General features: G+C 65.5%; 58 protein-coding genes, 3 pseudogenes and 2 riboswitches (2 of these 63 running past the window's edge). Of the genes and pseudogenes, 17 read left to right on the forward strand and 44 right to left on the reverse strand.

Annotated features, from left to right (window positions below; all coding sequences use genetic code 11):
• Both K323_RS0118985 and K323_RS30780 read right to left on the reverse strand, forming a co-directional pair.
• On the reverse strand, positions 1–711 hold the 5' portion of the coding sequence (locus tag K323_RS0118985; RefSeq protein WP_022886844.1) for an alpha/beta hydrolase. The gene continues 288 nt to the left of window position 1, outside the view; only the first 711 of its 999 coding nucleotides appear in the window; the start codon lies at positions 709–711; the stop codon falls past the left edge of the window.
• Between the two features lie 106 nt (positions 712–817).
• Complete coding sequence (locus K323_RS30780; protein ID WP_084697487.1) at positions 818–1,015, reverse strand: hypothetical protein; 198 nt, start codon at positions 1,013–1,015, stop codon at positions 818–820.
• A 22-nt stretch (positions 1,016–1,037) separates the two neighbouring features.
• Between K323_RS30780 and K323_RS0118990 the strand changes: the two genes are divergently transcribed.
• Positions 1,038–1,571: a metallophosphoesterase family protein gene (locus tag K323_RS0118990; protein WP_022886846.1), complete on the forward strand. Its 534-nt coding sequence runs from the start codon at positions 1,038–1,040 to the stop codon at positions 1,569–1,571.
• Positions 1,572–1,634: 63 nt separating this feature from the next.
• Here the strand turns inward: K323_RS0118990 and K323_RS0118995 are convergent, their stop codons facing one another.
• On the reverse strand, positions 1,635–1,916 hold the full coding sequence (locus K323_RS0118995) for a hypothetical protein (protein ID WP_245571028.1): 282 nt from the start codon (positions 1,914–1,916) through the stop codon (positions 1,635–1,637).
• On the opposite strand from K323_RS0118995, the gene trhO reads away from it, so the two are divergent.
• On the forward strand, positions 1,909–2,880 hold the full coding sequence (trhO, locus tag K323_RS27315) for an oxygen-dependent tRNA uridine(34) hydroxylase TrhO (RefSeq protein WP_022886848.1): 972 nt from the start codon (positions 1,909–1,911) through the stop codon (positions 2,878–2,880). The two genes, K323_RS0118995 and trhO, sit on opposite strands and share 8 nt — an antisense overlap.
• Before the next feature lie 95 nt (positions 2,881–2,975).
• Complete coding sequence (locus K323_RS0119005) at positions 2,976–3,488, forward strand: tetratricopeptide repeat protein (protein WP_022886849.1); 513 nt, start codon at positions 2,976–2,978, stop codon at positions 3,486–3,488.
• Here K323_RS0119005 and K323_RS27320 read toward each other — a convergent pair.
• A complete protein-coding gene (locus K323_RS27320; protein WP_051147435.1) occupies positions 3,478–3,981 on the reverse strand; it encodes a hypothetical protein in 504 nt (167 codons plus the stop codon). The genes K323_RS0119005 and K323_RS27320 overlap by 11 nt on opposite strands.
• Positions 3,978–4,928, reverse strand: coding sequence for an LssY C-terminal domain-containing protein (locus K323_RS27325; RefSeq protein WP_084697489.1), 951 nt, complete (start codon positions 4,926–4,928; stop codon positions 3,978–3,980). Before K323_RS27325 ends, K323_RS27320 begins: the two co-directional genes overlap by 4 nt.
• Before the next feature lie 74 nt (positions 4,929–5,002).
• Between K323_RS27325 and K323_RS0119020 the strand changes: the two genes are divergently transcribed.
• Entirely contained in the window at positions 5,003–6,286 is a 1,284-nt protein-coding gene (locus tag K323_RS0119020) for a cysteine desulfurase-like protein (RefSeq protein ID WP_022886850.1), read from the forward strand.
• A 119-nt stretch (positions 6,287–6,405) separates the two neighbouring features.
• Positions 6,406–8,034, forward strand: coding sequence for an amidohydrolase (locus K323_RS0119025; RefSeq protein ID WP_022886851.1), 1,629 nt, complete (start codon positions 6,406–6,408; stop codon positions 8,032–8,034).
• Positions 8,035–8,078: 44 nt separating this feature from the next.
• Here K323_RS0119025 and K323_RS27330 read toward each other — a convergent pair whose 3' ends face one another.
• Positions 8,079–8,534, reverse strand: a complete 456-nt coding sequence (locus tag K323_RS27330; RefSeq protein ID WP_022886852.1) for a MarR family winged helix-turn-helix transcriptional regulator — start codon at positions 8,532–8,534, stop codon at positions 8,079–8,081.
• Positions 8,535–8,622: 88 nt separating this feature from the next.
• Between K323_RS27330 and K323_RS29105 the strand changes: the two genes are divergently transcribed.
• The 6 genes from K323_RS29105 to K323_RS0119060 all read left to right on the forward strand — a co-directional run bounded on the left by K323_RS29105 (position 8,623) and on the right by K323_RS0119060 (position 13,083).
• Complete coding sequence (locus K323_RS29105; RefSeq protein WP_022886853.1) at positions 8,623–9,363, forward strand: SDR family NAD(P)-dependent oxidoreductase; 741 nt, start codon at positions 8,623–8,625, stop codon at positions 9,361–9,363.
• Positions 9,360–9,725 carry a putative quinol monooxygenase gene (locus K323_RS0119040; RefSeq protein ID WP_022886854.1) on the forward strand — a complete coding sequence of 122 codons (366 nt, stop codon included), beginning with the start codon at positions 9,360–9,362 and terminating at the stop codon, positions 9,723–9,725. The genes K323_RS29105 and K323_RS0119040 overlap by 4 nt, the downstream gene beginning before the upstream one ends.
• 134 nt (positions 9,726–9,859) lie before the next feature.
• Complete coding sequence (locus K323_RS27340) at positions 9,860–10,762, forward strand: ABC transporter ATP-binding protein (RefSeq protein ID WP_022886855.1); 903 nt, start codon at positions 9,860–9,862, stop codon at positions 10,760–10,762.
• Positions 10,759–11,595: an ABC transporter permease gene (locus tag K323_RS0119050; protein ID WP_022886856.1), complete on the forward strand. Its 837-nt coding sequence runs from the start codon at positions 10,759–10,761 to the stop codon at positions 11,593–11,595. Before K323_RS27340 ends, K323_RS0119050 begins: the two co-directional genes overlap by 4 nt.
• 31 nt (positions 11,596–11,626) lie before the next feature.
• Positions 11,627–12,643, forward strand: coding sequence for an MDR family oxidoreductase (locus K323_RS0119055; RefSeq protein ID WP_022886857.1), 1,017 nt, complete (start codon positions 11,627–11,629; stop codon positions 12,641–12,643).
• Between the two features lie 59 nt (positions 12,644–12,702).
• Positions 12,703–13,083: a DUF1304 domain-containing protein gene (locus tag K323_RS0119060; protein WP_022886858.1), complete on the forward strand. Its 381-nt coding sequence runs from the start codon at positions 12,703–12,705 to the stop codon at positions 13,081–13,083.
• A gap of 61 nt (positions 13,084–13,144) precedes the next feature.
• On the opposite strand, the gene K323_RS0119065 is transcribed toward K323_RS0119060, so the two are convergent.
• Entirely contained in the window at positions 13,145–14,047 is a 903-nt protein-coding gene (locus K323_RS0119065; RefSeq protein ID WP_022886859.1) for a LysR family transcriptional regulator, read from the reverse strand.
• Between the two features lie 140 nt (positions 14,048–14,187).
• Here K323_RS0119065 and K323_RS0119070 point away from each other — a divergent pair, with 140 nt between their 5' ends.
• The 3 genes from K323_RS0119070 to K323_RS0119080 are packed head-to-tail and all read left to right on the forward strand — an operon-like array spanning position 14,188 to position 16,960.
• Positions 14,188–15,390: an MFS transporter gene (locus K323_RS0119070; RefSeq protein ID WP_022886860.1), complete on the forward strand. Its 1,203-nt coding sequence runs from the start codon at positions 14,188–14,190 to the stop codon at positions 15,388–15,390.
• Positions 15,391–15,434: 44 nt separating this feature from the next.
• Complete coding sequence (locus K323_RS0119075) at positions 15,435–16,367, forward strand: NAD-dependent epimerase/dehydratase family protein (protein WP_022886861.1); 933 nt, start codon at positions 15,435–15,437, stop codon at positions 16,365–16,367.
• A gap of 50 nt (positions 16,368–16,417) precedes the next feature.
• On the forward strand, positions 16,418–16,960 hold the full coding sequence (locus tag K323_RS0119080) for an NADPH-dependent F420 reductase (RefSeq protein WP_022886862.1): 543 nt from the start codon (positions 16,418–16,420) through the stop codon (positions 16,958–16,960).
• Positions 16,961–17,537: 577 nt separating this feature from the next.
• On the opposite strand, the gene K323_RS0119085 is transcribed toward K323_RS0119080, so the two are convergent.
• Genes K323_RS0119085 through K323_RS0119095 form a run of 3 tightly spaced genes read right to left on the reverse strand, consistent with a single transcriptional unit; the run spans position 17,538 to position 19,988 of the window.
• Positions 17,538–18,311 (reverse strand): class I SAM-dependent methyltransferase, encoded by a 774-nt coding sequence (locus tag K323_RS0119085; RefSeq protein ID WP_022886863.1) that lies wholly within the window; start codon positions 18,309–18,311, stop codon positions 17,538–17,540.
• Positions 18,304–19,128: an LLM class flavin-dependent oxidoreductase gene (locus K323_RS0119090; RefSeq protein WP_022886864.1), complete on the reverse strand. Its 825-nt coding sequence runs from the start codon at positions 19,126–19,128 to the stop codon at positions 18,304–18,306. Before K323_RS0119090 ends, K323_RS0119085 begins: the two co-directional genes overlap by 8 nt.
• Positions 19,125–19,988, reverse strand: coding sequence for an alpha/beta fold hydrolase (locus K323_RS0119095; protein ID WP_026851858.1), 864 nt, complete (start codon positions 19,986–19,988; stop codon positions 19,125–19,127). Before K323_RS0119095 ends, K323_RS0119090 begins: the two co-directional genes overlap by 4 nt.
• Before the next feature lie 95 nt (positions 19,989–20,083).
• Between K323_RS0119095 and K323_RS0119100 the strand changes: the two genes are divergently transcribed.
• Complete coding sequence (locus tag K323_RS0119100; RefSeq protein ID WP_026851859.1) at positions 20,084–20,989, forward strand: LysR family transcriptional regulator; 906 nt, start codon at positions 20,084–20,086, stop codon at positions 20,987–20,989.
• Between the two features lie 712 nt (positions 20,990–21,701).
• On the opposite strand, the gene K323_RS0119105 is transcribed toward K323_RS0119100, so the two are convergent.
• From K323_RS0119105 to thiO, 26 genes and pseudogenes are all read right to left on the reverse strand, one after another.
• Positions 21,702–22,067: a hypothetical protein gene (locus K323_RS0119105; protein ID WP_022886867.1), complete on the reverse strand. Its 366-nt coding sequence runs from the start codon at positions 22,065–22,067 to the stop codon at positions 21,702–21,704.
• Positions 22,068–22,213: 146 nt separating this feature from the next.
• Positions 22,214–23,563 (reverse strand): glutamate-1-semialdehyde 2,1-aminomutase, encoded by a 1,350-nt coding sequence (gene hemL, locus K323_RS0119110; protein ID WP_026851860.1) that lies wholly within the window; start codon positions 23,561–23,563, stop codon positions 22,214–22,216.
• A gap of 26 nt (positions 23,564–23,589) precedes the next feature.
• Positions 23,590–24,579, reverse strand: coding sequence for a porphobilinogen synthase (gene hemB, locus K323_RS0119115; protein WP_022886868.1), 990 nt, complete (start codon positions 24,577–24,579; stop codon positions 23,590–23,592).
• Between the two features lie 137 nt (positions 24,580–24,716).
• Positions 24,717–25,496 (reverse strand): uroporphyrinogen-III synthase, encoded by a 780-nt coding sequence (locus tag K323_RS0119120; RefSeq protein ID WP_022886869.1) that lies wholly within the window; start codon positions 25,494–25,496, stop codon positions 24,717–24,719.
• A complete protein-coding gene (hemC, locus tag K323_RS0119125) occupies positions 25,493–26,491 on the reverse strand; it encodes a hydroxymethylbilane synthase (RefSeq protein ID WP_051147441.1) in 999 nt (332 codons plus the stop codon). Before hemC ends, K323_RS0119120 begins: the two co-directional genes overlap by 4 nt.
• A 17-nt stretch (positions 26,492–26,508) precedes the next feature.
• Positions 26,509–27,630 (reverse strand): ferrochelatase, encoded by a 1,122-nt coding sequence (locus tag K323_RS0119130; protein WP_022886871.1) that lies wholly within the window; start codon positions 27,628–27,630, stop codon positions 26,509–26,511.
• Positions 27,630–28,388, reverse strand: a complete 759-nt coding sequence (hemQ, locus tag K323_RS30580) for a hydrogen peroxide-dependent heme synthase (protein ID WP_022886872.1) — start codon at positions 28,386–28,388, stop codon at positions 27,630–27,632. Before hemQ ends, K323_RS0119130 begins: the two co-directional genes overlap by 1 nt.
• Positions 28,389–28,675: 287 nt before the next feature.
• Complete coding sequence (locus K323_RS0119140; RefSeq protein ID WP_022886873.1) at positions 28,676–28,975, reverse strand: DUF3618 domain-containing protein; 300 nt, start codon at positions 28,973–28,975, stop codon at positions 28,676–28,678.
• The gene (locus K323_RS0119145; protein WP_022886874.1) at positions 28,965–29,381 is read right to left on the reverse strand and encodes a phage holin family protein; all 417 of its coding nucleotides are present in this window, start codon (positions 29,379–29,381) and stop codon (positions 28,965–28,967) included. The genes K323_RS0119140 and K323_RS0119145 overlap by 11 nt, the downstream gene beginning before the upstream one ends.
• Positions 29,382–29,405: 24 nt before the next feature.
• Complete coding sequence (locus K323_RS29920) at positions 29,406–29,897, reverse strand: hypothetical protein (RefSeq protein ID WP_022886875.1); 492 nt, start codon at positions 29,895–29,897, stop codon at positions 29,406–29,408.
• A gap of 196 nt (positions 29,898–30,093) precedes the next feature.
• Complete coding sequence (gene allB, locus K323_RS0119155) at positions 30,094–31,464, reverse strand: allantoinase AllB (protein ID WP_022886876.1); 1,371 nt, start codon at positions 31,462–31,464, stop codon at positions 30,094–30,096.
• Entirely contained in the window at positions 31,461–32,642 is a 1,182-nt protein-coding gene (locus K323_RS0119160) for a glycerate kinase (protein WP_022886877.1), read from the reverse strand. The genes allB and K323_RS0119160 overlap by 4 nt, the downstream gene beginning before the upstream one ends.
• Positions 32,643–32,680: 38 nt before the next feature.
• Positions 32,681–34,483: a glyoxylate carboligase gene (gene gcl, locus K323_RS0119165; protein ID WP_022886878.1), complete on the reverse strand. Its 1,803-nt coding sequence runs from the start codon at positions 34,481–34,483 to the stop codon at positions 32,681–32,683.
• Positions 34,484–34,554: 71 nt separating this feature from the next.
• A complete protein-coding gene (locus K323_RS0119170; protein ID WP_022886879.1) occupies positions 34,555–35,439 on the reverse strand; it encodes a 2-hydroxy-3-oxopropionate reductase in 885 nt (294 codons plus the stop codon).
• Positions 35,440–35,473: 34 nt separating this feature from the next.
• The gene (locus tag K323_RS27350; RefSeq protein ID WP_022886880.1) at positions 35,474–36,295 is read right to left on the reverse strand and encodes a hydroxypyruvate isomerase family protein; all 822 of its coding nucleotides are present in this window, start codon (positions 36,293–36,295) and stop codon (positions 35,474–35,476) included.
• Between the two features lie 354 nt (positions 36,296–36,649).
• Positions 36,650–36,970 (reverse strand): hypothetical protein, encoded by a 321-nt coding sequence (locus K323_RS29110; protein ID WP_169515693.1) that lies wholly within the window; start codon positions 36,968–36,970, stop codon positions 36,650–36,652.
• 99 nt (positions 36,971–37,069) lie between these two features.
• Positions 37,070–37,708 (reverse strand): nucleotidyltransferase domain-containing protein, encoded by a 639-nt coding sequence (locus K323_RS0119185; protein WP_022886882.1) that lies wholly within the window; start codon positions 37,706–37,708, stop codon positions 37,070–37,072.
• Positions 37,709–37,790: 82 nt separating this feature from the next.
• Positions 37,791–38,099, reverse strand: coding sequence for a DUF7715 family protein (locus tag K323_RS30925; RefSeq protein ID WP_022886883.1), 309 nt, complete (start codon positions 38,097–38,099; stop codon positions 37,791–37,793).
• 113 nt (positions 38,100–38,212) lie between these two features.
• Positions 38,213–39,070 (reverse strand): annotated as a pseudogene (gene thiD / locus K323_RS27365) (bifunctional hydroxymethylpyrimidine kinase/phosphomethylpyrimidine kinase); the annotation flags it as partial.
• A gap of 62 nt (positions 39,071–39,132) precedes the next feature.
• Complete coding sequence (locus K323_RS0119200) at positions 39,133–39,930, reverse strand: energy-coupling factor transporter transmembrane component T family protein (RefSeq protein ID WP_051147442.1); 798 nt, start codon at positions 39,928–39,930, stop codon at positions 39,133–39,135.
• Between the two features lie 44 nt (positions 39,931–39,974).
• Positions 39,975–41,510, reverse strand: a complete 1,536-nt coding sequence (locus K323_RS0119205; RefSeq protein WP_022886886.1) for an ABC transporter ATP-binding protein — start codon at positions 41,508–41,510, stop codon at positions 39,975–39,977.
• A 3-nt stretch (positions 41,511–41,513) separates the two neighbouring features.
• Positions 41,514–42,128 carry an ECF transporter S component gene (locus K323_RS0119210; protein WP_022886887.1) on the reverse strand — a complete coding sequence of 205 codons (615 nt, stop codon included), beginning with the start codon at positions 42,126–42,128 and terminating at the stop codon, positions 41,514–41,516.
• 76 nt (positions 42,129–42,204) lie between these two features.
• A riboswitch (TPP riboswitch) is annotated at positions 42,205–42,325 on the reverse strand.
• A 128-nt stretch (positions 42,326–42,453) separates the two neighbouring features.
• On the reverse strand, positions 42,454–43,623 hold the full coding sequence (gene moeB, locus K323_RS0119215; protein ID WP_022886888.1) for a molybdopterin-synthase adenylyltransferase MoeB: 1,170 nt from the start codon (positions 43,621–43,623) through the stop codon (positions 42,454–42,456).
• Positions 43,620–44,393: a thiazole synthase gene (locus tag K323_RS0119220; RefSeq protein WP_022886889.1), complete on the reverse strand. Its 774-nt coding sequence runs from the start codon at positions 44,391–44,393 to the stop codon at positions 43,620–43,622. The genes moeB and K323_RS0119220 overlap by 4 nt, the downstream gene beginning before the upstream one ends.
• A 112-nt stretch (positions 44,394–44,505) precedes the next feature.
• Complete coding sequence (gene thiS / locus K323_RS0119225; protein ID WP_022886890.1) at positions 44,506–44,790, reverse strand: sulfur carrier protein ThiS; 285 nt, start codon at positions 44,788–44,790, stop codon at positions 44,506–44,508.
• Positions 44,783–46,018 carry a glycine oxidase ThiO gene (gene thiO, locus K323_RS0119230; protein WP_022886891.1) on the reverse strand — a complete coding sequence of 412 codons (1,236 nt, stop codon included), beginning with the start codon at positions 46,016–46,018 and terminating at the stop codon, positions 44,783–44,785. The genes thiS and thiO overlap by 8 nt, the downstream gene beginning before the upstream one ends.
• Before the next feature lie 150 nt (positions 46,019–46,168).
• On the opposite strand from thiO, the gene thiE reads away from it, so the two are divergent.
• Positions 46,169–46,813: a thiamine phosphate synthase gene (gene thiE / locus K323_RS0119235; RefSeq protein ID WP_022886892.1), complete on the forward strand. Its 645-nt coding sequence runs from the start codon at positions 46,169–46,171 to the stop codon at positions 46,811–46,813.
• Here the strand turns inward: thiE and K323_RS27370 are convergent.
• The 4 genes and pseudogenes from K323_RS27370 to K323_RS0119250 form a co-directional block, all read right to left on the reverse strand.
• On the reverse strand, positions 46,810–48,174 hold the full coding sequence (locus K323_RS27370) for an LLM class flavin-dependent oxidoreductase (RefSeq protein WP_022886893.1): 1,365 nt from the start codon (positions 48,172–48,174) through the stop codon (positions 46,810–46,812). The genes thiE and K323_RS27370 overlap by 4 nt on opposite strands.
• Positions 48,174–48,962, reverse strand: coding sequence for a 3-oxoacyl-ACP reductase (locus K323_RS0119245; RefSeq protein WP_022886894.1), 789 nt, complete (start codon positions 48,960–48,962; stop codon positions 48,174–48,176). The genes K323_RS27370 and K323_RS0119245 overlap by 1 nt, the downstream gene beginning before the upstream one ends.
• 50 nt (positions 48,963–49,012) lie before the next feature.
• A riboswitch (TPP riboswitch) is annotated at positions 49,013–49,120 on the reverse strand.
• Positions 49,121–49,321: 201 nt separating this feature from the next.
• Positions 49,322–49,507, reverse strand: a pseudogene (locus K323_RS30930) (helix-turn-helix domain-containing protein); the annotation flags it as partial.
• Between the two features lie 69 nt (positions 49,508–49,576).
• Entirely contained in the window at positions 49,577–50,164 is a 588-nt protein-coding gene (locus K323_RS0119250) for a recombinase family protein (protein WP_022886895.1), read from the reverse strand.
• Between the two features lie 149 nt (positions 50,165–50,313).
• On the opposite strand from K323_RS0119250, the pseudogene K323_RS27375 reads away from it, so the two are divergent.
• Positions 50,314–53,261: pseudogene (locus tag K323_RS27375) on the forward strand (Tn3 family transposase).
• Between the two features lie 36 nt (positions 53,262–53,297).
• Here K323_RS27375 and K323_RS30935 read toward each other — a convergent pair.
• The 4 genes from K323_RS30935 to aceB all read right to left on the reverse strand — a co-directional run.
• On the reverse strand, positions 53,298–53,399 hold the full coding sequence (locus tag K323_RS30935) for a DUF7715 family protein (protein ID WP_425402292.1): 102 nt from the start codon (positions 53,397–53,399) through the stop codon (positions 53,298–53,300).
• 72 nt (positions 53,400–53,471) lie between these two features.
• Positions 53,472–54,287, reverse strand: a complete 816-nt coding sequence (locus K323_RS0119265) for a bifunctional allantoicase/(S)-ureidoglycine aminohydrolase (RefSeq protein ID WP_022886897.1) — start codon at positions 54,285–54,287, stop codon at positions 53,472–53,474.
• Positions 54,284–55,606, reverse strand: a complete 1,323-nt coding sequence (locus K323_RS0119270) for a DUF6986 family protein (RefSeq protein ID WP_022886898.1) — start codon at positions 55,604–55,606, stop codon at positions 54,284–54,286. Before K323_RS0119270 ends, K323_RS0119265 begins: the two co-directional genes overlap by 4 nt.
• Positions 55,606–56,061, reverse strand: partial view of a malate synthase A gene (gene aceB / locus K323_RS0119275; protein ID WP_022886899.1) — the final stretch only. The gene runs 1,146 nt beyond the window's last position; the window shows 456 of its 1,602 coding nt (coding positions 1,147–1,602); its start codon lies beyond the right edge, outside the window — the gene reads right to left on this strand; it ends in the stop codon at positions 55,606–55,608. Before aceB ends, K323_RS0119270 begins: the two co-directional genes overlap by 1 nt.

Raw genomic sequence — 56,061 nt, forward strand, 5'->3', positions numbered from 1 at the left:
GATCGGCGACAGGAATCGTGCCGCGTCGCGCAGGGCTGTGCCGCGCCCGCGTTGCGGCAGCAGCATGCGCAAGAAATTCATTCCCAGGATGAAGCCGCGCTCGAACATCACAGAGAAATCGGCCATGCTGCAGTGCTGCACGAGGCCCCGCAGGTTCTGCGCTTCGACGCCCGGCGTGATTCCGTAGTGCGCGGCGAGGTCGTCGTGGAACGCCGACGCAGCGAGCAACGCGGCGATGTGCCCACCGGCAGAGTCGCCGCCGAGCACGATCCTGGTCGGGTCGCCGCCCCAGTCGGAGATGTTGCGGGCGACCCAGTCGAGCACCGCGTTGCCGTCTTCGACCATGTGGCGCAATTGGAAGCGGGTCGCCATGCGATAGTTCGCGTTGACGACGACCATGCCGTCTGCGGCCTGGCTGGCGCAGTATTTGGTCAGCGGCGCCTTGTCACCCGAGGTCCAGCCACCACCGTGGAAGTAGATGTATACCGGGAGGGGCTCCGTCGCATCCTTCGGTGTGAGCACGTCAAGACGATGCTGACGGATGCCGTCGCCGGCGTAGTCCTCGTCGAGGTGGTAGTCCACGGTGTCGAGTGGTTCCGCGTTGAACCGGTGCACCTCATCGGGGCCGGCCCCGGCCATGAGCGCGCGCCAGACCCACACCGGAACGCGGGAGAGCGGGCTGGAGCCCGGAAGGGGAGTGCTGATGGCCATTCGGGCGAGCGTAGGCGTCGCATCCGTGTCCCCGCTGGGAGACGGATGCACGGAGGCTGGGAACCGGCGCGTGACAGCTGTCAGCCGCGGGGACTTCTTGCCGTTGTCATCCCCGCGGCGGGTACTGGCTCGACTTCAGCAGCCCGGCGAGGTGAGCGGCGTTCGCGGCGAGCGCCGCTGTCGTTGACGCGACCTCCTTGGGTACCTCTGGGAGGTCTTTGTAGTCCACCGTGCCCCCGGTAATTGATCGCTGCCAGTGGTTGAGGTTCTGCGCAAAAGGGAGTACTTCTCGAGGGGGCGACATCGAACCAGGGGGAGGACCTCACGTGGCGACCAGACTCCTTCTACTGTCGGACACACATGTTCCGGCACGGGCGCGTGAGCTTCCGCCTCAGGTGTGGGAGGCGGTGGATGCCGCCGATGTCATCGTGCACGCCGGAGACTGGGTCGATCTGGCCACCTTCGAGGTGTTGGCGGCGCGTGCTCCCCGGCTGGTCGGTGTTTATGGGAACAACGACGGGACCGACCTTCGCGAGCGAATGCCGGAGGTCGCGCGATTCGAGCTCGATGGCATCCGTTTTGCGGTCGTGCACGAAACCGGCACGGCCGCCGGGCGCGAGGCGCGCGCTGATGAACGATTCACCGAGACGGACGTGCTCGTGTTCGGACACAGTCATATTCCGTGGGACGCCGTCTCCCCTGCCGGCATGCGGCTGCTGAACCCGGGCTCGCCCACCGACCGCCGGCGGCAACCTGCCAGCACGTTTATCACCGCCGTCGCCGACGCCGGCGCGCTGCGAGACGTCGAGTTGGTCGAGGTGCGGAAGGTGACGCCTGCGCCTCGATTCCCCCGCGCCTGACACCGCTGACGTGCTTTCGGCTCGTGATGCGGTCACTCTTGATGGGACGGCATGGCCCGACCTCTAGCGGTCGGCGTTCCGCGGATGCTGCCGGGCGACGCGCTCGTTCCCGTGCTTGTAGTTGCCCGTCACGCGAGCCATCACCAACTGCGGATCATCCCGCTCGATGTCGCTCAGAAACTGCGCCGCGGCATCCGCCCGCAGTTTCGCGGCGACCTTGCCGTGGTGCGTGACCACAACAACACCGTCGCTTTCACGAAACTCGAAGCCCTGCGCCTCTCCCATGGCCACCGATCCTAAAGCAGTTCCCTCAGGCTGGCGCGGGTAAAATGAGGCGGTGGCCATTCCGAAGATCCTGCTCTACTACGTCTTCACCCCGCTGGCCGACCCCGAAGCCGTGCGACTGTGGCAACGCGACCTCTGCGAAGGGCTGGGCCTTCGCGGTCGCATCCTCATCTCGAAAGACGGTCTCAACGGCACCGTCGGTGGTGAGCTGAACGCCGTCAAGCGATACCTCCGCAAAACCCGCGATTACGCTCCGTTCAAGAATCTCGACGTCAAGTGGAGCGAGGGAACCGGGCTCGACGACGATGGGCAGAGCCTCGACTTTCCCCGGCTGGTCGTGAAGGTACGAGACGAGATCGTCAGCTTCGGCGCACCGGGTGAACTGCAGGTCGATGCCGACGGTGTGGTCGGTGGCGGCGCGAAGCTGGCGCCGGCCGAGCTGCACGACCTGGTCGCAGAGCGCGGCGACGACGTGGTGTTCTTCGACGGCCGCAACGCGTTCGAAGCCGAGATCGGCAGATTCAAGAACGCGGTCGTTCCCGATGTCGCCAACACCCGGGAGTTCGTAGCCGAGCTCGACAGCGGCAAATACGACCACCTCAAAGACAAGCCGGTCGTCACCTACTGCACCGGTGGCATCCGTTGTGAAGTGCTGAGTGGTCTGATGAAGGCGCGCGGATTCGACGAGGTCTACCAGCTCGATGGCGGCATCGCTCGGTACGGCGAGGCGTTCGGCGATGACGGCCTGTGGAACGGCTCACTGTATGTCTTCGACCAGCGGATGTCTGTCGACTTCAGCAACCACGCCGCCGTCATCGGGCAGTGCCAGGTATGCGGTGACGCAACGAAGAACATGCTCAACTGCCGCGACCTGTCGTGTCGGGAACAACTCGTGGTCTGTCAGGGCTGCGTTGCCCAGGCCACACCCGCCTGCGCTGTCCACGCCACCGACGTGGCTAACTCAGGTGATTCCGGACAGTCCTTGCCCGCCGCCGCGGAATCACGCGGACTGGCCGCACCCTGAGCCCGTTCCTCCTGAGTTAGCCACTCGCTCTGCCCTGGGTTTGCACTCGCTGCCGCGTCGTCGCTTCGGCACGGCGGCACGGGTACAGTGGCCGGATGACGGAGACCGACAGTGAATGGGAACAACGAGCGGCCACGCTATGGGCGACCCTCGACGAGCTCGATGGGGTGAAGTTCCTTGCGCGGATAGATGCCCTTGCCGCCGAATTGCCGGCCGGGAGCGCCGTCTCCGCGTTCGAGCGTGCGGCCGCCCGCGACTCGACCGGCCACTCCGACCTCGCGATTCCGCTCTACCGGGAAGCCCTCGAGACCGGCCTCACCGGAGAACGCCGGCGACGAGCCGTCATCCAGCTGGCCAGCTCGTTGCGCAATCTCGGCAAGGCGGAGGAGAGTGCCGCCATCCTGGAAGAGGAACGCGGTCGGGAGTCCAGCAATCTCGACGACGCGCTCAGCGCCGTTCTCGCCCTTGCCCTGACCGATGTGGGCCGCGAACGCGAAGCGGTGAGCATCGCCGTCGCGGCGCTCGCTCCGCATCTGCCCCGCTACCAGCGCTCGATGGCGAACTATGCGCGGCTGCTCGTCGAAGCGGACCCAGGCGTCACGGCATAGGCCGCAGGTCTGTCGCGCCAGAAGCATCCGTCGCCGTCGCCACGGAAGCGGCGAGCGATCGGCCCCGCGGCCGACGCGCATACTCCCTCGCGGTGGTGCTTGAGAGTGCCAGCAGGATCAAGATGTCCAGTGCCAGTGTGAGGAGCGTCGTCCGGAGTGTGATTTCAACGCCGTTGTCCCACCAGCCCAAAAACGCGATCACAATGCTGAATGTGGCGTAGGCCATCGACATGATGCGAGCCCAGTTGTGACCGAGGAAGACGAACACCGCGAGCACAAAGTAGATCAGCAAGGCAAACCCATATGCGCCGAGCAGGACCGCCAGGACGACACTCGCCTCCTCGTCGCTCAGTGCAAGATTCTGGCCGTCGATGATGAGGGTGCGGGCAAATTCCTTAAGGAACACGGCCTCGACGATGATGACCGCGAACCCGGATACCGAGCGGGCACACATGAGGATCGCGCCGATCCTGGTCGCCTGCGGCTTCTTCATGACACCCCCCGCAGTTCGACGACGGGGGCCTCCTGCTCGAACACATCGGCGGGAAGCTTCTCCCCGTCGACCTGGATGCGACGCAGGTCGATCACCGGAAGGTCGCCATCCGTCTGGATGGTGTCGCCTCCGCCGTTCCGGGAGTGGTAACCGGTGGCGAAGTCACGGATCAGCACGACCCGCGCCGCCGGCTCCGTGGTGCGGATTGTGTGGATGATGTGGTCACGCTCGATGTCGGTGTTCTCGTCGATCTTGTGGGTGATCTGCAGGGTGAACAAAGAGAATCCGACCGCACGGTCGAAGGTTCCGGCCGCAACCCAGTCGACACGGTGGCCGCCTGGCAGCATCCAGCCGGTCGGACACTTCCAGAACCGCACGTGGTGGCGTTTGGCCGGGTTGTTCTCGACCTCCTGCTGATAGGCGAAGTCCTGTTGCCGCCCGAACAGCCGCAGCGGGCTCACCGGCGCCTCGTCGTAGCTGCGCCTGGTGAGAGTCGAGACAATAATCCGCCTGGTCGAGGCGAAGGTGATCTCATCCGCCCGCGTCCAGCCCGCGTTGGTCATGGCCAGGTGAAGTTGCCGCTCCGTGCCGTTCACGGCCAGGTTGACCGGGTCGCCGAGCAAGCCGTCGCTGGTGCGGGTACGCCCGATAAAGTAGTCGGGAACGTAGAGCTGGGTGAGGATGCGATGCAAACGTGGCAGCACCAGGTAGGCGATGAGCAGCCAGAACACCAGGACGAAGCCGATCGCCCACCAGCCCCAGGTGAAGCTCTCGGTGAACACCAGGTAGGCGAGCCAGACGGCGGCTGCGCCGGCGAAGACGAAGAAGAAGTTGTCGAGCGCTCGGTTGACCGAGAATCGCTTGCGGGCTCCGCGTACTTTCGTGTGCTCTGGCGGTGCCGCCGGCTCGGACGGCGGCTGCGACCCCACTTTCACGGTGTCTGGCATACGGCCAATGTTAGGGCGTGAGGGGCGGCATCCGTAGGCTTGGTCGTAGCGATGGCACCCGATCTGGAGGCACAATGACGTCCGACCCTGCAGCATTCGAGCCCGCCACGTCTGAAACCGGGGCTTTCGACGTGGATGCGGTTCGAGCCCACTTCCCCGCCCTCGCCACCGGAGTCGCCCACTTCGACGGACCCGGCGGCACACAGGCACCGAGGCTGGTCGGCGAGGCGATCGCGTCAACGCTGACCGGCCCGCTCTCCAACCGCGGATCAAGCAGTGAATCAGAACGCAACGCGGATGCTGCGGTGGCGGAATTCAGGCAGGCAGCGGCAGACCTGTTGAACGCGGACCCTCGCGGAATCGTCTACGGGCGGAGTGCCACGCAGCTCACCTACGATTTCTCCAGGCACCTGTCTCGCGGGTGGAAGATCGGCGATGAGATCGTCGTCACCCGCCTGGATCACGACTCGAACATCAGGCCGTGGGTGCAGGCGGCAGAACGCGCAGGCGCCGTCGTGCGTTGGGTGGGATTCAACCCGAGCACGGGTGAACTGTCCGCCGACGCGGTCGGGGCTGTGCTCAGCGAACGCACCAGGCTCGTCGCCGTGACCGCGGCATCGAACCTGATCGGAACGCGGCCGCCGCTGGCCGCGATCGCGCGGCTGGTGCACGAGGTCGGCGCCCTGTTCTACGTGGACGGCGTGCATTACACGGCCCACGCATCCGTCGACCTGGCCTCGATGGGCGCGGATTTCTTCACCTGCTCGCCATACAAGTTTCTCGGGCCGCATTGCGCCGTGCTCGCGGCCGCACCGGCACTGCTCGAGAGCATCATGCCAGACAAGCTGTTGCCGTCGACCAACGCAGTGCCTGAGCGTTTTGAGTTCGGCACTCTGCCGTACGAGACGATGGCGGGTGTGACGGCGGCGGTCGATTTCCTCGCGTGGCTCGGCGAGAGCGGCAGCAGTGATGCTCCGCGGGCGACGGATGCAGTGGATGCAGAACGTCGGGCGCGGCTCGTTGCGTCATCCATAGCCGTAGAGGCATATGAAAATGAGCTGCGCGCTGCTCTGGAAGTCGGTCTCGCGGGAATGCTCGGCGTGACCGTGCATTCCCGGGCGCCGGAACGCACGCCGACGCTGCTGGTCACCTTCGAAGGCCGCGATCCGGCGCACGCGGCGAGGTATCTGGCCGAGCGAGACATCCTCGCTCCGGCCGATTCGTTCTACGCGCTCGAGGCGTCACGCTGGCTCGGTCTCGGCGACCACGGCGGCCTGCGCGTCGGCCTGGCTCCGTACAACACCCGTGCGGAGGTCGACCGTCTGCTCACGGCCCTGGCCGACTTCACCCGGGTGTAGTTCCGTTTCGCCCCCGCGCGTGCGGTCAAATCGTCGTTTGCCGCGCTGAAGCGACGATTTGAGCGCACTCGTGGCCGAATGTGTGGGAGCGTTCTTCTGTGCTCACTACTCCCACAGAAATGCCAGCGGCCGCATCGATACCGGCAGAGACTCTGTTCATCGGCACCGTCATCACGGTCGCACCAGAGAATCCGCGCGCCGAGGCGCTGCTCGCGCGGGGCGGCCGCATCGTCGCGGTCGGAGACGAGTCGTCAGTGCGGGCCGCGGCCTCGGCGGATGCGCAGGTCGTCGAGCTCGGCTCCCGCGCGCTCCTGCCCGGCTTCGTCGAAGCACACGGGCATCCGACCGACACCGCCATTGCGCTCAGCCGGTACATGATCGATATCCGCCCCGTCACCATCGCCGCCGCAGCCGATGTTATGACGGCCATCCGTGACGGCGTCGCCGCCCGGCCAGACGGCGCGTACTTCACCGGCTGGGACAGCCTCCTGCAATCCGGCCTCGAAGAGCCGGGCATCGAGCTGCTCGATGAGATCGGCGGCGGCACCCCCATCGTGATCCTGCACAACTCCGGCCACGTGGTCTACTTCAACACCGCCGCCGCACACGCCGCAGGCATCGACAAGAACTCCCCCAACCCCGTCGGCTCGCACTGGGTGAGAGACGACGCAGGCGAACTGACCGGCAAGGGGTTCGAGGTCGGCGCCTTCTTCGCCCTCCTCGGAGGAGTGCTGCAGGATGCCCAGCGCGAGCTCCCCGCCCTGCTCACCACCTACCTCACGGGGCTCAACGCCGTCGGCATCACCACCGTCAGCGACATGAGCTGGACACACGCCAAGGCTCCCGCCCTTGAAGCACTGCGCCAAACAGGTGTCACCGCCCGGTTGCGCCTTTACGAGATGTCGGTGCCTGGCGCTTCGGCATCCGTGCCCCTCGTCAATGGCGACGATCTGATCAGCCAGGTCGGCGTCAAGACGTGGGCAGACGGCTCGCCGTGGGTCGGGAACATCCTGCTGTCGTTCCCTTACCTCGACACTCCGGCCGCTCGCGCCGTCGGCATCGAGCCCGGCTCGAAGGGCTCGGCGAACTACACCCGCGAGCAACTCGACGGCATCGTCGACCAGTACTTCCCCCATGGCTGGCAACTGGCCTGTCACGCGCACGGCGACCTCGCCATCGATATGGTGCTCGACTGCTGGGAAGCGCTCCTGGAACGATCGCCGCGCGCCGACCACCGGCTGCGGCTCGAGCACGTCGGAACGATGAACCCGGCGCAGTTCGAACGGGCTGCACGCCTCGGCGTCACGGTGAGCTTCCTGATCGACCACGTCTACTACTGGGGCGAGGTGCTGGTGAACGACCTGTTCGGGCCAGAGCACGGCGGGTCGTGGACGGATGCCCGCGCCGCCCTTGACGCCGGGCTGCGGATCTCCCTGCACAATGACGGGTCGGTGACGCCGGCTGAGCCGCTGCGGAACATGATGGTGGCCATCACCCGCGCCACCCGCTCCGGCGGGCACCTCGACGAGGTTCCAGGCATCACCCTGGAGGAGGCGATTCGGGCGCAGACCATCGACGCGGCCTGGCAGGTGCAGGCCGAACAGCTGGTGGGAAGCCTCGAGGTCGGCAAGTACGCCGACCTGGTCGTGCTCTCCGCCGATCCGTTCACGGTGACCCCGGATCAGCTGCCTGCGCTCACTGTGGAGTCGACTTATCTGGCCGGCGCACCCGTCTACCAGCGGAACTGATCGGGATTGCTTGATGGTGTAGCTGGCCCGCTGTCGGGGTCGCGTCAGGAGGGCTGAGGGCCGTGGCTCGCAAGGACCTTTCTGAGCAGGGCTCTGAGTTGCACCCGTTCATTCTGATCCAGGCCCTGTAGAAGGTCGTTTTGAATTTCATGGGCGATGGCTTCCAACTCGTCGAGGTGTCGCGCCCCTTGGGCTGTGATTGTGACGGTGTTGCGTCGACGATCGGTTGGATTCGGCATCCGGTGAACGTGATGGGCGCCCTCGAGGCGTCCGACGACTTCGTTGACGTCGTTGCGGTCTAGCCCAAGACTTCTCCCGATATCGGCCTGGCTCAAGGGCCCGAACTGCTGAAGGGCAGCGAGAACGGCGAAGTCGGCTCGACCACCGAGAGGCATCCGGCTCGACGTCAGGCGGGCCCCGAGGGTGGCGATCTTTCCGGATTGCCACTGCGTAAGGGATTCGAGGCGGCCGGGAGGCCGTAGCGGGTCTTCGTTAGGCATACGTCCAGCATAACCGTTGGACAAACCAACGATCTGGGTATATGTTGGCTCAAACAACGTTGGTTAGGCCAACATAAAGGAGAAATTCATGGTTCAGCAGTTTGCCAATGCCGATCTTGCAGGTCGCAGAGTTCTCATTCCCGGCGGGACGGGTGCAGTCGGGGAAGGTGTCGTGAGGGCCTACCTTGCCGCGGGCGCCGAGGTCGTTGTTCCCACTCGCACACCCGAGCGAGCGGAAGAGTTCCGGTCGATCCTCGGTGAGCTGGGGTCCGACAGGCTGCACCTGGTTGTTCATGACTACACGACCTTCGCCGGAGCCGACGACCTCGCCGAGCAAATGGTGTCGAACCTTGGTGGGATCGATGACGTCGTGGCGCCGATCGGCGGTTGGTGGGCAGGGAAGCGACTTTGGGAGATTGACGAAGCCGATTGGACGTCAGCCTTCGTCAGCCTTGCAACGGCCCACATGGCGGTTGCCCGGGCCGTCATTCCGCGCCTCATTCGAGGCGGCAGTTATACGGTGATCGTCGGCGCTTCGGCATCGTGGCCGGTCCCCTCCAGTGGGCTGGTGAGCATGGAGCAGTCTGCGGTCTTGATGATGCAGCAGGTCCTTGTCGCAGAATTGGAGGGATCGCACCGGGCGTTCGCACTCGTGCTCGGCCCCGTGAGCACACGTTCTGTCGCCGGCGAGCCCGACTGGGTTACGTCCGCACAAGTCGGGACCATTGCCGTTGGCCTCGCGGCGGACGCATCCCGACCCGGTGACGTGATTCGCCTAACGACACCGGACGACATCGCTGCGGCTCTCACCTTGGCGGAGTTCTCATGACCGCGCGAGAGCAGGCCACAGTGTCGGTGTTCGTCGTCACCAACCAGATGCAGGCCCAGCCTGGTCGGCAGAAGGAGCTGGTAGCCCTCCTTCGTCGGTTCGCGACGACAATGCACGCCGAACCTGGAGGTGTTCACTACTCTGTCCACCGCCCGATCGGAGACGATTCCGGGCCGCTGACAGTCATCCAGGCCTATGCCTCAGTCAAGGCGTTCCAAGACCACGGAGACTGGATGAGAACCCGTGTGCCCGAACTGGCCTCGCTCCTCGCCGCGGCCCCGACCCCTCCCGTCTTGTTGGAGCAAGTTGCACTCAGCGGACACGTCCGCGAGACCTTTGGTATCCAGTTATTGGGGGTGTAGCTGAGCCTGAGGGCCCTACCGCCCTGTTCCGGTGGAGTGCCTCCGTGAAGAGACTGGGAAATGCAGCACGCGCCGTTAGCTACCAATAGGCTGTTCGAAGCGACAGCTTTTACGCAGCAGCAGAGGGGACGCGGATGCCAACGGGCGCTGTCATCGAGTTTACCAACATCACCAAAACGTTCGGCCACGTGAACGCGGTCAACGACCTGTCGTTCACAGTGGAGCCCGGACGAGTCACCGGCTTTCTCGGCCCGAACGGCGCAGGGAAGACCACCACCCTCCGCATGCTGCTCGGCCTGGTCGCGCCGACCAGCGGAACGGCCACCTTCGGCGGCATCCGTTATCGCGACCTGCCGCAGCCGCTGTCTACCGTTGGCGCTGCACTCGAGGCGGCCAGCTTCCACCCCGGTCGAACAGCCCGCAACCACCTCGGAATCTATGCGATCGCCGCTGGGCTCCCCGCGGAGCGGGTCACCGATGTGCTGCGAAAAGTCGGCCTTGCCGACTACGCCGACCGTCGCGTCGGTGGCTACTCTCTCGGCATGCGCCAACGTCTTGGGCTCGCCTACGCGATGATCGGCGACCCAGGTGTGCTCGTTCTCGATGAGCCGATCAACGGGCTCGACCCGAAGGGCATCAAGTGGATCCGCGGTTTCCTGCGCGATATGGCCGCTGAAGGCCGCACTGTGCTGGTGAGCTCCCATCTGCTCTCCGAGGTGCAGCAGAGCGTCGATGAGGTTGTCATCATCGCCAAGGGCTCACTCGCCCACCGCGGAACACTCGCCAGTCTCGACACGGATACCGCGCCACAGGTGATTGTCGACGGCCCGGACCGCGACGCACTTTCTGACGCTCTCACCGCGGCCGGGGTGACGTTCTCGATCGGGCGCACCGGGCTGCTCGCCGCTGAGCCAGACCCGGCGCGGATCGGCCACATCGCCTTCTCCGCCGGAGTGGAGATCAGCGTGCTGCACCGCCAGAAATCGGGGCTCGAAGATTCGTTCCTCGCCCTCGTCGGCGGGGGTGATTCACTGTGAACCGCTTCCCCCGCGCCGTCGCGGCCGAGTTCGCGAAGCTCACCACCACCCGCATGTGGTGGATCCTCGCCCTGGTGCTCTTTGGCTACATCACGCTTCTGGCCGGCGGCCTCGGCGCGCTGTTCGGTGGCCTCCAGAGCGGCGCGATCGACCCGAGCTCTGGTGGGGCAGGCGGAGGCCAGGGCGGCCCGCCGATCGACAACCTTCCCCCACTGATCTACAGCTTCGCGGCATCCGTCGGCTATGTGTTCCCTGTGCTCCTCGGGGCCCTGGCGACGACCGGCGAGTTCCGCCACCAGACGCTGACACCGACGTTCCTGGCCAACCCGAAGCGCGGCGGTGTTCTCGGCGCGAAAACCGTCACGCTGTTCGTCGCCGGCGCGGTCTTCGGCGTTGTCGGGCTCGCCGCGTCGCTCGGCATCGGTGCGCTCGTCATGAGCGCCTTCGGGGTCGACCCGCTTCTCGGCGACAGCGAGACCTGGGCACTCGTCGGCAGGTTGATCCTCGCCATGGCACTCTGGGGCACCATCGGTGTCGGCCTCGGTGTCCTGGTGCCGAGCCAGGTCGCCTCGATCGTGATCGTGCTCGCGTTCACCCAGTTCGTCGAGCCACTGCTTCGCTTCGCCTCGATGTTCACAGAGGCAACGGCCGGGATGGGCAAGTTCCTCCCCGGCGCGGCATCCGACGCCCTGGTCGGTGCGAGCTTCTTTACCCTCACCAGCCCGACCGGATCGACGCTCGACTGGTGGCAGGGCGGGCTCGTGCTCCTCGCCTATGCGATCGTGGCCACCATCGGCGGCTACTTCGTCAGCTGGAAGCGCGACGTCACCTGACACGCACGGGGTTCGTGCGTAGGCTCGGGGCATGGGTGCAGAAACGACGTTCAGGGCCATCGTCATCGACAAGACGACGGATGCCGATGGCCACGACACGCAGGGCGCGGCACTCCGTGTCGTCGATGACACCTTCCTCATGCCCGGCGATGTCACCATCGCGGTGGAGTACTCCAGCCTGAACTTCAAGGACGGCATGGCGGTTTCCGGAAAGCCGGGCGTCGCCAGGGTGTGGCCACTGATCGCCGGCATCGACCTGGCCGGTGTTGTCGAGTCGAGCGCGGACTCGCGGTGGACACCAGGCGACGAGGTGATCCTGAATGGGTCGGGTATCGGGGAGAATCATCATGGCGGCTTTGCGGAGCGTGCGCGCGTCTCCGGTGCGGCGCTGGTGCGGCGGCCGACCGGGATCAGCGCCGCCCAGTCCGCCGCGATCGGCACGGCAGGGTTCACCGCCATGCTCGCGATGCTCGCGCTTGAACGTGGCGGGGTGACGCCGGGTTCGGGCGATGTGTTGGTCACCGGCGCTGCAGGCGGTCTAGGTTCTGTGGCGATCGCAGTGCTGTCTGCACACGGATACCGTGTGGTCGCCTCCACCGGGCGGGTGGACGAGCTTGGCGACTACCTTCGCGAACTGGGCGCGGCCGACGTGATCGAACGTGACACCTTCGGCGAACCGGGAAAGCCGTTGCAGAGCCAGCGCTGGGCTGGCGCGATCGACTCGGTCGGGAGCGTGACCCTGGCCAACGTGCTCGCACAGACGCAGTACGGGGGCGTCGTCGCATCCTGCGGCCTCGCCCAGGGCGCAGACCTTCCCACGACGGTGGTGCCGTTCATCCTGCGCGCTGTGAGCCTGATCGGCATCAATTCGGTCGAAGCTCCTCTGTCGCTGCGTGAGGAGGCCTGGCGAAGACTGGCCACTGACCTCGATCTCGGGCTGCTCGACGGGATGACCACAATGATTCCGCTGGAGGGCGTCTTGGCTGCGGCCGGCGACATCCTTGACGGAAAACTGCACGGTCGGACCGTGGTTGACGTGCGCGCCTGACGCGCGGTGCGCACGGGTTGGGTGGGGTTGCGGGCCCGTCGCGGCCGTAAGCTGCAGTCATGGCCATTGTCACGTCCGTGTTTGTCGCCCTCGCAGCCGTGCTGCACGTCTACATCTTCCTGATGGAGAGCGTCTGGTGGACGCGTCCGTCGACCTGGAAACGCTTCGGCGTTGCCAGCCAGGAGGCCGCAGACACCACACGGCCGATGGCCTACAACCAGGGCTTTTACAATCTCTTTCTCGGTGTCGGCGCGGCCATCGGGCTGGTTCTCTTCTTCGCCGGGCAGCCAGCAGCGGGTGCGGCACTGGTGCTCTTCTGCACCGCAGCGATGACGCTGGCGGCCGTAGTGCTCACGACGACCGGTTCCGGCTACCTGAAGCCGGCGCTTGTGCAGGGCACACTGCCGCTGATCGGCTTTGTGCTGTTCCTGTTCGCCTGAGACGTCTCAGCGGGGGGCGCTGGCGTCACCAGCCAGGAGCGCGGAGCCATGGGCAGCTGCACTACCCGAGTTGGCCGGCCACAGCGGGCGGCAGGGGCAGACCGCTTTTCTGGAGGTCGGTGATGAACTGGGCGACGACCGGTTCAGGCTGGGCTCGCGTGACCGCGCTGAGAGGGCGGACCCATCGAGGTGAGAATGAGCGGACTCGGCCGGGAAACTCCGCCGCGATCGCTCCGACCGGGCAAATGGCCACGCCAAGTCCCGCGGCCGCGAGTTGAGGAGCTGTGGTGGTGACGGTGGTTCGCATCGCCGTTTGGGGCCGAACTCCAGCCTTAGCGAGCGTTTGCTCGATCCATGCACCGAGGTCGTTCTCGGGTGCGTATTGCACGAGAGGACGGCCATCCACGTCGCTGAGGGTGATCGTATCTTTATCAACAAGAGGGTATCCGTGATGCAACGCCAGCACGATCTCTTCCTCGGCAACGATGGTGCCATTGAGGCGGTGCGGAGCGATCTCGGGAATGACCGCGACGTCGACCTCATCCGCCTCGACCCAGTGGAGTAGGTCCTCCGTAGACGCGGATTCCCGGAGAGTGATGAAGACGTCCGGATACTGGACGTGCCATCGGCCGATGACCGGAGTCAAAAGGGCGACAGTGAGGCTTTCTGAGCTGGCGATTCGGATGAGCTTGTTTGCGGAAGCCGCCGCTTCCCGGGCGGAACGCACTGTGGATGCCGCGGCGTCCACCGCGCGTCGGGCATCGGTGAGGGCCGCGCGACCGGCTGGGGTCAACCTGACGCCTCGTGGCTCGCGTGTGACGAGGGGTATTCCTACCTCGTGCTCGAGAGCGGAGATGTGGTGAGACACCACTGGTTGTGACAGGAACAGCAACCGGGCAGCTTCCGTGATCGACCCCGAATCGGCGGCGGCCACGAAACATTCCAGAGCGCGGAGACTAGCCATTCAATAATGCTATCGCAGGTCATCAAACTATCGATGTGATTGAGGGAATGGGAGACGAGCGTTCTGCGCTGACTCCATCGGGCTGCTGGCTCAGCGATATCCCATCGGGTTGTCGACGTGCACTAACGGAGGTTGATTTCATGACGGCGACGACGACTGATCAGAAAGCGCCTGGTCGAGCAGAGCGGGGGAAGCTCCCCCTAGCGGGGCTTCTTGCTCTGTTCACTGCCGGTTTTTTGGGCATCTTGAATGAGACGATTCCGGCTGGTCTCCTCCCGGAGATGGCGAGAGGGTTGGGGGTGTCGGAGTCGGCAGCGGGCCAATCGATAACCATCTACGCCCTCGCAACGGCACTGACAGCGATTCCGCTCAACGTCGTTCTTCGGACCTGGGGGCGACGGACCGTCCTGGTGTTGGCGCTGCTGACGTTCGTTGCCGCGAACGCCGTGTCGGCCTTCACGGACAGCTTCGTCTTGCTTCTCGTCGTCCGATTTGTGGCAGGAGTCGGAGCAGGTCTTATTTGGTCCAACCTCGGCGGTTATGCGGCACGTCTGGTTGCGCCTCACCTCCAAGGAAAGGCCATCACGATTGCGATGGCCGGGACGCCCATCGCTCTGGCCCTCGGGCTCCCGGCCGGGACGATCCTCGGAGGCGTTGCAGGATGGCATGCCGCTTTTGGGGCTGTTGCTGCCGTGGGGGCTCTCCTCCTTGTGTGGGCCTTCGTCGCTCTTCCCAACGTAAAGGGACAGGGTGATGGTGACCATGTGCCGTTCCGAACCATCCTCCGGACTCCCGGGGTCGCGGTCATTCTTTGGGTAGGCGCAGGCTTCATGGTTGCGCACAACATGGTCTACACCTACATCGGACCATTGGCGATCGCTGCGGGCCTCGGTGACCTCATCCAGTGGGTGCTGCTCGTGTTCGGCGTGGCTGCCCTTGTGAGCATCTGGTTGACCGGAGCATTCGTCGACCCGCACCACCGGAAGCTGATTCTTTTGAGCACCACAGTCCTTGGCACCGGTGCCCTGATCCTTGGTTTCGCCACTTTTAGCCCAGTCCTTCTCTATGTGGGGGTGGCTGTCTGGGGGTTTGGCTTCGGGGGGTCCGCGACCCTGTTCATCACCGCCGGTATGCGAGCTGCCGGCACCAATGCTGTCCAGTCCCTCCTCGTGACCGTCTTCAACATCAGCATCGCGCTCGGCGGAATCATGGGCGGGCTACTCCTCGCCGGGTTCGGAGCAATGATCATCCCCTGGGTAGCAGTGGCGATCATGATCCCCACATCCATCATGACCTTCCAGGGACGCCGCCACGCCTTCCCGCGGTGGCCCGCCCTGCTCTGACGCCCCCATTTCCTGCTCAACAGTTTTTATTGAAGGAGAACGTTTTGTCGAATGCATTTGTCACTGGTGGGTCCGGATTCATCGGCCGTGTCCTCGTCCGCAGGCTCATCGCCGAGGGACATTCCGTCACGGTCCTCGTACGGAGCGACGCATCCGCCGACACCGTCACGGGCCTCGGCGCAGAGGCCGTGCGAGGTGATCTGAACGACGCCTCCACCTGGCGCGATGCCGTAATCGGCAACGACGTGCTGTTCCACTTAGCAGCAGAGACCGACATCACCGCCGACCGTGCCAGGCAGCAGCTCGTCACCGTCCAGGGAACCCAGGCCGCCGTGGACGCGGCACGTTACGCCGGGGTTCCCCGCTTCGTTCACTGCGGGAGCGAGGCCGCACTCCTCGCTGGCGACCCACTGATCGACATTGACGAAACCGCGCCTCTTCGACCGGACTCCGAGGCCGCCTATTCGGCCACCAAAGCGCAGGCGGAGCAAATCGTCCTCGACGCCAACACCGCCGAGTTCGCCACCGTCTCAATTCGCCCCCGGTTCGTCTGGGGGCCGGAGAGTTTCCTCATCGAGGGGCTTGCGCAGGCCGCGAAAGCGGGCGAGTTCGCTTGGATCGCCGGCGGGAGACACACCACCGACATCACCTTCGTCGACAACGCCGTCGAAGGTCTCATCCTCGGGTGGCACCGAGGCACACCAGGCGAGGCGTACTTCATCACCGACCAGCACCCGGTGATCCTTCGTGACTTCCTTGAGACCCAGTTCGCTCTCTACGGCGTCGATGCAGACATCCCCGATATCGACGCGGACACAGCTGCACAGGTCGTCCCGGTTCCAGCCCGATGGTTTCTCGGCCAAGAATGCACACTACGGACCGAAAAGTCGGTCGCCGACCTCGGTTACAGCCCCATCGTCACCCACGACGCCGGCATCGAAGCAGTCCGAGTGTTCTTGTCCGCAAGCCGGGCCTAACCACGGAGACTGCACCACCAGATCATCAGATCATCACGAAAGGAACACTCATGAACATCGTCACCATCGGACGTGGAAGCATTGGCGGAGGTCTCGCCGCTCTGTGGCGGAAGGCCGGGCATGACGTCACCGAGCTTGGTCGAGACGGGGGCGACGCCACCCAAGCAGACGTCATCCTCATCGCCGTCCCCGGCTCGCAGATCTCCGACGCACTCGGTAGGGTCACCGGTGTGGAGGGGAAGGTTGCCATCGACGCGACCAACATCATGCCTGTCCGCCAGGGCGACTTCCCGTCCTACGCCCACGAGGTTCAGGCTTTCACCCATGCGCCCGTCGCGAAAAGCTTCAACATGAACTTCGGTTCTCTCTTCGAGAAGGTCGCTGAGCAGCGGGTACGTCCCAGCAACTGGTACGTGGCCGATGACGGCGCCGTCGCGGTTACCGAGCAGCTCATCCGAAATGCCGGCTACGACCCCGTTCGCGTCGGGAATCTCTCTCAAGCCCGCGATTTCGAGAACGCTGTCTGGCTTCTCATGGGCGTCCAGCCCGTCGGCGGTGTCTTCTACCGGTTCGCCGTTCCCGGCGAGCTCTAATCAATCCCGCTAAGACAAGCTTCTAAGCACACTGTTGGGCGATATGAAGCCCCCCGATCGAAGCGGCGTCCGAGGCTGCGCACATACGAAGAGGACGAGTGGTGAATCAGGAGCGCCAAACTCGACACCCAGAAACGACCGTTATTGGGATGTCTGGATGCCCGCACCGAAAAGCGGTCCATACACTCGCCCCGATTCGAAACCGGCTCGAGTCCGGTGATCTTTCGGTTCGGAGTTTCGGATGGTGAGCCGATCGAGCCGGATCCGCATTGCCTCGAGTGGTCTCAATTTCGCTGGGCAGCTGTCCCGTTAGGGGAACCCTCGACGGGACGGCTCATGATGCCGGCAGAGGATCCGCGTCCGGTCCGTGTTGCCTTCGGCTGAGCCTGTCGTCGAGTCCGAAGATGCGGGGTTGAGAAAGCGTGTGTCGCCCGCGGTACTCGCCGCTGCTAGCTACGAAACTCCAGGCTAGTCCGGTCAGATGAATAGCCCGTAACCGGATAACGATCTTCACTGTAGGCTGCTGGCGAAGTCGTACGAGCCCCGGCACTGATACGGCCGGTCAGGGTCAGCGCCGTTAAGGTCGTCGCGCGGTAATCAGCCAGACACGGGAGTCGAACCACACCCCTTCGCCAGTGTCATGAGCATCGAGCAACGCCAGCAGCCGGTCATGAGCGCGGGCGCTCACCGCCGCGTCCAGGTCGGCGACCAGATACTCGACCATCCCTAGACCGACCAGGGCGTCGCGGGCGCTGGCTGCGTCCGGGCCGTAGTAGATCGGCTCGCGTACGTCGGTGATCTCGACCGCGGTGAACCCGGCTGTGGTCAGCACGCCGGTCGCGACGGTCGGATCCGCCAGCGAGAACGCACCGCCAGTCAGCCCAGCTGGCATTCTCCCTTCACCGGCAAGGGTGTGCCGGATCGCCCCGACCCACTCCTGTTGAGCGGCGGCCTGCCACACCAGCTGCACCAGCCGTGCCCCCGGCCGCAATGCCGACCCGATGTTGGTGAACGCCGCGGCGGGGTCGGTGAAGAACATCGTGCCGAACCGGCTGATGCCCACGGTGAAATGCTCCGGGGCAAAGGGGTGGGTCTGGGCGTCGGCACGCTCGAAGGTCACGTTGCGGAGTCCCTCTTTTTCGCTTAGCCGCCGGGCGCGGTCAACCATCGATGCGGATACGTCGACGCCCATCGCGCTTCCGGAGCTCGCGGACCTGGCCGCCTCCCGCGTGGTCTGTCCGGCGCCGCAGCCGATGTCGAGCACACGATCGTGGGTCGTGACATGGGCGGCCGCTCGGAGCCTTTCGTTGTAGCGGATCAGCTCGGCGTCGTAGTCGAACACGTCATTCATCGCCCGGACTCGCTGGGCCGTCGCGGAGTACGCCGCGCACGGTGTCGATCGGTGTACCCGGGGCGATCTCCGGCAGCCACCACGTCGCGCCGGCGTTCGCCCACGGTTCGGGGTCGACGTCGGCCGGCGCACTGGCGGCAATGTCGTACGAGGCCATCTCGCCGTTCCGTAGTTCGGTGATGGTGGCGACGGCCTCGGCGAGCTGGTCCGGGTGCTCGAGGTTGACCGGGAAGTATCCGTCGAGCCGCGCGGCTCGACGGATCGGCTTGACGTTGCCCGGGAATCCGGCCGCCCACACCGGAACGCCCGGCCGCTGGACCGGCCGCGGCAGGAATGCGAGGTCGTCAACCGTGTAGTGCTCGCCGCGATGGTGCACCGGCTCGCCGGACCAGGCCGCCGCCAGGATCTCCAGGGACTCGTCGAGCATCCGCCCGCGAGTACGGTCGTCGAGCTCCTCGCCGGTCTTGGACAGCTCGCCGCCGAACCGGTCGCTGCCGATGCCGACGCCGAGAGTGAGGCGGCCGCCGCTGAGCTGGTCGAGTGTCGCGGTCTCCCGCGCGACCTTCGCCGGCCGTCGACGGGCGAGCGTCGACACCATCGGACCGAACCGCAGCCGCTCGGTCGCTGTCGCGATCGCCGTCAGAGTGATCCAGGGGTCGGCGACCTCTCTCACCGGCGCGCGCCAGTTCAGGTGGTCCCACACGAAACAGCCGTCCCATCCGGCCTCCTCCGCCTCCGCGGCGAGGCGGGCGACCACGCGCGGGTCGGCGAGGTTGTTGAAGAGCGGCAGCCAGAGTGCGGACCGCAGCCGGTTCATGGGTGGCCGACGTCGGAGACCGAGAGGATCGCTGGGATAGCCGTGTCCCAGAGCTCCGGCGGCGGCATCTGGTGGCCCATGCCGCTGAGCGGGACGAGCCGTGCTCCTGGGATCTCCCGAGCCAGTGCCTCGCCATGCCCGTACGGGAACAGCGGATCGGCGGTGCCGTGCAGCACCAGTGTGGGCGCGGTGATCTCGCCGAGGCGGGCGCGGATGGACTCGCCGCCGCCGAGCTGCCAGTGGTTCTGCCCCGACGCGATGGCCGGGCTGCGATCCCAGACGCGGCCGACGATGCGCCGCATCCGCTCCTCGTCGACGGGGATGGTGCCCGCCAACATGCGCTCGCCGTCGGTGTAGTACGCGATGACCGCCTCGCGGTCGGACCAGTCGGGCGCCCCGCCGCCACCCATCTGCTGCGCGAGGTCCTCGCTCATCGGCGGAAGGCCGGGCCCGCCCGTACTAGTGGCGATGAGGGACAGGGAGGCGACGCGGTTGGGGTGATTCACGGCCAGCTCCTGGGCGATGCCGCCGCCCATGGAGATGCCGACGATGTGGGCGGCCGCGATGCCGAGCCCATCGAGCAGGCCGACGGCGTCGTCGTTCAGGGCGTCGAATCCGTACCGCGGGCTGCCCACCGGGAAGGTCGTGGAGCGACCGGTGTCCCGAGTGTCGTACCGGATGACGTGCCTGCCACCGGCTGCGAGGCGCTCGCAGAACTCGTCGTCCCACCAGTCCATCGACGACTCGGCGCCGCTGATGAGCAACAGTGCCGGTGCATCCGGGTCGCCGAAGGTCTGGGCGCAGAGTTCGATGCCATTTGCGTCGAGGAGCTGCTCGTCCTGTGCTTGATATGAGTGCATATCCAGCACACTAGAACGCGCAGCTCCATCTTGAAAAGCGATGATTGTCGATCATATCCATCGCCAAAGCCAATGACTCGCGCTACGCTGGCCGCATGACCGACATCGAGCTGCGCCTCCTGGCCGCGATGAACGCCGTTTCCGAAGAGGGATCATTCGGCCGGGCAGCAGCGCGTCTCGGGTACACCCAGTCGACGGTTAGCCAACAGATCGCCGCGCTGGAGCGGGCAGTCGGCGGTGCGGTGTTCGATCGGCCGGGTGGCCCCAAGCCAGTCCGCATTACCCCGCTCGGCTCGGTGGTCCTTGGCGCGGGTCGCGAACTGCTGGCGAATGCGGAGGAATTGTCCGACGCCGTGGACCGTTTCAAGGCCGGAGACGGTCGGATCGACATCGGCACTTTCCAGAGCGTGTCCAACGTGATCCTGCCGTCGGTCGTGCACCGCCTGCGTGACGAGTTCCCCAACTGCGACATCAGGTTGTCCGAGGAGGAGCCGGACCAGCCACAGATCGGCGATCTCGATCTGCTGTTCTACGACGGCCCTATCGACGGCGACGTCGAGCGCGTCAAGCTTCTTGATGACCCGTACTTGCTGGTAGCGGTCGCGGGCGCCTTCCCCGCGGGTGCGGTGGCGCTGGAGCAGCTCGACAACGAACCGATGGTGGCCTGGCCGCTCACCTGCGACCAGCCGGGTATGGAGCAGGCGCTTGCACGCGGCGGCGCCCGTCCGCAGGTCGTGTTCCGCACCGCGATCAACGACACGCTGTTGTCGATGGTGCGAGCCGGCCTGGGATCGGCGGTACTGCCCTGGCTCGCCATTCGTGCCGCCGACGTCCCGTCCGACGGTCTTCTCCGCATTCACGAGCTACGGCCGTCTGTGCCGCCACGGGAGATTTACCTGCACTGGCGGGCGAGGCGAACCCACTCCCCGCTCGCCCGCCGGGCCATCGAGATCGCGGTCGAAGTCGCGACCGAACTTGCGCAGCCACCGGCCAGTTCTTGATGCATCTCGGTCCCCCCGCAGCTCATCAGAAGCGAGAATCGGATCGACGCCTGTAGGGTGCTGAGGGCCGAGTGGCGCCTATCTGCTTAGCGTCCCGAGTGTGAACAGCGAGCACAATGTACTATCAGCGACGACGAACGCAACGTCGAGATCGCCGTCGCACACGAGAGCGGCGAGTTCATCCGCTCGAGTGAATGGATGTCGACAATCGGTTCCGGAGAGTTGCTTCGTGCCCGAACGCATGCAGTTATGTTGACCAGAGCGCAATCAGTGTGGAGACCCGGACCCCCGCAACATCCAAATCCCGATTCGCGACCTGTTCGCCGCAGCAAACCAAGTTTGCCGCGGCTGGCTCAGCGCCACCTCACGCGGCACCTCCCGGCCTGCCGGGGGAACAGACCTGATCACGACCGACCTGGCGTTCCTGGAAGTCGGTCAATCACGACCCTCAACGGGCGCCCAAGCGACTGGATCAGCGAGCGGCGATGACCTCGAGAGGTGCCCGTAAGCCGGACGGCGACCGGGACACTCGAAACTACTCAATCGAGTCACGCTGGCCGTTGAGGTTGCGTGGGAGCCAGATTCCCGTAAGACCCGCCCGCAAAAATGCCCGGTGAAGGTGCGTCAAACGGACACCCGAAATCGACGGTTTTCGGTGCGGCGTGGGCCGGGTCGCGAGTCGTGTGGCGATCGGCCAGGCCAGACGTGACTGCTACGGCGCCTCGAGGGGAAGCTGCAGTTTGAGCGACTCGACGAGGTCTGGCGCGTGCTTCGTGGTGAGGATCAGGCGGGCGAACTCTTCGTCGACGAGGTCGATCACGACGGCCTGACGCTTGCTCTTGACGGCGAGGAAATCCTTGCCACCGTGGAACTTCCAGGTGCCGATGGCGACGACGAGCGGCACGAGAGTCCCCGGTGCACGGATGCCGCGGAACCAGATCCAGGGGTCGTCGGTGATGGTCGCGGACCGAATGTTCTCCCTCTGCACGATGATGCTGTCGCGGCGAAGCGCGAGCGTCCTCTCGGCGGGCGTGAGATGGACCTCGAGCCGGTCGGGGTGCACGCGCAGGGATGCCATGTGTCTAGTCTGCCCGGTGGATCCGTGAATATGCCTGTGCGAACCTCACGAACCCGTAACTCCTCTGTGTGCGGACGGTCACACCTCCCGGCCGTCCCGGGGTTTCGGCGTGCTCAACCAGCGGAAGAGCGGGGGTTTCGGCAAGCTCAACCGGCGGAAGCTGCGGCGCGAGCGGCCGCTGGCAGTGCCTCGAAGATTCGACCGATCGCGGTCTCGTCGTGGGCGGCCGAGACGAACCATGCCTCGAACACCGACGGCGGCAGCGACACCCCGCCGCGCTGCATCGCATGGAAGAACGGCGGGTAGCGGAAGGCATCCTGGCGCTGTACCTCGGCGTAGGTTCGCGGTGCCTGCGCTGCCGCTTCTTCCCCGAACACAAAACTGAACAGGTTGCCGGCACGCTGCACGCGATGCGCGACCCCTTCGGCCTCGAGTGCGGCCGAGACGGCTTCGGAGACGATCACGGCTGTTGCATCCAGGTGTTCGTACACGGCCGCATCCGCTGCCTTCAGCGTCGCGATGCCGGCAGCGACGGCGACCGGATTGCCGGAGAGGGTTCCGGCCTGGTAAACCGGCCCAGCCGGAGCCAGGAAGTCCATAACCTCGGCGCGGCCGCCGAGCGCCGCAACCGGCAGCCCGCCGCCGATGACCTTGCCGAACGTGAACAGGTCTGGGGTGTACTTCGCGACGTCACCTGGCGCTGCGGCGTCGATTCCCCAGTAGCCGGCAGGGCCGACCCGAAAGCCGGTGAGCACCTCGTCAAGAATCAGAAGCGCACCCTCGGCGTGCACCAGGTCGGCCAGCGCGGCGTTGAAACCCGCCTCTGGCGCGACGACACCCATGTTGGCCGCGGCCGCTTCGGTGATGACCGCTGCGATACGTCCAGGATGCGCGTCGAAAGCGGCCCGCACCGCATCGATGTCGTTGTACGGGAGCACCAGGGTCTGTGCCGCGGTGGCGGCTGTCACTCCGGCGGATCCCGGCATCGCCAGGGTCGCCAGGCCCGAGCCGGCCTCGGCGAGCAGCCCGTCGGAGTGCCCGTGGTAGTGCCCGGCGAACTTCACGAGCAGGTCGCGCCCTGTGAACCCGCGGGCCAGGCGGATCGCCGTCATGGTGGCCTCTGTGCCCGTCGAGACGAGACGCAGTTTCTGCACGGCGCTGACGCCGTCGATGCTGACCCGATCGGTGACGAGTTCTGCGAGTTCAACCTCTGACGGGGTGGAGGCACCGAACGACAGGCCGAGCGCCGCGGCATCCTGCACCGCCTTCACAACCTCCGGATGCGCGTGGCCGAGAATCGCAGGACCCCAGGAGCTGACGAGGTCAACGTAGTCGTGTCCGTCAGAATCGGTGACGTATGCACCCTTCGCCGACACCAGGAACAGGGGCGTGCCGCCAACGGAGCGGAACGCCCGCACCGGGGAGTTCACCCCGCCGGGAATTGCGCGCTTTGCACGCTCGAAGAGCTCGTCGTTGTGGGTCGAGGTGGTGGTCATCGGATCGGTGGTCATCGGATCGGTGGTCATCGCGTGCGCTCCTCGTTCAGCCAGGTGGCAAGTTCGACGGCCCAGTAGGTGAGCACGGCGTCGGCGCCGGCACGACGGATGCTGAGCACAGACTCTTCGACAGCACGTCGACGGTTGATCCAGCCATTGGCTGCGGCCGCCTCGATCATCGCGTACTCCCCTGAGACCTGATATGCCCAAACGGGAATATCACTGATTGCCGCCACGTCTGAAAGCACGTCGAGGTAGCCTCCTGCGGGTTTCACCATCACGATGTCGGCCCCCTCATCGATGTCGAGCAGAGCTTCACGCACACCTTCGCGTCGGTTGCCAGGGTCCAACTGGTAGCTGCGTCTGTCGCCTTCGAGCGTCGACTCGACGGCATCGCGGAACGGCCCGTAGAACGCCGAGGCGTACTTCGCGGAGTAGGCGAGCACGGCGGTGTCGGCGTGGCCATTTTCATCGAGTACTTCGCGAACGGCGGCGACCTGGCCGTCCATCATGCCGCTGAGCCCCAGCAACTGGGAGCCGGCCGCGGCATGGGCCAGTGCCATGTCACGGTATCGCTCGAGCGTGGCGTCGTTGTCAACGCGGCCGGAGGCATCGAGAACCCCGCAGTGGCCGTGGTCTGTGAACTCGTCGAGACACAGGTCGGTCTGCACCACCAGGTCGGCGCCTACTTCGGCGACGATGGCGCTGGTGGCGACATTGAGGATGCCGTTCGGATCTGTCGCGCCGGTGCCGGTCGCATCGCGCACAGCAGGCACTCCGAACAGCATGACGCCGCCGATTCCTGCTGCTGCGGCATCCGTCACTGCTCGTCTTGCACTGTCGATCGAGTGCTGCACGACACCCGGCATCGACCGGATGGGGAGCGGCTCGCTGGTGCCTTCACGCACGAACAGCGGAAGCACGAGGTCGGCTGGATGCAGGCGGGTTTCGCCGGCCAGGCGTCGGAGCGCGGGGGTGGAGCGCAGCCGACGGGGCCGAATGACGGGATTCTTCACCCGTTCAGCCTACGTGGCCCGCCTGAGCGCCCGGTCGTGGCACCCGATCTTGCCTTGGGCACCCGAAATTGTGGGTGCCCAGTGTATTTTCGGGTGCCCAGCCCTGATTTCACGACATTCCCTCTGCGCGACGAGGGTCAGCGGGCCAGGGCGACCTTCACCAGGGCGTCGATGAGCGACTCCGCACTGCGCTCGTCTGCCACCACGTCGACCCGCAGGCCGACGGCGCGGGCATCCTTTGCGGTGCGCGGCCCGATGCAGACCACCAGCGCGCACTCTGGCAGTGGTCCGAATTGCTCCTGCACCTGCGCTGCGACACTCCCAGACGTCACCAGGATCGCCTGCACCAGGCCGGCCGCGACATCCGCCACCACCTTCTCGGCGACCGGAACCCCGACGGTGCGATACGCCACCACAGACGACACCTGGTGCCCGATGCGCTTGAGGCCTTCGGTGAGCAGCGGCTTGGCGATCTCGGAACGGAGCGTCAGCACCCGCAACGGAATCTCGCCGTGCGTCGCTGCTTCCCACTCGGCGAGGAGTCCCCGGGCGGAATTGTCTTCAGACGGAACGATGTCGACGTGGTAGCCGGCGGCGAGTAGCGCGGCCGCGGTCGTCTCCCCCACCGCGGCGATGCGCGTGCCATCCGCGACCTGCGCCTGGTGCGATACCAGCACGTCGACGGTGGTCGCACTGGTCACCGTCATCCAGTCGAACTCGCCAGCGGCGAGACGGGTAAGGGCAGAATCGAGCCCTTCAGCGTCGTCTGTCGGTGCGAAGTTGATCATCGGCGCGACGACCGGCTGCGCACCTTTCGCCCTCAGCTTCGCGGCGACCTGGTCGCCCCACGGGCCGCCCCGCGGCACCAGCACGCGCCAGCCGGCCAGGGGCTTCACCTGCACGGGCCCGGTGTTCATGGGGTGCCCTTCAGCGGTGCCAGTTCGGCAGCGCCGCCGGCGAGCAGCTCGGTCGCCACCCGCTCCGCAATGTCGTCGGCCGCCTCAACCAGATGCCTGGGCGAGGTCGACTCCGGAGTCGCCGCGTGCGAACTGGTGAGCTTCCGCGTGCCATCCGGGCTGTAGACCGTGGCGGTCAGGAAGATCAGGCCGTCATCGACCGTGGCGGTAGCCCCGATCGGAGCAGAGCAGCCGGCATCGAGGCGGGCGAGCACGCCGCGTTCTGCGGAGGTGACACCCTGGGTCGTGCCGTGGTTGATGGCGGCGAGTGCCCTGGCGACTGGGCTGTCGAGTTTGCCGCCCCGCACCTCGATGGCGAGCGCGCCCTGACCGGGGGCGGTCGGCCAGTCAGACAGGTCGAGGAATTCGGTCGCAACCTCGTCGAGCCGGCCAAGGCGACCCAGCCCGGCAGCGGCCAGGATGACCGCGTCGAGATCGCCGTCTGCCACGCGGCCAAGTCGGGTGTCGACGTTGCCACGGATGTCGACAATCTCAAGATCCGGGCGCCGCGAACGCAGCTGGGCGATGCGGCGGGGAGAGCCGGTGCCAACGCGGGAGCCGGCGGGGAGGGTCTCGAGGGTGAGTCCGTCGCGGGCGCAGAGCACGTCGCGCGCATCCGCTCGTTTCGGCGTCGCACCGATGACGAGGCCGGGGTGTTCGCCGGTCGGCAGGTCTTTCATCGAGTGCACGATGAGGTCGCAGTCGCCGGCGAGCAGGGACTCTCGCAGCGCGTTGGCGAAGACGCCGGTGCCGCCGATCGTCGACAGAGACTCACGCGAGGTGTCGCCGTGCGTCGTGATGGGCACGATTTCGATCTCGACACCGGCGGAGGCACCGATGCGATTGGCAACGGTCGTGGTCTGGGCCATCGCGAGGGCGCTGCCCCGCGTGCCGACCCTGATGGCGGTCGCCGCGGCGGCTGAGTTCATCGACGCGCCTCCGGCGGCTGAGTTCATCGACGCGCCTCCGGCGCTCATGGCGCGATCCCGGCAAGCGCGGGCTTGAATCCGAGCCGCACGTTCTCGCAGCAACCGGGGCGGCAAACGTCGTACCAGGGGCCGAGCTCGGTGAGTGCAGGCCGCTCGTCATCCGGAACGTCGTTGACGCGCTCCATGACCAGGTCGACGAGCCCGGTGACGTACGCCGGGTTGGTGCCGGGCGTCGGCACCCGCACGGCGTGCAGCCCGTGCTCGCCGGCGGTCTCCATCGCCTCGTTGTCGAGATCCCAGAGCACTTCCATGTGATCGCTCACGAAGCCGAGTGGAACGATGACGACCGCACGGATGCCGCGGGCCGGCAGGTCGGCGATCGCGTCATTGATGTCGGGCTCCAGCCACGGCATGGTGGGCGGTCCTGAGCGCGACTGGTAGACCAGTTGCCAGCTCACGGCAGTGCCGGCGTCCACGAACGAAGGCGTCGCGGCGGCCATCACGACCTCCGCCACGGCCCTGTGCTGGGCGGCGTACGCGCCGCCGTCACCGAAACCGCGCTCGGCGGGGCCGCTGCGGGCGGCATCCGTCGACGGGATGGAGTGGGTGGCGAACAGAACCTCCACCTCGGTAGCGAGGTCGATGCCGGGAACGGCGGCAGCGACATCCGTCAGCCCCTGCGTGACGCCCTCGATGAAAGGCAGCACAAAGCCGGGGTGGTCGAAGAACTGGCGCACCTTGTCGATGTGCACCTCGTCTTCGAGGCCGGTGGCGGCGAGTGCCTGCGCGAAGTCCTCGCGATACTGGCGGCAGCTGGAGTACGAGCTGTATGCGCTGGTGGCGATGGCGATCAGGCGGCGGTGGCCGGCGGCGTGCGCGTCGGTGATGACGTCGGCGAGGTATGGATCCCAGTTGCGGTTGCCCCAGATCACCGGGAGGTTGATGCCGCGGCCGGCGAGTTCGGCCTCGAGCGCGGCCTTCAGCGCGCGATTCTGGTTGTTGATCGGGCTCACACCGTTGAAGTGCCGGTAATGGTGGGCGACTTCCTCGAGCCGTGCCTCGGGGATTCCGCGGCCCCTGGTCACGTTGCGGAGGAAGGGGATCACGTCGTCCTGGCCCTCTGGGCCACCGAAACCGGCCAGCAGGATGGCGTCATACGCGGTCACTACTGCAGCACCTCCACGAGTTCGGCCAAGGTGACGCGGCGACCCGTGTAGAACGGGACCTCCTCGCGCACGTGACGCCGGGCATCCGTTGCCCGAAGGCCTCGCATGAGATCGACCAGTTCGGTGAGCTCGTCGCTCTCGATCGGCAGCAGCCATTCGTAGTCACCGAGCGCGAAGGCGGCGACGGTATTGGCGAGGGCGCCACGGTAGGAGGCACCGAGGCGACCGTGGTCGGCCAGCATGCGGCTGCGCTCGTCTTCTGGCAGCAGGTACCACTCGTAGCTGCGCACGAACGGGTAAACGGTCAGCCAGCCCTTCGGTGGGACCCCGCGTAGGAACGCGGGCACATGACGGGCGTTGAATTCGGCTTCGCGGTGCACCCCCATGGCGTTCCAGGTGGGGAGCAGGCTCTTCAAGAGGCGGCTGCGACGCAGTTCGCGGTTTGCCCACTGCAGGGTCTCGGCGTCTGGAGCGTGGGTCCAGATCATCACGTCGGCATCGGCTTTCAAGCCCGACACATCGTAGAAGCCGCGAACCGTCACACCTTCGGCTTCGACCAGGGCGACGACGTCATCCAGTTCGTCGACAGCGTGCTGAACATCGCGCCCGTCGAGGTCGTCGGGGTTCGCCGGATCTTTGCGCAGCACAGCGAACAGGGTGAATCCCTGCGGTCCCGTTTCGGGGTTTTCTGCTGTGGGGCGAGTGTCGATCTCGGGCTGGGTGGTGTCTACTGCCTCTCCGGCAGCCGGGTGAGTCATGCATCTAGTCTCCACCGCAATGCGACAAGTGCCAAAAAGGAGGGCTGCCACCATTCTGCAACCGGGGTCCAGGTGACGGATGCCGCTGGCCGCGGCCCGCAGATGACTGCCGGAACACCGCGAAAACATCATGAATCAGCGGCGCGTCACCGGAAACATCACAACTCGGCACCGATCTGTCCCGTCGTGCAGTATTCGTGACATCGCGGCGGCCGAGCGTCGTCCTGCGCGGGTTCACCGGTCCCTGGCATCCGGAATGTGCTGGGATCAGGCGTGCCCCAGCGGCGCTATCGGCGCTGCACCGCCCGAACGCCGAGCCAGACCACGGCCCCGACGACGGCCACGGCCCCGAGGGCGATTCCCGCCAACGCGGCGGGGTTGTCTTCGCCGAGGTTGCGAAGCCCCATCGAGAACCGGCGGCCCCTGATCTTCAACTGCTTGGGAATGTTGAGCTTGTACTCGAGGGCATCGAGAGTGCTGGCGATCTCGCCCCTGGCCGCGTGCGCCTCGGCGCGCAGTTCACCCAGCGACTTCTTCGGCTCTTTCGGCTCTTCGGCCTTGTCGGGCTCCAGTGTTTCAGTGGTCATATTCTCCGACCCCCTTGAATGCGTCGACGTCGTGACGGATGCTGGCGCGCACGCCGTCTGGGTCCTCTTCGGTGCCGGCCTTCACCCTGTTCAGCCCGATCAGGGCAAGAATCACGGCGATGAGCAGCAGTGCGACTCCCACAATCAACGCGGACAGCCAGAGCGGCAGGGCAAGCGCGATGGCGATGATGGCCGTCGCAATCAGTACGCCGGCCGCGAAGAACGCGAAGACGGCGGCGCCGACGAAGAGCCCGACGCCAACACCGAGATTCTTGGCCTTGCCCGCCAGCTCGGTCTTGAAGGCTTCCAGCTCTGCCTGCACGAGGGTCGCTATCTGGCCAGGTAGCTCGCCGACCAGCGCGAAGAGCGACCGTTTGGTCTTCGGGTTGAATCCGTTGTTGCTCACAGGTCCTCCCACATCTCGTGACGGTTAGGCGTCTGCGTCGTCGGTCGACTTGGGCGCGGTACCGGCCGACGGCTTGGCGGTCGACTTGGCAGTTGAGTTGGTGGTGGTGCTGCGCTTGGCTGCCGGCTTGGACGACGAGGTCCCTGACGGCTTGGAAGCAGATGAATTGGATGCAGCCGACTTCGACGCAGCGGATGTCGACGATGTCTTCGACGCCGCGGCATCCGTTGACCTGTTTGTCGACTTGCTGCCTGACTTGGCTCCGCCGGAGCCGGAGCCGGCTTTGTCGATGACCGAGTTCACGACCTTCTTGCCTGCGTCAAAGAGCGCAGCAGGAACATCGCCGACCTTGTCGAGCGCGAAGTCGCGCACCTCGCCGACGCGCCGTTGTACCGGCTCGGCGTTCCAGAAACTGTCAGCGGCCGATTTAATCTGCTCGTAGCGCTTGCGCCCTGCACGGGCGCCCAGCACGTAGCCGATCAACCCACCGGTAATGAACAGGAGCTTGCCCCGCATTTGTGACTCCATTCCTCGACGTTCATGTAACACCCAGCGTAACCCTCAACCTCATTGCTGCACATGGCTTTACCGCCGGATGACGCGGTTGTGTCGCCGTGGAGTCGCCGGAGTGACGGCGAAGCCGGACGATTCCTCCGAGTTGGCTGAGAGTCAGAGTTGCCTGAGAGTCAGAGTTACCTGAAAGTCAGAGCCGCTACGCCTCGCCGCGCCTCAGCAGTTCGCCGGTGAGGGTACTGCCGTCGACTTCGACACCTCGCACGAAGGTGCGTCGCACCACACCGGAGAGTGCGCGGCCCGCGTACGGGGTGATCGGGTTCTTGTGCGCGAGCTTGGTCACGTCGACGACAAAGCTGTCGTCGGGGGCGAAGATGGCGAAATCCGCGTGGTAGCCCAGTGCGAGCTGGCCTTTGCGGGTCAGCCTGGCCAGCTGCGCGGGGGAACTCGCCATCCACTGCACCACCTGCTCAAGGCCGATGCCGCGCCGTCGCGCCTCTGTCCAGATCAGGGAGAGTCCGAGCTGCAGCGACGACACCCCGCCCCAGGCGACCGCGAAGTCCCCATTCTCCAGATCCTTCAAATCGAGGGTGCTTGGGCTGTGGTCAGACACGATGCAGTCGATGGTGCCATCGGCGAGGCCCTCCCACAGCAACTCCCGGTTCGACGCCTCGCGAATCGGCGGGCAGCACTTGAACGCGGTCGCACCATTGGGGATCTCCTCGGCCAGAAGCGTGAGATAGTGCGGGCAGGTCTCCACCGTGATGTGCACCCCGTCGCGTTTGGCCGTCGCGATCATCGGCAGGGCGTCGGACGACGACAGGTGCAGGATGTGAGCGCGTGCGCCGGTGAACCTGGCCCGCTCGATCACCTCGGCGATGGCAATGTTCTCGGCGCCACGAGGCCGGGAGGCGAGGAACTTGTCGTAGTGGTCGCCTTCTGCAGACGGCGCCCGGTCGATGGCCCGCGAGTCCTCCGCGTGCACGATCATCAGTGCGTCGAACGACGCAAGCTCGACCAGGTCCTCTTCCATCTGCTCGGCGTCGAGGTGCGGAAACTCGTCCACCCCAGAGTGGAGCAGGAAGCACTTGAACCCGAACACGCCGTCATCGTGAAGGGGACGCAGCTCCGCCTTGTTACCGGGGATGGCTCCGCCCCAGAAACCGACATCGACGAATACCTGGTCTTTCGCCACCGAACGCTTCAGCTCGAGCGCGTCGACGGTGACGGTGGCAGGGATGCTGTTGAGCGGCATGTCGATGATGGTCGTCACGCCGCCGAGAGCTGCTGCGCGAGTTGCGGAGGCGAACCCTTCCCATTCCGTTCGGCCAGGCTCGTTTACGTGAACGTGGGTGTCGACGAGCCCAGGGAGCAGCGTTTCGTCGTCGGCGAGCTCGATGGTCGTTCTGCCCTGGAGATTGTTGCCGAGCGGTTCCATGGCAACGACGACGCCATCTCGAACACCGACCTCACGAGCAACGATTCCCGCGGTTGTCATGATCTTCCTGCCCCGCACCACCAGGTCGTATTCGACTCCCTGGGCAGGCACGAGGGGTGATTCGTTGGTCATTGTCGTACTCTTTCATGGCTTGCGTGCGCCGGGCTTGCTGATGCAATACTTTCTGACGATATGCTCGCGCTGATCTGGGCTCCGATGCGCTCGAGCAGCGCACCGGCGTTGCTCATGCAGGTCTGAACGTCAGGCTCGAGGTCGGTCAGCGCATAGGTGCGTTCGAAGCCGGCAGCGTGCAGCTGACCAGGCTCCAGTGTCGTACGACCGCAGACCGCGATCACGGGCACGGATGCCGCGGCAGCGGCTCTGGCGACGCCCAGTGGCGTCTTGCCGCCGAGACTCTGCTCATCGAGACTGCCCTCACCGGTGATCACAAGGTCAGCATCGGCAATGCGCCTGGCCAGGTCAGTGAATTCCAGCACCACATCGACCCCCGGGCGGCGGGTGGCGCCGAGAACGGCCAGGGCTGCGTAGCCCACTCCGCCGGCGGCACCGGCGCCTGGCTCCCCGCTGAAGTCGTCTGCCGCCTGCCCGATGGCGCGCGTGAGGGCAGCCGCGAAGGCCGCCAAACCGGCCTCCAGAATCACAACGTCGGCGGCGGTCGCGCCCTTTTGCGGCGCGAACACGGTGGCAGCACCCCGCGCACCAAGCAGTGGGTTGTCAACGTCACTCGCAAGCGTGAACCTGGTGGTCTCCAGCCGTGGATCGAGCCCGGTCAGATCCGCTGAAGCGAGCCGGATGAGAGCTCCCCCTCCCGCGCTCAGTTCATGCCCGTCAGAGTCGAAGAAGCCGGCACCGAGCACGGAGAGGAGGCTGGCTCCGCCGTCTGTCGTGGCGCTCCCTCCGACCGCGAGCACGATGTGGGTGCAGCCGAGGTTCAGTGCGGCGAGGATGAGTTCCCCGGTTCCCCTGCTCGTGGCACCCAGCGCATCCCGTTCACCGCCGGGGAGCCTGTCGAGTCCTGACGCCGCGGCCATTTCGATGACGGCTTTGGCTCCGCGCACCGCGAAGTCTGCGACCAGCGGCTGGCCGCTCGGACCGGTGACGCGTGCGCTGTGGCGAGTGAATCCGCTGCCGAGTGCGGCGTCGAGAGTGCCCTCGCCGCCATCGGCAACAGGCACTCGGTCGACCTGAACGTCTGGGTCAACCGAGCGCAGCCCGATTTCGAGGTGGCGGGCCACCTCGGGAGCCGTCAGCGATCCCTTGAACTTGTCGGGGGCGATGACGATGCGCATACTGTTCGCTCGACGTTTCTCTCAGGCGCCGGGGCGGGTCAGCCGACCGGCGACAGCGCCGGCGACACAATGGGCGAGATCGCCGTCGGTGCGTCGGCGGCGGATGTCGCGATCTCCTCGAACTCGTTGATGGCGTCGATTCCGGCCGCGCCCATCGAAATGTTCGTCACACGTTCCAGGATGACCTCGACCACCACGGGAACACGGAACTCCTCGAGGAGGCGGTGGGCCTCGGCGAACGCGGCAGGCATGTCATCCGCTTCCCGCACGCGAATGGCTTTGCACCCCAGCCCTTCTGCGACCTTGAGGTGGTCGACGCCGTATCCCTCCAGCTCGGGCGAGTTGACGTTCTCGAACGCCAGCGACACGTGGTAATCCATCTCGAAACCGCGCTGTGACTGCCGGATCAGGCCGAGGTAGGAGTTGTTCACCACCACGTGGATGTATGGAATCTGGAAGTGCGCGCCGACGGCGAGTTCCTCGAGCATGAACTGGAAGTCGTAATCCCCCGAAAGGGCGACGACGGTGGTGTCGGGGTCGGCGGTGGCGACACCCAGCGCGGCGGGAAGCGTCCAGCCGAGAGGGCCCGCCTGGCCGCAGTTGATCCAGTGCCGTGGCTTATACACGTGCAGCAATTGAGCGCCGGCGATCTGCGACAGGCCAATCGTGGAGACGTAACGCGTGTCTGGACCGAACGCCTTGTTCATCTCCTCGTAGACCCGCTGCGGTTTCATCGGCACGTTGTCGAAGTGCGTCTTTCGCTGCAGGGTGGCCTTCCGCTCCACACAGCTGTCGACCCAGCTCTCCCAGTCGGGCACCGTGCCGGCAGCCTTGCGCTCCCTCGCCACCTCGATGAGCCCCTCGAGGGCGGCTCCGGCGTCGGAGACGATGCCGAAGTCCGGTGAGAAGACACGCCCGATCTGGGTCGGCTCGATGTCGATGTGGATGAACCGGCGCCCGGCGGTGTACACGTCGAGCGCTCCGGTGTGACGGTTGGCCCAGCGGTTTCCGATCCCGATGACGAAGTCGGAGGCCAGCATGGTCTCGTTGCCGTAGCGGTGCGAGGTCTGCAGGCCGACCATTCCGGCCATCAGGCGGTGGTCGTCTGGGATGGTGCCCCACCCCATGAGCGTCGGGATGACCGGGATGTTCAGAAGCTCCGCCAGCCCGACCAGCTGGGCGGAGGCATCCGCGTTGATAATGCCGCCACCGGCGACGATCACCGGGCGTTCGGCACTCTCGAGCATGTCGAGGGCCTTGTTGAGTTGCGCACGGGATGCCGCGGGCCGGGGAATTTCCATCGGCTCATAGGTGTCGATGTCGAACTCGATCTCCGCCTGCTGCACGTCGATGGGCAGGTCGATCAGCACGGGCCCTGGGCGGCCGGTGCGCATCAGGTAGAACGCCTTCTGGAAGGCGCCTGGCACCTGGCCCGCCTCGAGAACGGTGACCGCCATCTTCGTGACCGGAGCCGCAATGGAGGCGATGTCGACCGCCTGGAAGTCCTCCTTGTGCAGCTTGGAAACAGGGGCCTGTCCGGTGATGCAGAGGATCGGGATGGAGTCGGCCCAGGCGGAGTAGAGCCCGGTGATCATGTCGGTTCCGGCTGGGCCGGAGGTTCCGATGCAGATGCCGATGTTGCCCGGCTTCGTGCGGGTATAGCCCTCTGCCATGTGCGAGGCGCCCTCGACATGACGGGCGAGCACGTGCGCGATGCCGCCATGGGCGCGCATCGCGGAATAGAACGGATTGATGGCAGCACCGGGGAGGCCGAAGGCCTGTGTGGCGCCTTCCTTCTCCAGGATGGCGACGGCAACGTCGACTGCGCGCATCTTTGGCATGATTTTCTCCTTGCGTGAAAGCTGGGTGAGTGAAAGTTGAATGAGTGGAACGGATCAGTGGCTGGAGCGGACTACTTGCTGGAGCGTCCGGAGAGCTGCTCCACCAGGAGCAGCAGGGCGGAGTGGTCGAGTGAGCCATGGCCCTCTGCACGGAGGGCGCCCATCAGCTGCGCGGTCATGGCGCCCAGCGGAATGGCAACTCCGGCCTCGCGGGCGGCTGCGGTGACAATGCCCAGGTCTTTGTGGTGCAGGTCGACGCGAAAACCCGGTTCGAACGTTCGCGCGATCATGCCGGCCGCCTTGCGGTCGAGGATGCGGTTGCCGGCCAACCCGCCTGCAAGCACTTTCACGGCGGCCTCGGTGTCGACTTTGTGCGCCTCGAGAAAGACGAGTGCCTCGGCGACGAGCTGGATGGTGCCGGCCACGATCAGCTGGTTGGCCGCCTTGACCGTCTGGCCGGAGCCGGTCGGACCGACATGCACCACCGTGCTGCCGACGGCATCGAGCACCGAACGCACGGCTTCGACATCCGCTGCTTCGCCGCCGACCATGATCGAGAGGGTGCCCTCGATCGCCCCTGCCTCGCCACCGGAGACGGGAGCGTCGATCGCCTTGAGGCCGGCCTCTGCGGCCTCGGCAGCCAGGCGAACGGAGACATCGGGGCGAATCGTGGAGGCATCCACCCAATACGCTCCCGGCTTGGCGTTGGCGAATACCCCGTCAGCACCGCCGACGACCGCTTCGACATCCGGCGAGTCCGGAACCATCGTGATGATCACATCTGCATCGGCGACGGCGTCGGCAATGCTCGATGCACCGGCGCCGCCTTTGGCTACGAGCTTGTCGATCTTGTCCTGGCTGCGGTTGAAGCCCGAGACGGTGTGCCCGGCCTTGACCAGGTTGATGGCCATCGGGAGTCCCATGATGCCGAGGCCGATTACTGCGATGTGTGTCATTTTCGTGTCCTTCAGAAAGTCGAGTTGAAGCGGGTCAGGCTCGCGCTGCGGCGCGGTCTGCGGCGCGGTCTGCGTTCGTGAGCCAGGCGAACGGGTCGGCTGACGCGGTCTTGTACTCCAGGCCGATGTGGCCCTCGTAGCCCAGCTCGATGCTGCGCTCGATCCACTCGCCCAGCGGCAGGTCTCCGGTGCCGGGCTCGCCACGCCCTGGGGCGTCGGCGATCTGGATGTGGCCGAAGTCGGCTGCGTGGGCTTCGATGACGGATGCGACGTCGTCGCCGTTGACCGCGAGGTGATAGAAATCGGCGAGCAGCTTCACATTGGTGCTACCGCTTTCGCGGCGTACGCGGTCGATCACGGCCAGCACGTCGGCAGCGGTGAGAAGCGGGTAAGCGGCAGCGCCGCTCACCGGCTCGAGCAGCACTGTGCCGCCGACGCGGGCAACAGCGGCGGCGGCGAGGGCGAGGTTCTCTGCACCGACGGCATCCTGCTGTTCTGGTGTCGCGCCTTCGACCCGGTTCCCGTACAGGGCGTTAAAGGCCCTGCAGCCCAGGCGTTCACCGATGCCGGTGACGACGTCGAGATTGTCGCGGAACTCGCTCGACCGTTCCGGCCAGGAGACCAGGCCGCGATCGCCGGCCGGCATGTCGCCCGCGTTGAAGTTCAACCCGGTCAGCTGCACTCCGGCATCCGTCACGGCCCGCTCGAACGCGGTGATCTCGGCGTCGGCCGGCACGGAGGAGGCGAACGGCCACCAGAACTCGACGGCGTCGAAGCCCGCGGCCTTCGCGGCGGCCGGGCGCTCGAGCAGCGGCAGGTCGGTCAGGAGGATGGAGCAGTTCACGGTGTACGACATTGGACGTCCTCAGATTCAGTAGGTTCGTAGACTTCCACATCGCGGAAGCTAGATTCTGCTATGTGAAAAGAATAAGCGACTTCCCCACATGCGTCAACCGTTGGAGTGAGCCCGCCGGTCACGACCGACGAAATGGGTCTCGACGTTGTCGCTGGTTCACCCTGCCGAAACCAAGACGGGGGTCTCGACAAGCTCGACCAATGGGAAGGGGCTCGACCCTTCGACCCTTCGACAAGCTCAGGACGGCGCAAGCTCAGGACGGCGCAAGCTCAGGACGGTGCAGGCTCAGGAGACGGTGCAAGCTCAGGACGGTGCAAGCCCGACCGACGAGTGGGGCGCGGTCGTCCCAAACTCCTAACCCGTGACGCCGAAGACGCGCATTCCCTCCACGAGCGTCTGCGCATCGCGTGTCATCGTACGGGCGACCGACGGCGTGCAATACCCGCCGTACTGTAGCAACGACTTGTCCTTGAGCAACCGTCGGAGCTTACCGGCGAGGACCGGGCCACCTGGTCTCACTGTCGCAAGCAGATCAACGGCGACTCGGTGGTCCTGGTCATTGGCCCGCTCACCGAGGACGGCCCCACACATCGCGTCAGCAGCGGCAATACCCGCGCTGATCGCGTTCGATGCGGCGACTTGCGCCTCGGCGGAAGGGCCTGCTTTCCCGTCCACGTATTCCAGCCGCTCAAGTGCAACTTGCAGATGCTCCCGTGCCGTCCCCGCACGTTGTTGAATCTCCGACCTGGTCATCTTCACCACGCGCGCCATCTGTCAGGAATCCAGAATGCGTCGCCGTAGTTCCGGTCCATGGAACGTGCGGGAGTCTGCCTGCCAGGATGCGACCATCGGGTCGCGAGAGCTGACCATTTCAGCGAGTCGTGCGCTACTCAGGTCGAAGACGTTGCACTCATTTCCGGTCCAGCGCTCAACTTCACTGGTGAGGTCGCCGACGAACTGCTCAATCAGGTGAGAACTGACGTCATCGGCGAATATGGCGACGATGTCGATATCGCTTTCGAGCGTGCTGCTGAAACGTGCGACAGAACCGAAAAGGGCAAGCGTCGTGTGCCTGGCGCCGGAACGGCCGAAACACTTTTCGAAGACAGCGATGATGCGCTCTTCAAGATCGCCCATGACGTCGTCCGTCGCCTGGACGACGGCTTCTATCACGGGCCAAAGAAGGTGCTCCCGGTTGGCGGTATACATGATTGACGGGCCGGATCTGCGGGCGGAAACCGTTCCATGGAGGACCAGTCGATTGAGCGCAGACCTGACGCCGGGATTCGAACCAGTGGCAACAAGTTCCGCGATGCGGGAGCCACTCAACGGCGCCGTCGTATGACCGAGGACGCGCAGCACCTGCCCCTCAAGGCTCGGAATGATGGCGCTGATCGGATTACTGAGGTCCACCTGCACCGCTCCCTTAGGTCTGATGAAATAGTAGCAGAACTGTTCAAATTACATCAGAAGTGCTGGCACCAAGCTCGCCACGTTAGCGACCGGAACGTTCCATCTCCCGCACCGAGAACTCCCAGAAGGAACGTTCAATCACCGTACCCGCTGGCCACTGCCTGGCAATGTCGACCATGAGCGCTGCCAAAGAATCGGCATCCTGGCGGCCCCAGCCTTGCGCGTCCAGCCCATCGCCGATCGCGGTGACATACCGGTCTAGCGTGAGGTCGGGAAACTCGGCAGTCCGTGCCGTGGTGGTCGGACGAGCTGACGAGAGACCGGCGAACCCTCGGGAGCATCCGCACTCGTTTGCCGGGTCCCGACGGTCACGGGCGCACCGCTCCTGCACGGGGTCTGAGTAGTAGTAGAACGAAAACGTCCGCTAAGGGCTTGGTCGTTCCACTACTACTCAGACCCGTGAGCTGGTGCGCAGGGTCAGCCGAGAGGGGGCCGGCCGGCAAACAGCTGGTGAAAGTGGTTGATCGGCCCGTTGCCCGCACCGACTTCCAGTTCGTTCGCATGCAGCAGCGCATCCTGCAGCCAGGCCTTGACCCGCGACAGCGACATGGCCCAGTCGCCCGTCCGGGCCTGAACCGTCGCCATGGCCGAGGAAAGCGAACAGCCCGTCCCGTGCGTGTTGCTCGTGTCGACGCGAGGCGAAGCGAACTCGACCACGGTGTCGGCCAGTAATCCCTGGGTGTTGACCAGCGCATCCGGACAGCTGACACCGGTCAGGTGTCCACCCTTGACCAGCACTGTCACCCCCGAGATCCTGGATAAGCGCTTGCCCTGTTCCACCGCCTCGGGCCAGCTGCACGCGGTCGGCTCCTGCAGCAGCACCGCCAGTTCGGGGATATTGGGGGTGACCAGATCGGCGAGAGACACCAAATCCCGCAGGGCCTGCTCGGCGGATGGGGCAAGGAGGCGGTCACCGCTCGTAGCCACCATGACCGGATCCAGAACCACCAGGGGAGGACGGGTGGCTTCCAGCCAGGAGCGGACCTCCCGGATCACATCGACATCGGCCAGCATGCCGATCTTGACGGCATCGATCACGACGTCATCGCTGACCGCGTTGAGCTGCTCGCGGAGAAACTCCACCGGCGGGGTGTGCACGGAGCGTACCCCGCGCGTATTTTGGGCCACTAGGGCGGTCACGACGGCCATGCCGTAGCCACCGTTGGCCGCGATGCTTTTCAGGTCCGCTTGGATGCCTGCGCCGCCGGTGGGGTCGGTTCCAGCGATACTGAGCACTCGGGGGGTCGATCTTAGACTCGCTCTCTGATTCGCTCTGGCGGCATGGCTTAACATGCGTGGCATCCCTTCGTTCGTGCTCGGAGACAGGTTCATCGGGTAGTCATCTCTACTCGGCCGTTTGATTTTCACGTCCACACGGGGTTCCAGGTGTGTAGGGCGATTGCGGCCGTCAGAGACGCACCGGTGATGATCACGCCGGCCGTCAGGACCCACACGTCGATGACTCCGACGTTGGATTCGCGCGCCCACGTGCGTTGGCGGCCGCCGAAGCCTCTGGCCTCCATGGTCGCGGCTAGTCTGGTTGCCCGGCGGATGGCTTGCACCAGCAAGGCCAGGCCCTGGCCGACGGATGCCGTGAACCGGCCCAGGAAACCGACGTTCGAGCCCACACCGCGGGCGCGGCGGGCCATGCCGAGGGTCTGCCATTCCTCGATCATGAGCCCGACCAGCCGCAGGGCGGCCAACGCCCCGAGCACAAAACGATGCGGCAGCCTCAGATTCTGGGCGAGCGAGTCGGCCAGGTCCGTCGGATCGGTGCTGGCGAGCAGAATGATACCCGGCAGGGCGATGGCGATTCCACGCAGCACAATGGCCAGTCCGGACTCCAGCGAGCCTTCCGTGAAGACCAGCGGCCCCCAATCGAGCAGCACGCCACCGGTCTTGGGAGCCAGGAGGGCCGTTCCGTAGCCGCCGACCAGTGCTGCCGCCAGAATCGGCCAGCCGCGCACAACCAGAGCACGGATGCTGACCCCGGCCAGCGGGAAAATCGTCAGCTCACAGACCAGTGCGACTGTCGAGGATGCCCAATCGATGGTGAGGAGCAGGGCCAGCGTCAGGAGCAGAGCTGCGGCGAGCTTGGATAACGGGTTGGCGTGGGCCAGCCACCCGGTGGACCGTGGCACCGCGATGACGTCGGTGCTCATGTCGGTGCTCATGTCGGCACTCATGGCGGCCGTCACGTCGGTGCTCATGCCAGAGCCTCAAGCACGACACGGTCAGGTTCCAGGTGCAGTCGGCGACCGCCCAGAACCTTGGTGAATTCCTCGTCGTGGGTGACGGAGACGACGGCGGTTCCGGCATCCAGCAGCTCGGTGAGCAGCCCGGCCAATTCGGCCCAGGTGTTCGCGTCCTGCCCGAAGGTCGGCTCATCGAGCACCAGAACCTGCGGGCTGGCCGCGAGCACGGTGGCAACGGACAACCGACGCTTTTCGCCCCCCGACAGGGTGAACGGGTTGGCCGCGGTCAGATGCGTCAGGCGGAGCCGCTGCAGAAGATCGTCCACGCGTTCCTCCCCCCGACCCAGACGCCGCGGTCCGAAGTTCAGCTCGTCCAGAACGTTACCGGTGACAAACTGGTGCTCCGGTTCCTGAAACACCGTGCCGATTCGAGCGATGAGCTCTGACCCGGTCCAGGCAAAGGGATCAGGCCCGGCTTCGCGGTGCAGCACGGCGGATGCGACGACCTCACCCCGGGCGGCGGGCAGCAGCCCGCCCAGAGTCAGGGCGACCGTGGATTTGCCGACGCCGTTGGGACCGGTGATGCTCAGTGCCAGCCCGGCTCGCACCTCGGCCGAAAGTCCTGCAACAACGGGGGTGACCGGATGCCGACGGTTTGATCGCCGGCGGGAGACGCCGAGGCCTGACGCACTCAGGAGTACTGAGCCATCGGTTCCGCGCAAGCCTCCGTTCTGGTCGGTCGGCGGATTCACGCGGCTTCGGGTCTCGGGGACGAAACCCGGAACCCACACTCCGGCCCCGATCAGCATCCGGCGGGCCTGGTTCAGCACATTGGCGGGGGAGCCGTCGATCATGACGCCTCCGCCGGGCTCCAGAACGACAATCCGGGTCGCCACATCCGCCCAAATGGCCACCCGATGCTCGACCACGACCAGTGTCGCCCCCGTGCGGTCAAGGGTTCTCACCACCGCGTCGCGCACCTCGAGCACGCCTGCCGGGTCAAGGTTCGCCGTCGGCTCATCCAACAGGATCAGGCCCGGCCGCATGGCCAGGATGCCGGCCAGCCCGAGGCGTTGTTTCTGGCCGCCGGACAGCCGCGAGGTGGGGTGGTCCAGCGGAAGGTTCAGTCCGACGGCGTCGAGAGATTCGTGCACCCGCAGCCAGATTTCCTCCCGGGGTACCGAGAGATTCTCCGCGCCGAATGCGACGTCGTCACCCAACCGGGAGAGGACCACCTGTGAATCCGGATCTTGCTGCATCAGCCCGGAGCGGCCGCGCTGCTCGGCGGCCGGCCGGCCGTCGATCAGCAGCCGGCCGAATTCGGAGGCCTCTTCGTCGCCGCCGAGAACGCCGGCCAGTGCGTGGAGCAGTGTCGACTTGCCGGCTCCGGAGGGGCCAAGTAGCAAAACGCGTTCCCCGGGCTCAATCGTCAGGTTCAGGTCGGCGATCGCCTTGCGGGTGCGGCCGGAATGTTGCCAGCCCCAGCCTGCGGCGGACACCGCAGCGGGCCGTACCCCGTCGTTGCCGTGGTTCTTCGGGAAACCCATCCGTCAGAACACGGATTCCGTGGCTGCTCGTCGGGCGGCCAGGTTGGACAGCGCGCCCGTGCGGCCAAGGCCCCGCACGGCCAGCCAGGACAACAGGCCGGCGATGACGGCACCGGAGACGGCACCGAGAATCAGGTAGACGATCTTCCAACCGAACGCCCACTCGGCGTTACTGCTGAAGCTGGCATGGATGCCCATCGCCACACCGGCCAGCGCCCCGGCGAGCACGGCGACCGACAGCGTGAACTTTCGGTAGCCAAACAGCGCGAAGGCCAACTCGGCCCCGACGCCCTGAATCAGGCCCGAGAGAATGACGGTGAGTCCGAAGGCCGAGCCCAGCAGCGCTTCGACGACGGCGGCCAGCAGTTCACAGTAGAGCGCGGCCCCTGGCTTACGGATGAGCAGACCGCCGATGACGCCGGCAATCAGCCAGCCGCCGCCATAGAGTCCACCGAGAGGCGGAAACGCCGCCGTGATGACCGCGATGCCCGCGTATCCGGCCGACCAGGCCCAGAAGATGACGCCGACGGCGACGGATACGACGGAGGCGACGACGATATCGACGACGCGCCATTCGCGCGTCTTTTTCTTTACAACTGTGGTTTCGGTGTTGGTCATGATGTCCTCCTGAGGAAACAGGAGGGGAGAGGCATCCGTCGAAAGCGGGTCTGGAATCAGACCCGGTGTCGCTGTTGTCTCTGAGAACTCGACTCCCTTCGCCGGTACTAACCGGATCAGGTTCGAGGGTCTGCGTGTGAACGCACTCTCAGCGCCCGACTTCGCTGTTGCGAGCCGGCGCTCCCCTGTCGTTATGTGGCTGTTGTTAAGTGGTGTTGTGGTGCCGAAAGACTCGGCAGGTCTGGTTTACACGAGGTTTGGTACGAGGTCAATTCCGCGCCGCCAGCCAGCCAGCCAAGCAGACGCCAGGCCGCGAGGCATCCGTCTAATACACCGGCTTGGACGGTTCAATTTCTTTCACCCACGCCAGCACGCCTCCCTGCACGTGCCGAATCCGGGTGTAGCCGCGCCGCCGGAGGTTGGCCAGCACGTCGGCCGAACGCGCGCCGGCCTTGCAGTGCAGCACGATGTCCCGATCCTGGCGCAGTTCCGGGATCACATCCTGGGAGAGGATGCGGCCCTGCGGAATCAGCCGGGAGCCCGGGATACTGACGATGGCGTGTTCGCCCGGTTCCCTGACGTCGATCAGATCGAAGTCACCCCGGCCGGCCGCCCGCTCGCCCAACATCGTGGCCAACTGGTGCACGGTGATGCTGTTTTCGACGCCCGGAACCGGCTCTGGAACCACCCCACAGAAGAGTTCGTAGTCGACCAGTTTCGTGATGGGCAGGCCGGCGGGGTCTTTGCAGACGGTGATCTCTCGCCAGGACGACGCCAGCGCATCGAACAGCAGAACACGCCCCAGCAGGGTGCGTCCGACGCCGGTGATCAACTTGACTGCCTCGGTCACCATCATGGACCCGACGGCGGCGCAGAGCATCCCGAAGACCCCGCCTTCCGAGCACGACGGAATCGAGCCGGCGGCAGGGGGCTCTGGGTACAGATCCCGGTAGGTCGGTCCGTGTTTCTCCCAGAAGACGCTGACCTGCCCGTCGAAGCGGAAAATTGACCCCCAAACACAGGGCTTGCCGAGCAGGGCGGCGGCGTCGTTGACCAGGTAGCGCGTAGCGAAATTGTCGGTTCCGTCCACAATCAGGTCGTAGTCGGCAAACAGCGCGAGGGCGTTGTGCGAATCGAGCCGAGTGTCATGCAGCCGCACGGTGACCAGCGGGTTCAGCTCCGCGACCGCGTCTCTGGCCGATTTAAGTTTGGTCCGCCCCACATCCGTCACGCCGTGAATCACCTGACGTTGGAGGTTGCTGAGGTCGACTTCGTCGTCGTCGACGATCCCGAGGGTGCCAACACCGGCGGCGGCAAGATAGAGCAGCACCGGCGAGCCAAGGCCACCGGCGCCGATCACGAGCACCTTGGCGTTCTTCAGCCTTCGTTGACCCAGCGTGCCGATCTCGGGAATCAGGATGTGCCGGGAATAGCGTTCGATTTCCAGGGCGGTCAGGTCGGCAGCCGGCTCGGCCAGGGGCGGCAGCACGCTCACAGGTCCGGGCGTCCTTCCATCGCGGAGGACGCGAGCGCGTGCTGGCGTTTCGGTATTCGCCCGGCCTGGGCGGCGAGCCGGCCCGCGATGACGGCATGTTTGAAAGCCGCACCCATTCGCACCGGATCCTGCGCCCTCGTCACGGCCGTAGCCAGGAGCACGGCGTCGCAGCCGAGCTCCATGGCCAGCGCCGCATCCGAAGCCGTGCCGATTCCGGCATCGAGTACCACTGGAACGCCGGCCCGGGCCACGATCAGCTCGATATTGTGCGGGTTCAGGATGCCGAGCCCCGTGCCGATCGGGGCGCCGAGCGGCATGATGGCGACGGCTCCCAGATTCTCCAACCGCAACGCCAGCACCGGGTCGTCGTTGGTATAGGCGAAGACCTTGAAACCGCGCGCGACCAGCTGTTCCGTGGCGTCTACCAGCTCGACGGCATCCGGCAGCAGCGTTTGCTCATCGGCAATGACCTCAAGCTTGACCCAGTCGGTTTCAAGCGCCTCGCGGGCCAGCTCCGCCGTCAGCACGGCTTCGCGGGCGGTGAAGCAGCCGGCCGTGTTCGGGAGCACACGGATTCCGTTTTTGATCAGCAGGTCAAACAGGGACCCGGCCACGTCGGGGCTGTACCGGCGCATGGCCACCGTGGTGAGTTCCGTACCGGATGCCAGCAGGGCAGCTCCCAGCCCGTCGAGGCTGGGCGCTCCGCCGGTGCCCATGATCAGGCGCGAGTTCAGGTGCACCCCGTCGATCAGCAAGGAATCACGACCCATTTTTTCGCCGGCGCTCGCGTAATCGTGGAGACTCGCGCGTTCCTGGAGACGGGCGGATTCATGGAGGCTCGCGGGTTTTGGGAGACGCAGAGTGTCCCGGGTATTCATCGGTCTAGCCTCCCTGCACTGCCGTAATTATTTCGATGTCGTCACCGGGGTTCAGGGCCGTGGTCGACCACTGGCTCCGCGGTACCACTGCGGCGTTAAGGGCGACGGCGACGCCGAGTCGCTTCCCATCCGCCGCCTGACCATCCGGCGCAATCCGGCGTCCGGTTGCTTCCCCGACCAGATCGGTGACGGTCTCGCCCGGCCTGTGCGCACGCGCGGCTCCGTTGAGGGTGATGTCGGGCAGCGATGTGTCTGTCAGGCGTGTTTCAGCTACGGGTGTTTCAGGCAAGCTGGGCCTCCTTCGATGTGGTGGGTCGTGAAAAACGGTCGGGACGAAAGCGGTTCCACCGGGCGTTGTCCGTGCCGTCAAGAAGTTGCAGGCAGAGCTGAGCCGCGATCGGGGTGAGCAGCACACCGTGGCGGAAAAAACCCGTGGCGATGATGAGACCGGCAATGTCTCCGCCGCCACCTCCCGGGGCGCGGGACACGCGTCCGAGCAGCGGTGCATTGTCGGGTGTGCCCGGCCGCGCGCGGGCCGTGGTCTCAATGAGTTCCAGCTCGGCGACAGCGGGCACGAGCACCTGGGAATCCCGCAGCAGTTGATGCACACCGCCGGCGGAAACCGCCGCAGAACCGTCCTCGCGTGAGGTGGCGCCGATCACGAGCGTTCCATCGGAACGCGGAACGAGATACACCGGCAGGCCGCGAACCAGTCCGCGAATAGTCGCCGTGAGCAGTGGCTGGAGGCGCTCCGGAACGCGCAGGCGCAGGATGTCTCCATAAACGGGACGCAGCGGTAACTTCAGCCCGGCGGGCAGCCCGTTGAGCTCCGAAGCCGCCAGGCCGTTGGCCACGATCACCTCGCCCGCGTTGACCGAGGAGCCATCGGCGAGGTAGACGCCGGTGACTCGAGAGGTGGTATCCGATTGGTCTTCATGCAGCAGCCCGACGGCGTTCTGCCGGATCGAGTAATTGTGGGTCCATTTCTCTTGACTGGCGGTGACCGCGATGGCGGATTCCAGCCGACTGGCCAGTAGTCGGGGGTCGGCCTGATGATCCTGTTCGACGTTGAAGGCGCTGGACAGCTGGGGACCCAGCAGGGGTTCCATGGACCGTGCTTCGCGGATGGTCAGCGGCTCCACCAGTAGTCCATGCTGAAGCTGCACCTCGCGCAGATCGGTCAACGCCTGCCGGTCGGCGGCGTCCGCGCCCACGGTTATCGTTCTGGTCAGCCGGTACCCGGTGGAGGCTTCAGCCGTCTCGAGCGGTTTCACAAAGGCTGGATACAGCGCCGCAGAGGCCAGCGTCAGCTCCAGTAGACCTTCTTCCTGATAGTGCAGCTCGCTGACCGGAGCCAGCATGCCTGCTGCCGCATATGTTGCCCCCGAGGCCGGCGCGGGGTCGATGACGGCGACGGTACGGCCGGATTGCGCCGCAGTCCAGGCAATTCCGAGGCCGACAATGCCAGCGCCGATCACGGCAACATCTACGTCTGCCAGAACAGGTGATCCAGTCAAAAAAGCATTCCTTCCCTACGCCGGTACTAGCCGGATCAGGTCTGTTGTTGAACACAACACGGTCGGCCGGTGAATGAGTAACCGGTGCCCTCTCAGCCTGTCTCCCCGATGTGGTGCAGGCTCCCGTAGATCGCCTCTAGTGTAGTTCCAATGGCCCACGATCACGCCCAGCTGTACCTGTGCACGGATGCCCGCAAGGAGCGCGGCGATTTTTCCGCGTTCCTGGATGCCGCCTTCACTGGAGGCGTGGACATCATCCAGCTTCGGGACAAAACCCTCGAGGCCGCCGAGGAACTGGAACTCCTGAGGGTGCTCCAGGGGTCGGCCGAGCGCCACGGCAAGCTGTGGGCCGTCAACGACCGGGCGGACATCGCATCCGTCAGCCAAGCGCCGGTCTTTCACATCGGTCAGAAAGATCTCCCGCTGGCTTCCGCCCGATCTCTCCTGGGCCCCAAAACCAGAATCGGACTCTCCAGCCATACGCCGGAGCAGGTTACCGATGCACTGGCCGCCCCCGGCCTCGACTACTTCTGTGTCGGCCCGGTCTGGGCGACGCCCACCAAACCCGAGCGTGCCGCCGTCGGGTTGGAGCTGGTGCGGTACGCCGCCGAACGCGTGCTGGCTGTCGAAAGCGTGCTGCCCTGGTATGCCATTGGAGGCATTGACCTGGAAAACGTCGAGCAGGTCGTCGCGACCGGAGCGAGCCGCATCGTCGTCGTTCGTGCCATCACCGAGGCCGAGGATCCGACGGAGGCCGCGCAGAAACTCCGCGCTTGCCTGCCACCGTTGGATTAGCGCTGACGTACTCGGGCTTCAGGTGCCAGGGTTGACTTCGGCCGGGGCAATCCTAAGTGTCCGCGCAACGTGCTGGCGGCATACTCGCGGCGGAACAGACCCCGCCGCTGCAACACCGGAACCACATGGTCCACGAAATCGTCAATGCCTCCCGGCAGGGTTGGCGGCATCAGATTGAAGCCGTCGGCGCCGCCGTGCTCAAACCAGCGGGTCATCTCATCCGCAATCTGCTCCGGAGTGCCCACCATCGTGGCGTGCCCGCCGCCGGCCGCCAGGCGGCCCAGCAGCTCGCGCACGGTCGGGCGTGCCTTGGTGCCGGAGGTGGATTGTTCGGTGGCGATGATGCGCAGGATGGTGGCGTATCGGCCCTGGGGCCCGGTGAATTCGTTCAGCGGCGGCAGGGCAGGAATCGGAGCGTCCAGCTCCCAGCCCATGCAGTCCTGTCCGATGAACTGGCCCAGTTGCCGCAGGGAATCCTCGGCTGGCAGCAGGTCATCCAGTTCCCGCTGCAGTGCCCTGGCCTCGGCTTCGGTGGAACCCACGTAGGTCACCAATCCCGGCATGATCGCCACGGCATCCGGGTTGCGACCGGCGGCGCGAATCCGGTCCTTGACGTCGAGGTAGTACTCGCGGGCGCTGTCGCGATCGGCGGCGACGGCGTAAATGGCCTCCGCCCGACGGGCGGCCAGCTCTCGGCCTGGCTCAGAGGCTCCGGCCTGAAAGAGCACCGGATGTCCCTGCGGCGGGCGCGGCACGTTCAGCGGCCCGTCCACCCGGAAGTGTTCCCCGCGGTGGTTGACCGGGTTCACGCGGCCCGGGTCCGCGTAGTTGCCGGCCCGGTCATAACGCAGCGCGTCATCGGCCCAGGAATCCCACAGTCGCAGAACGACGTCCACAAACTCGTCGGCGCGGGCATAGCGCCCCGCGTGGTCCGGCATCTGCTCGAGCCCGTGATTGCGGGCCTCGGCGTCGAACATGGATGTCACGACATTCCAACCGGCGCGGCCGCCGGAAATATGGTCCAGTGATGCCAGCATCCGCGCGGCGTGGAACGGGGTGTAAAACGTGCTGGAGACGGTGCTGACCAGCCCGATTCGCTTCGTGGCCCGACTCATGGCGGCCAGTGCGGTCAGCGGTTCGAGGAACCCACGGGGGCCATCGGCGACATTGCCGGCCGACTGACCGTCCGCGAAGAACACCGCATCCAGCAGTCCGCGCTCGGCCGTGCGAGCCAGCTCCTCAAAATAACCGATATCTCCCAGCCGCTCCGCCGACGATTCCGGATGCCGCCACGCCGCTTTGTGGTGCCCGCAGCCCGAGATGAACAAGTTCAGGTGCAGGCTGCGCACGGCGCGGGGCATCAGCTCATCACCAGTCCGCCGTCGACCACCAGATTTTGTCCGGTGACCGATCGCGACCAGGGAGAGGCGAAGAACAGCGCGGCGTCCGCGAACTCCTCCGGGGTGGTGACCCGGCGAAGGGGTGTCCCGGCCGCAATCAGGTCAAAAACCGCTTCGGGCGTGGCCGAGCTGGCATCCGTTGTGCGCAGGAGTCCGCCCGAAACCATGTTCACTGTGATGCCGTCCGGGCCCAGGTCGTGAGCGAGGGTGCGGGTCAGCGAAAGCAGCGCGGCCTTGGCCGCGGTGTAGTCGTGGTACGGGACCACCGGGTTTTGGAAGAGGTTGGTGCCCACATTGATGATGCGCCCAAAGCCGGTCGCGCGCATCCCGGGCAGTGCCGACTGCACGGTGTTCAGTGCACCCCGCACGGTACCGGAAAATTGCTGCTCCAGGTTTTCCCAAGTCAACGCGTCCGCGTGCGGCCGGGAATCCCCATTGAAGGAGAAATCGGCGAGTGCATTATTGATGACGGTGTTGATCGGTGAGCCGAAATACGCCGCAGCTTCCGCGACCAGGGCAGCGACCTCTGCAGGATCACGCACATCCGCCTGGATGGCCACCGCTCGTTTCGGGAATGCGGCGGCGGTTTCTCGGGCCGTGTCTGCACTGCCCAGGTAGTTAACCACCACTCGGGCGCCTTCGCCCAGGAACGACTGCACCAGGCGGGCCCCGAGCCCACGGGCGCCACCGGTGACCAACACCACCTGGTCACGGATGGGCAGGGCAATAGAGAGTGTTGTGGACTTCATAGAAATGCCTTTCAACCGGGGCGAAGGCATGAACCGCACGGCATCAGCGTTAACCCGGGTTCGGACATCCCTTCGCCAGTGCTAACTGGATCAGGTTCGACGGGTGTCATCTCAGCTCCGAATCGGCCTTCGCCAGCGGGGCACCCCGTGTCACTCCTCCCGACGATAGCCCACCGATGACAACTATTCAGATCGTCGGCGTGTCGTGCTGATGATTTATCGTTTTGGCGTGAGGCGTTTCGAACCCCGGTCGTGCCCGCTTTGTGCGCAACTACTACGCGGGCGATGGTGTCGGTAGATGGAAGACTCGGTACTCCACATTCCTTGCTCGACGATTCGCGAACTCACTGACCACCGCGAGACGCGGCACGATCCAGATCCCGCGCGATCGCCCTGACACCAGCACCACCCAACCTCAGATCCGCGATGCGCAGACGTTCCTCCTGGCCCAGAAAACGTCCCGAAGACGCAACCGTCGGAACGGGTATCCGGCCGCCAGCGGCTTTGATCCATCGATATCCCTGTTTGCGACCCACTCCTATAGATGGGGTCTGCGTCTAGATGGGGTCTGCGTCGTAATGGAACGAAAACGTCCGCTAAGGATTGTGAAGTGGTTACGCGGGTTGCGGTTTTCTGCCGATGCTTTCTTTGTTGAGGTGTCCGTAGACGGTTGATCGTGGCGTTTTGAGTAGGTCCGCGATCTGTTGGACGGTGTGGTTGCCGGCGTCGTAAAATTCTTGGGCGTGAAGGGCCTGCTCGGGCGTAAGTCTGGGCTTACGGCCACCTTTTCGCCCTCGGGCCCGAGCGGCGTTCAGCCCGTCGCGGGTGTTGGCGATGATGAGTTCTCGTTGCAGTTCAGCCAGGACGGAGAGCATCCCGAACATGGCTCTGCCTTCGGCTGTGGTGGTGTCGATGCTTTGCTCGAGCACGCGCAGACCGACGCCTCGTTCTTGGAGGGCAGCGCCGAGGGTGACCAGGTGCAACACGGATCGACCGAGGCGGTCGAGCCGGGTGATGACGAGTTGATCGCCTGCCCTGTTGGCGGAGGCGAGGGCTTTGTCGAGTTCGGGGCGGGATGCTTTGGCCCCGCTGGCGCGATCTAGGTAGATGTCTGCCGGGTCGACGCCGGCGCGGGTGAGGGCATCAATTTGGTGGTCGGGGTTTTGGTCTGCGGTGGAGACGCGCGCGTAGCCGATAAGCATGTGTCGAGAATATCGCACGTCGTGGCTTTGTCGTCGTTGTTTTACGGCGCCAGTTATCGACGTAGATTTGGCGGCGTGTCGTCGGTAGGGTCGTGGTGTCGGTGAATGATCGTTTGTCGACGCCTTGTGCGAAGTAGTCGGGAGCGTGGATGCCTGTCGAATTTCTGACCTTGGATCAGCAACGCCGCTATGGCCGTTATGTCGTTGAACCGAACCAGGCGCAATTGGATCGGTTCTTCCATCTCGACGGGGCAGATTTAGAACAAGTCAATATTCGTCGAGGCGAGCACAACCGTCTGGGATATGCCGTCCAGCTGGGAACTGTCCGATTCTTAGGCACTTTTCTTCCTGACCCCACCGGTGTCCCCGAGGTTGTCGCCGACTATCTGGCTGGGCAATTGGGCATCACAGATCGTGGCGTTCTGGCTCTATATGCCCGTCGCGAGGCGACGAACCGGGAGCATGCTGGTGAGATCCAGCTCGCATACGGGTATCGAGATTTCTCCGACCATGAGGTGCAGGCGGAACTTCGCGCATGGCTGGTCGCGCGGATGTCGATGTCAGGCGAGCGACCGTCCGTACTTTTCGACCTTGCAACCGCGCGCCTCCTCGAGGCAAAAGTCTTGCTGCCGGGGCCGAGCACGCTAATGCGGCGGATCTCCCCGATGCTGGCCAACGTAAGCGTCTGGAAGCACTGCTGGTCGTGCCCTTCGGGGAGACCACGTCGGTGCTAGATCGGCTTCGGCGGGGGCCGACGAGCATCACGGCATCCGGACTGCTGAACGCGTTGACCAGGCTCGTTGAAATTCGTGCATTGGATGTCGGCTCGCTGGATCTGTCTGCGGTGTCCCCGGCCCGGATTGGCGCTTTGGCTCGGTATGCCACGGCTGCGAAGGCTCAGACGGTCTCCCGAATGAGTGAGCAACGTCGAATCGCGACACTGCTCGCCGCCGCCCGTCACCTGGAAGTTGCCGCGACCGATGACGCGTTGGACTTACTGGATCAGCTTTTGAGTGGCCTGCTTGCGAGAGCGGATCGGGCCGGGCAGAAAGATCGTCTACATCATCAGCCCGGGCGCGACGCCGCCACCATCGCCCTTCGAAATGCCGTCCGGGTGCTCCTTGATCCACCCGACGGCGGGATCAAAGCCCTCTGGGAGGCCATCACCCGCACCGTTTCACGGGAGCAACTCGCTGCGGCCGTCGCCGCGGTGGAGGACATCGAACGCCCCGCCGTCGATGTGCACCTCGACGACCTTCTGAGCCGGTACAGCTCGGTCCGCCGCTTTCTGCCCTCCGTGCTGGCCACGCTGGACCTTCACGCGGCACCGGGCGGCCGGGATGCTCTGGCCGCGTTCGCTGCTCTTCGCACGCTCGAGGGACGACACACTGTCCGTGCCGACGAGGTTCCCCTGGAACTTGCCACCGGGGCGTGGCAGCACCGCATCCGCGACGCTGATGGTCTCCTCGATCGTCGCGCATACACCTTTTTGGTGCTCGAACGACTTCGAGAAGCGCTCCGCCGCCGCGACGTTTACGCCCTGCACAGCGAACGGTGGGGAGACCCACGGGCGAAGCTTCTGACCGGACCAGCATGGGAAGCCGCACGTCCCGGCGTCGCTCAAAGTTTCGGACATGACCTTGACCCGCGCACCGAACTGCAGGGTCTCAGCACCGATCTCGACACCGCCTACCGGGCAGTTGCTGGACGCCTCGCCGACAACGCCGCAGTGCGAATCGAGATCGTCGATGGGCGAGACCGCCCCATTTTGACTGCGCTCGACAAGCTCGACGAACCACCCAGCCTGACCACACTTCACACCCTCATCCAAGAACGTCTGCCTCGCATAGATCTGCCCGAACTACTCCTCGAAGTCGCCGGCTGGACCGGTTTCCTCACCGAATTCACCCACGTTTCTGAAGGCGCCGCACGTGCCGATGATCTTGATGTGAGTATCTGCGCGGTTCTGCTCGCTGAGGCCTGCAACATCGGTCTCGAGCCCGTCACCCGGCCAAGCATTCCAGCACTGACACGCGCCCGATTGTCCTGGGCCGATCAGAACTACATCCGAAGCGAAACGATCACCGCAGCCAACGCCCGGTTCGTGGACGCACAAAGCCGGGTACCACTTGCCAGGACTTGGGGTGGTGGGGACGTCGCCTCAGCCGACGGGCTCCGGTTTGTCGTCCCCGTCCGAACCCTCAACGCCGGGCCCAACCCGCGATATTTCGGCCCCGGCAGAGGAGTCACCTACCTCAACTTCCTCTCAGACCAATTCGCCGGCTTCCACGCCATTGTCGTCCCCGGCACACTCCGCGACAGTCTCTACATCCTCGACGGTCTCCTCGAGCAGCAAACAACACTCCAACCCACCGAGTTGATGACCGACACTGCCGGCTACTCCGACCAAGTGTTCGGCCTCTTCCGGCTCCTCGGATACCAATTCAGCCCCCGCCTTGCAGACATCGGCTCGGCCCGCTTCTGGCGCACCGACCGAACTGCGAACTACGGTCCCTTGAACGGCCTTGGCCGAAATCAGATCAACACCGACCTGATCATCGCCCACTGGGATGATCTGCTTCGTGTCGCAGGGAGCCTTGCCACAGGCACAGTGAAAGCGTCAGAGCTTCTTCGTGTCTTGCAAGGAGGAGGCCGGCCAACCCCGCTGGGCCGTGCGGTGGCAGAACTTGGCCGGATATCGAAAACCCTCTACCTCCTCACCTACCTCGATGACGACAGCTACCGGCGAAGAATCCTGACCCAGCTCAACCGCACCGAGGGCCGCCATGCGCTCGCCCGAGACATCTTCCACGGCCACCGCGGGCAACTTCGCCAACGCTACCGTGAGGGTCAAGAAGATCAACTCGGTGCCCTCGGACTCGTCGTCAACGCAATCGTGCTGTGGAACACCCGCTATATGGACGCCGCCCTGGGTGAACTGCGCCAGGAAGGGCGACAGGTAGCCGACGACGACGTGAAACGCCTCTCACCCCTCGGCCACGAACACATCAACTTCCTCGGCCGATACCAATTCAGCACGCCCGAGCTACCGCCCAATCAACTCCGCCCGCTGCGCGATCCGAACAGTCAAGACTGAACGACCGAGCCCTTAGCGGACGTTTTCGTTCCATTACTACTCAGACCCCTGCACGTAAACAAGCTCGCCCTCGACTGCGAAGGAGTAGTCTCCTTCGCGGAATCCCTGCTTTTCGCGAGTCGCTGTGAGCACCTTCATGTTCGTCTCCATCTGTCAGGCGGAACATCCGCTGTTCCAGATGTACCGCTGACCACCGACACTCCCGGCGGGTCAGGTGAGCTTGATCTGGCGGTTGACGTCTTTGTAGAGCAGGTAGCGGAAGTTGCTCGGGCCACCGGCATAGCAGGCCTGCGGGCAGAACGCGCGGAGGGACATGTAGTCGCCCTCCTGCACTTCCACCCAGTCCTGGTTGAGCCGGTAGACAGCCTTGCCCTCCAGCACGTACAGCCCGTGTTCCATCACGTGGGTCTCGGCAAACGGGATGGATGCCCCCGGCTCGAACGTGACGACGTTGACGTGCATGTCATAGGCCAGGTCATCCGTCGGCAGCATGCGTGTCGTGCGCCACTTGTTGTCGGTTCCGGGCATCGCGCCGGGCTCGATGTCCTGCTCGTTGCCGACGACGGCCTTCGGCGTGTGACCGGCCAGCGGCTGGTAGGCCTTGCGAATCCACTGGAACTTCACCAGCTCGCCGCCGTTGTTCGCGACCTCCCACGTCGAGCCGGGCGGCAGGAATGCGAATCCGCCTGGAGCCAACTCGTGTTTCTCGCCCTCGAGTGTGAGCGTGAGTGCGCCCTGCAGCAGAAAGACGAAGGACTCGACGCCTGCTTCTGGCTCAGGGTCTCTCGAGCCACCACCGGGCGCGACCTCGATCAGGTACTGGGCGAACGTCGTCGCCCCGCCCGCAACCGGGCGATTGAGTATCCACGTGCGCGTCTTGGTCCAGTCAGGGAGCTCGCTGACGACGATGTCACGCAGTACCCCGCGGGGAATGACGGTGTACGCCTCGGTGACCACGGCGCGGCTGGTGAGCAGGTCGGTCTGGGGCGGGAGCAGCGTCTCTGGCGCGTAGTAGGTGGGGGTCACGGTCGGTCCTTACTTCGTGGTCGGGCTGGCTCGGCGAGTGCAGGGTGGGCAGGCCGGGGGTGGGCCAGGCCGGCGAGCTGCGCCGACGAAACGCCGGCCAGGCTCGCGACTTCGGCTTCGGTCACGGCGCCGCAGGCAAGGCCCCGGTAGAGGAACCCGGCGAGGGCCCTGGCGGTTGCCGGCTCGTCCATGATGCCGCCCTCGGTGCGGCGCACATAGTTCTTCAGCCGACCGGCCGCAGCGGGCAGCCCCTCGCGGTAGAACGCATAGGTCGCGATGAAGCGGCTCGCGAGCTGCACGGCGTGCAGGTCCCAGCCCTGGTAGTAGCCATTCTCCAGCGAACGGCGCACCAGCCGGGCGTGCAATTTCCAGGCGGAGACGACGGCATCCGGCTCACCGACCGGGATGATGTTTGTCGAGCCGTCGGAGAGGCGCACGCCGGTTCCGGCCACCGCCACCTGCATGACCTGCTTGGCGAAGTCCGCCGCCGGATGCTCCATCGACTGGTACTCAGCGGCGATGCCGAGCGAGGCGCTGTAGTCGTAGGTGCCGTAGTGCAGAGCGCTGATTCGGCCGTCGGCTGCGTGCAGCAGTCTGGCGACGGGAACGGTGCCATCCGCCGCAAGAATCAGCTGCGGCGTCTCCATCTGCACCTCGAAGCGCAGTCGCCCGTGCGGCAGGCCGTGCGCGACCTCCAGCTTCTGGCAGGCGTAGACCATCGCTTCGACCTGCGCCACGGTGCTCACCTTCGGCAGGGTCAGCACCAGGCCGTCAGGGAGGTCGCCGGCAGCGACCAGGGCACCGATGAACAGATCGAGGGTGCGAAGGCCCCGCGCACGGGTCGGTGCCTCAAAACACTTAAAACGGATGCCGATGAAGGGCGGCGCGGCACCGGTCGCCACAGCCTCGGCCACACGTGCCGCCGCCGCCAGGGCATCCGCGTCTTCCACGTCGTCTCCACGGTCGCTGTAGCCGTCTTCGAAGTCGAGGCGCAGATCTTCGATCGGCTCGCTGTCGAGCTTCGCCAAGGCCCGCGCTGACACCTGGGTCGCCAGGTCGGCGTCAAGGCCGAGCGTGCGGCAGAGTTCTTCGATTCCCCCGTGCGACCGCACCGCGGCGAGCGCCTGCTCACCCCACTCTGCCGCGAGCGCCGGAGTGAACCGATCGGCAGGAACGTAGACCGTGTGCACCGGCTGCCTGGTTCCGGAGTCGCCGGGGTAGCCGGCGCCCAGGAGGCGATCGGTATCGGCGAGCGAGGCATCGATGAAGGCCAGGTCGTCTCCGGTGAGCGCCGTCGTGGTGACGACATGCGCGACCATCAGGCGGTCACCAGTTCATAGGCCGGTGTGGTGAGGAAGTCGGTGTACTCCTCAGAGAGGCAGATGTCTGCAATGAGGCTGCTGGCCGGCTGATAGAACTTCACGAACATCTCCTCCCCCACCTCACCGCGGAGCTTCTCGGTTTCCTCGCCCAGAATACGCGTCACGAGCTCGCGCGTGACGGTGTTTCCGGTGTCGGCCAGCACCACCGAATTGCGGATCTGCTGCCACACCTGCGAGCGGGAGATCTCCGCTGTCGCCGCGTCTTCCATCAGGTTGCGGATGGCGACGGCGCCGTTTCCCGACAACCAGACGGCGACATAGGCCACGGCGACGTAGAGGTTCGACCTGAGACCGGCTTCCGTGACCTGCCCAGGCGCCGTCGTCACGTCCAGCAGCTCAGCCGCGGTCACGGTCACGTCGTCGCGCTTTCGGTCGATCTGGTTCGGTCGGTC

Origin of the sequence: Glaciibacter superstes DSM 21135, assembly GCF_000421145.1 — a bacterium.
GTDB lineage: Bacteria > Actinomycetota > Actinomycetes > Actinomycetales > Microbacteriaceae > Cryobacterium > Cryobacterium superstes.

Bases quoted from the DNA above. Each gene is read 5' to 3' on its own strand.
- K323_RS30780 (WP_084697487.1), bottom strand. From the start codon at position 1,015: ATGTCGCCCCCTCGAGAAGTACTCCCTTTTGCGCAGAACCTCAACCAC.
- K323_RS0118995 (WP_245571028.1), bottom strand. From the start codon at position 1,916: ATGGCCACCGCCTCATTTTACCCGCGCCAGCCTGAGGGAACTGCTTTA.
- K323_RS0119005 (WP_022886849.1), top strand. From the start codon at position 2,976: ATGACGGAGACCGACAGTGAATGGGAACAACGAGCGGCCACGCTATGG.
- K323_RS27320 (WP_051147435.1), bottom strand. From the start codon at position 3,981: ATGAAGAAGCCGCAGGCGACCAGGATCGGCGCGATCCTCATGTGTGCC.
- K323_RS27325 (WP_084697489.1), bottom strand. From the start codon at position 4,928: ATGCCAGACACCGTGAAAGTGGGGTCGCAGCCGCCGTCCGAGCCGGCG.
- K323_RS0119020 (WP_022886850.1), top strand. From the start codon at position 5,003: ATGACGTCCGACCCTGCAGCATTCGAGCCCGCCACGTCTGAAACCGGG.
- K323_RS0119025 (WP_022886851.1), top strand. From the start codon at position 6,406: ATGCCAGCGGCCGCATCGATACCGGCAGAGACTCTGTTCATCGGCACC.
- K323_RS27330 (WP_022886852.1), bottom strand. From the start codon at position 8,534: ATGCCTAACGAAGACCCGCTACGGCCTCCCGGCCGCCTCGAATCCCTT.
- K323_RS29105 (WP_022886853.1), top strand. From the start codon at position 8,623: ATGGTTCAGCAGTTTGCCAATGCCGATCTTGCAGGTCGCAGAGTTCTC.
- K323_RS0119040 (WP_022886854.1), top strand. From the start codon at position 9,360: ATGACCGCGCGAGAGCAGGCCACAGTGTCGGTGTTCGTCGTCACCAAC.
- K323_RS27340 (WP_022886855.1), top strand. From the start codon at position 9,860: ATGCCAACGGGCGCTGTCATCGAGTTTACCAACATCACCAAAACGTTC.
- K323_RS0119055 (WP_022886857.1), top strand. From the start codon at position 11,627: ATGGGTGCAGAAACGACGTTCAGGGCCATCGTCATCGACAAGACGACG.
- K323_RS0119060 (WP_022886858.1), top strand. From the start codon at position 12,703: ATGGCCATTGTCACGTCCGTGTTTGTCGCCCTCGCAGCCGTGCTGCAC.
- K323_RS0119065 (WP_022886859.1), bottom strand. From the start codon at position 14,047: ATGGCTAGTCTCCGCGCTCTGGAATGTTTCGTGGCCGCCGCCGATTCG.
- K323_RS0119070 (WP_022886860.1), top strand. From the start codon at position 14,188: ATGACGGCGACGACGACTGATCAGAAAGCGCCTGGTCGAGCAGAGCGG.
- K323_RS0119080 (WP_022886862.1), top strand. From the start codon at position 16,418: ATGAACATCGTCACCATCGGACGTGGAAGCATTGGCGGAGGTCTCGCC.
- K323_RS0119085 (WP_022886863.1), bottom strand. From the start codon at position 18,311: ATGAATGACGTGTTCGACTACGACGCCGAGCTGATCCGCTACAACGAA.
- K323_RS0119090 (WP_022886864.1), bottom strand. From the start codon at position 19,128: ATGAACCGGCTGCGGTCCGCACTCTGGCTGCCGCTCTTCAACAACCTC.
- K323_RS0119095 (WP_026851858.1), bottom strand. From the start codon at position 19,988: ATGCACTCATATCAAGCACAGGACGAGCAGCTCCTCGACGCAAATGGC.
- K323_RS0119100 (WP_026851859.1), top strand. From the start codon at position 20,084: ATGACCGACATCGAGCTGCGCCTCCTGGCCGCGATGAACGCCGTTTCC.
- K323_RS0119105 (WP_022886867.1), bottom strand. From the start codon at position 22,067: ATGGCATCCCTGCGCGTGCACCCCGACCGGCTCGAGGTCCATCTCACG.
- hemL (WP_026851860.1), bottom strand. From the start codon at position 23,563: ATGACCACCACCTCGACCCACAACGACGAGCTCTTCGAGCGTGCAAAG.
- K323_RS0119120 (WP_022886869.1), bottom strand. From the start codon at position 25,496: ATGAACACCGGGCCCGTGCAGGTGAAGCCCCTGGCCGGCTGGCGCGTG.
- hemC (WP_051147441.1), bottom strand. From the start codon at position 26,491: ATGAACTCAGCCGCCGGAGGCGCGTCGATGAACTCAGCCGCCGCGGCG.
- hemQ (WP_022886872.1), bottom strand. From the start codon at position 28,388: ATGACTCACCCGGCTGCCGGAGAGGCAGTAGACACCACCCAGCCCGAG.
- K323_RS0119140 (WP_022886873.1), bottom strand. From the start codon at position 28,975: ATGACCACTGAAACACTGGAGCCCGACAAGGCCGAAGAGCCGAAAGAG.
- K323_RS29920 (WP_022886875.1), bottom strand. From the start codon at position 29,897: ATGCGGGGCAAGCTCCTGTTCATTACCGGTGGGTTGATCGGCTACGTG.
- allB (WP_022886876.1), bottom strand. From the start codon at position 31,464: ATGACCAACGAATCACCCCTCGTGCCTGCCCAGGGAGTCGAATACGAC.
- K323_RS0119160 (WP_022886877.1), bottom strand. From the start codon at position 32,642: ATGCGCATCGTCATCGCCCCCGACAAGTTCAAGGGATCGCTGACGGCT.
- gcl (WP_022886878.1), bottom strand. From the start codon at position 34,483: ATGCCAAAGATGCGCGCAGTCGACGTTGCCGTCGCCATCCTGGAGAAG.
- K323_RS0119170 (WP_022886879.1), bottom strand. From the start codon at position 35,439: ATGACACACATCGCAGTAATCGGCCTCGGCATCATGGGACTCCCGATG.
- K323_RS27350 (WP_022886880.1), bottom strand. From the start codon at position 36,295: ATGTCGTACACCGTGAACTGCTCCATCCTCCTGACCGACCTGCCGCTG.
- K323_RS0119200 (WP_051147442.1), bottom strand. From the start codon at position 39,930: ATGAGCACCGACGTCATCGCGGTGCCACGGTCCACCGGGTGGCTGGCC.
- K323_RS0119205 (WP_022886886.1), bottom strand. From the start codon at position 41,510: ATGGGTTTCCCGAAGAACCACGGCAACGACGGGGTACGGCCCGCTGCG.
- K323_RS0119210 (WP_022886887.1), bottom strand. From the start codon at position 42,128: ATGACCAACACCGAAACCACAGTTGTAAAGAAAAAGACGCGCGAATGG.
- K323_RS0119220 (WP_022886889.1), bottom strand. From the start codon at position 44,393: ATGGGTCGTGATTCCTTGCTGATCGACGGGGTGCACCTGAACTCGCGC.
- thiE (WP_022886892.1), top strand. From the start codon at position 46,169: ATGGCCCACGATCACGCCCAGCTGTACCTGTGCACGGATGCCCGCAAG.
- K323_RS27370 (WP_022886893.1), bottom strand. From the start codon at position 48,174: ATGCCCCGCGCCGTGCGCAGCCTGCACCTGAACTTGTTCATCTCGGGC.
- K323_RS0119245 (WP_022886894.1), bottom strand. From the start codon at position 48,962: ATGAAGTCCACAACACTCTCTATTGCCCTGCCCATCCGTGACCAGGTG.
- K323_RS0119250 (WP_022886895.1), bottom strand. From the start codon at position 50,164: ATGCTTATCGGCTACGCGCGCGTCTCCACCGCAGACCAAAACCCCGAC.
- K323_RS30935 (WP_425402292.1), bottom strand. From the start codon at position 53,399: ATGAAGGTGCTCACAGCGACTCGCGAAAAGCAGGGATTCCGCGAAGGA.
- K323_RS0119270 (WP_022886898.1), bottom strand. From the start codon at position 55,606: ATGGTCGCGCATGTCGTCACCACGACGGCGCTCACCGGAGACGACCTG.